At 69.3% G+C, this 55683-nt stretch carries 53 protein-coding genes and 2 tRNA genes (2 of these 55 running past the window's edge); 26 read left to right on the forward strand and 29 right to left on the reverse strand.

Features of this window, described 5'->3' with window-relative positions; translation table 11 throughout:
* On the forward strand, positions 1-86 hold the 3' end of the coding sequence (locus ACFSCV_RS13520; protein ID WP_378800104.1) for a hypothetical protein. Its footprint begins 112 nt before the window's first position; the window shows 86 of its 198 coding nt (coding positions 113-198); the start codon falls outside the window, past its left edge; it ends in the stop codon at positions 84-86.
* Between the two features lie 40 nt (positions 87-126).
* Here ACFSCV_RS13520 and ACFSCV_RS13525 read toward each other — a convergent pair whose 3' ends face one another.
* Together ACFSCV_RS13525 and ACFSCV_RS13530 are read right to left on the reverse strand one after the other, a co-directional pair.
* Positions 127-282, reverse strand: coding sequence for a hypothetical protein (locus ACFSCV_RS13525; protein ID WP_378800105.1), 156 nt, complete (start codon positions 280-282; stop codon positions 127-129).
* A gap of 66 nt (positions 283-348) precedes the next feature.
* On the reverse strand, positions 349-1188 hold the full coding sequence (locus ACFSCV_RS13530; RefSeq protein WP_378800106.1) for an aldo/keto reductase: 840 nt from the start codon (positions 1186-1188) through the stop codon (positions 349-351).
* 510 nt (positions 1189-1698) lie between these two features.
* Here ACFSCV_RS13530 and ACFSCV_RS13535 point away from each other — a divergent pair.
* On the forward strand, positions 1699-2781 hold the full coding sequence (locus tag ACFSCV_RS13535; protein ID WP_378800107.1) for a hypothetical protein: 1083 nt from the start codon (positions 1699-1701) through the stop codon (positions 2779-2781).
* Positions 2782-2787: 6 nt separating this feature from the next.
* Here ACFSCV_RS13535 and ACFSCV_RS13540 read toward each other — a convergent pair whose 3' ends face one another.
* Complete coding sequence (locus ACFSCV_RS13540; protein ID WP_378800108.1) at positions 2788-3750, reverse strand: LysR family transcriptional regulator; 963 nt, start codon at positions 3748-3750, stop codon at positions 2788-2790.
* A gap of 98 nt (positions 3751-3848) precedes the next feature.
* Here ACFSCV_RS13540 and ACFSCV_RS13545 point away from each other — a divergent pair, with 98 nt between their 5' ends.
* Genes ACFSCV_RS13545 through ACFSCV_RS13560 form a run of 4 tightly spaced genes read left to right on the forward strand, consistent with a single transcriptional unit; the run spans position 3849 to position 8958 of the window.
* Complete coding sequence (locus ACFSCV_RS13545; protein ID WP_378800109.1) at positions 3849-5108, forward strand: sarcosine oxidase subunit beta family protein; 1260 nt, start codon at positions 3849-3851, stop codon at positions 5106-5108.
* 10 nt (positions 5109-5118) lie between these two features.
* Entirely contained in the window at positions 5119-5406 is a 288-nt protein-coding gene (locus ACFSCV_RS13550; protein WP_378800110.1) for a sarcosine oxidase subunit delta, read from the forward strand.
* Complete coding sequence (locus ACFSCV_RS13555; protein ID WP_378800111.1) at positions 5406-8387, forward strand: sarcosine oxidase subunit alpha family protein; 2982 nt, start codon at positions 5406-5408, stop codon at positions 8385-8387. The genes ACFSCV_RS13550 and ACFSCV_RS13555 overlap by 1 nt, the downstream gene beginning before the upstream one ends.
* A complete protein-coding gene (locus ACFSCV_RS13560) occupies positions 8380-8958 on the forward strand; it encodes a sarcosine oxidase subunit gamma (protein WP_378800112.1) in 579 nt (192 codons plus the stop codon). Before ACFSCV_RS13555 ends, ACFSCV_RS13560 begins: the two co-directional genes overlap by 8 nt.
* 10 nt (positions 8959-8968) lie before the next feature.
* Here ACFSCV_RS13560 and ACFSCV_RS13565 read toward each other — a convergent pair whose 3' ends face one another.
* Entirely contained in the window at positions 8969-9283 is a 315-nt protein-coding gene (locus ACFSCV_RS13565) for a DMT family transporter (RefSeq protein WP_378800113.1), read from the reverse strand.
* Between the two features lie 121 nt (positions 9284-9404).
* On the opposite strand from ACFSCV_RS13565, the gene ACFSCV_RS13570 reads away from it, so the two are divergent.
* From ACFSCV_RS13570 to ACFSCV_RS13630, 13 genes are all read left to right on the forward strand, one after another.
* Positions 9405-10082 (forward strand): helix-turn-helix domain-containing protein, encoded by a 678-nt coding sequence (locus tag ACFSCV_RS13570; protein ID WP_378800114.1) that lies wholly within the window; start codon positions 9405-9407, stop codon positions 10080-10082.
* Between the two features lie 140 nt (positions 10083-10222).
* On the forward strand, positions 10223-11113 hold the full coding sequence (locus ACFSCV_RS13575) for a class II glutamine amidotransferase (protein WP_378800742.1): 891 nt from the start codon (positions 10223-10225) through the stop codon (positions 11111-11113).
* Between the two features lie 29 nt (positions 11114-11142).
* On the forward strand, positions 11143-11850 hold the full coding sequence (locus ACFSCV_RS13580; protein WP_378800115.1) for a GltB/FmdC/FwdC-like GXGXG domain-containing protein: 708 nt from the start codon (positions 11143-11145) through the stop codon (positions 11848-11850).
* Positions 11851-11863: 13 nt separating this feature from the next.
* Positions 11864-13210: an FMN-binding glutamate synthase family protein gene (locus ACFSCV_RS13585; RefSeq protein WP_378800116.1), complete on the forward strand. Its 1347-nt coding sequence runs from the start codon at positions 11864-11866 to the stop codon at positions 13208-13210.
* Positions 13211-13356: 146 nt separating this feature from the next.
* Entirely contained in the window at positions 13357-14649 is a 1293-nt protein-coding gene (glnT, locus tag ACFSCV_RS13590) for a type III glutamate--ammonia ligase (RefSeq protein ID WP_378800117.1), read from the forward strand.
* 395 nt (positions 14650-15044) lie between these two features.
* Positions 15045-16667: an APC family permease gene (locus ACFSCV_RS13595; RefSeq protein ID WP_378800118.1), complete on the forward strand. Its 1623-nt coding sequence runs from the start codon at positions 15045-15047 to the stop codon at positions 16665-16667.
* 71 nt (positions 16668-16738) lie between these two features.
* Positions 16739-17341 (forward strand): dimethylamine monooxygenase subunit DmmA family protein, encoded by a 603-nt coding sequence (locus ACFSCV_RS13600; protein ID WP_378800119.1) that lies wholly within the window; start codon positions 16739-16741, stop codon positions 17339-17341.
* The gene (locus tag ACFSCV_RS13605; protein WP_378800120.1) at positions 17338-18300 is read left to right on the forward strand and encodes a PDR/VanB family oxidoreductase; all 963 of its coding nucleotides are present in this window, start codon (positions 17338-17340) and stop codon (positions 18298-18300) included. Before ACFSCV_RS13600 ends, ACFSCV_RS13605 begins: the two co-directional genes overlap by 4 nt.
* Before the next feature lie 63 nt (positions 18301-18363).
* Positions 18364-19404 (forward strand): heme-dependent oxidative N-demethylase family protein, encoded by a 1041-nt coding sequence (locus ACFSCV_RS13610; RefSeq protein ID WP_378800121.1) that lies wholly within the window; start codon positions 18364-18366, stop codon positions 19402-19404.
* A gap of 126 nt (positions 19405-19530) precedes the next feature.
* On the forward strand, positions 19531-20664 hold the full coding sequence (locus tag ACFSCV_RS13615) for an aminomethyl transferase family protein (RefSeq protein ID WP_378800122.1): 1134 nt from the start codon (positions 19531-19533) through the stop codon (positions 20662-20664).
* 156 nt (positions 20665-20820) lie between these two features.
* On the forward strand, positions 20821-21660 hold the full coding sequence (locus ACFSCV_RS13620; protein WP_378800123.1) for a TorF family putative porin: 840 nt from the start codon (positions 20821-20823) through the stop codon (positions 21658-21660).
* 205 nt (positions 21661-21865) lie between these two features.
* Entirely contained in the window at positions 21866-23200 is a 1335-nt protein-coding gene (locus ACFSCV_RS13625) for a hemolysin family protein (protein WP_378800124.1), read from the forward strand.
* Positions 23201-23222: 22 nt separating this feature from the next.
* Positions 23223-24659 (forward strand): pyridoxal phosphate-dependent decarboxylase family protein, encoded by a 1437-nt coding sequence (locus ACFSCV_RS13630; RefSeq protein ID WP_378800125.1) that lies wholly within the window; start codon positions 23223-23225, stop codon positions 24657-24659.
* 52 nt (positions 24660-24711) lie between these two features.
* Here the strand turns inward: ACFSCV_RS13630 and ACFSCV_RS13635 are convergent, their stop codons facing one another.
* The 7 genes from ACFSCV_RS13635 to ACFSCV_RS13665 form a co-directional block, all read right to left on the reverse strand.
* Positions 24712-25113, reverse strand: coding sequence for a F0F1 ATP synthase subunit epsilon (locus ACFSCV_RS13635; RefSeq protein WP_378800126.1), 402 nt, complete (start codon positions 25111-25113; stop codon positions 24712-24714).
* A gap of 28 nt (positions 25114-25141) precedes the next feature.
* The gene (locus tag ACFSCV_RS13640) at positions 25142-25390 is read right to left on the reverse strand and encodes a hypothetical protein (RefSeq protein ID WP_271198925.1); all 249 of its coding nucleotides are present in this window, start codon (positions 25388-25390) and stop codon (positions 25142-25144) included.
* A gap of 100 nt (positions 25391-25490) precedes the next feature.
* Positions 25491-26906 carry a F0F1 ATP synthase subunit beta gene (gene atpD / locus ACFSCV_RS13645; protein ID WP_378800127.1) on the reverse strand — a complete coding sequence of 472 codons (1416 nt, stop codon included), beginning with the start codon at positions 26904-26906 and terminating at the stop codon, positions 25491-25493.
* 25 nt (positions 26907-26931) lie between these two features.
* Entirely contained in the window at positions 26932-27816 is an 885-nt protein-coding gene (locus tag ACFSCV_RS13650; RefSeq protein WP_378800128.1) for a F0F1 ATP synthase subunit gamma, read from the reverse strand.
* A 30-nt stretch (positions 27817-27846) separates the two neighbouring features.
* Positions 27847-29376: a F0F1 ATP synthase subunit alpha gene (atpA, locus tag ACFSCV_RS13655; RefSeq protein ID WP_378800129.1), complete on the reverse strand. Its 1530-nt coding sequence runs from the start codon at positions 29374-29376 to the stop codon at positions 27847-27849.
* Positions 29376-29936 carry a F0F1 ATP synthase subunit delta gene (locus tag ACFSCV_RS13660; protein WP_378800130.1) on the reverse strand — a complete coding sequence of 187 codons (561 nt, stop codon included), beginning with the start codon at positions 29934-29936 and terminating at the stop codon, positions 29376-29378. The genes atpA and ACFSCV_RS13660 overlap by 1 nt, the downstream gene beginning before the upstream one ends.
* Before the next feature lie 319 nt (positions 29937-30255).
* Positions 30256-32430, reverse strand: coding sequence for a primosomal protein N' (locus ACFSCV_RS13665; RefSeq protein WP_378800131.1), 2175 nt, complete (start codon positions 32428-32430; stop codon positions 30256-30258).
* Between the two features lie 211 nt (positions 32431-32641).
* On the opposite strand from ACFSCV_RS13665, the gene fsa reads away from it, so the two are divergent.
* Positions 32642-33298: a fructose-6-phosphate aldolase gene (gene fsa, locus ACFSCV_RS13670; protein ID WP_378800132.1), complete on the forward strand. Its 657-nt coding sequence runs from the start codon at positions 32642-32644 to the stop codon at positions 33296-33298.
* A 68-nt stretch (positions 33299-33366) separates the two neighbouring features.
* Here fsa and ACFSCV_RS13675 read toward each other — a convergent pair whose 3' ends face one another.
* Both ACFSCV_RS13675 and ACFSCV_RS13680 read right to left on the reverse strand, forming a co-directional pair.
* Positions 33367-35433 carry a hypothetical protein gene (locus ACFSCV_RS13675; RefSeq protein WP_378800133.1) on the reverse strand — a complete coding sequence of 689 codons (2067 nt, stop codon included), beginning with the start codon at positions 35431-35433 and terminating at the stop codon, positions 33367-33369.
* Positions 35430-36623: a glycosyltransferase gene (locus ACFSCV_RS13680; RefSeq protein WP_378800134.1), complete on the reverse strand. Its 1194-nt coding sequence runs from the start codon at positions 36621-36623 to the stop codon at positions 35430-35432. The genes ACFSCV_RS13675 and ACFSCV_RS13680 overlap by 4 nt, the downstream gene beginning before the upstream one ends.
* A 484-nt stretch (positions 36624-37107) precedes the next feature.
* Between ACFSCV_RS13680 and ACFSCV_RS13685 the strand changes: the two genes are divergently transcribed.
* Positions 37108-37485 carry a DUF6481 family protein gene (locus ACFSCV_RS13685; protein ID WP_378800135.1) on the forward strand — a complete coding sequence of 126 codons (378 nt, stop codon included), beginning with the start codon at positions 37108-37110 and terminating at the stop codon, positions 37483-37485.
* A 78-nt stretch (positions 37486-37563) separates the two neighbouring features.
* Here the strand turns inward: ACFSCV_RS13685 and ACFSCV_RS13690 are convergent, their stop codons facing one another.
* On the reverse strand, positions 37564-38067 hold the full coding sequence (locus tag ACFSCV_RS13690; protein ID WP_378800136.1) for a YciE/YciF ferroxidase family protein: 504 nt from the start codon (positions 38065-38067) through the stop codon (positions 37564-37566).
* Positions 38068-38289: 222 nt separating this feature from the next.
* Between ACFSCV_RS13690 and ACFSCV_RS13695 the strand changes: the two genes are divergently transcribed.
* Together ACFSCV_RS13695 and ACFSCV_RS13700 are read left to right on the forward strand one after the other, a co-directional pair.
* Positions 38290-39012, forward strand: coding sequence for an SIMPL domain-containing protein (locus ACFSCV_RS13695; protein WP_378800137.1), 723 nt, complete (start codon positions 38290-38292; stop codon positions 39010-39012).
* Positions 39013-39115: 103 nt separating this feature from the next.
* Positions 39116-40459, forward strand: coding sequence for a methyl-accepting chemotaxis protein (locus tag ACFSCV_RS13700; RefSeq protein WP_378800138.1), 1344 nt, complete (start codon positions 39116-39118; stop codon positions 40457-40459).
* A gap of 47 nt (positions 40460-40506) precedes the next feature.
* Here ACFSCV_RS13700 and ACFSCV_RS13705 read toward each other — a convergent pair whose 3' ends face one another.
* The 6 genes from ACFSCV_RS13705 to ACFSCV_RS13730 form a co-directional block, all read right to left on the reverse strand.
* Positions 40507-41115, reverse strand: coding sequence for a YceI family protein (locus ACFSCV_RS13705; protein ID WP_378800139.1), 609 nt, complete (start codon positions 41113-41115; stop codon positions 40507-40509).
* A 106-nt stretch (positions 41116-41221) separates the two neighbouring features.
* Positions 41222-41506: a type II toxin-antitoxin system RelE/ParE family toxin gene (locus ACFSCV_RS13710; RefSeq protein WP_378800140.1), complete on the reverse strand. Its 285-nt coding sequence runs from the start codon at positions 41504-41506 to the stop codon at positions 41222-41224.
* On the reverse strand, positions 41503-41781 hold the full coding sequence (locus ACFSCV_RS13715; protein ID WP_378800141.1) for a hypothetical protein: 279 nt from the start codon (positions 41779-41781) through the stop codon (positions 41503-41505). The genes ACFSCV_RS13710 and ACFSCV_RS13715 overlap by 4 nt, the downstream gene beginning before the upstream one ends.
* Before the next feature lie 21 nt (positions 41782-41802).
* Complete coding sequence (gene rpoD / locus ACFSCV_RS13720; protein ID WP_378800142.1) at positions 41803-43791, reverse strand: RNA polymerase sigma factor RpoD; 1989 nt, start codon at positions 43789-43791, stop codon at positions 41803-41805.
* A 201-nt stretch (positions 43792-43992) separates the two neighbouring features.
* Entirely contained in the window at positions 43993-45903 is a 1911-nt protein-coding gene (gene dnaG / locus ACFSCV_RS13725; RefSeq protein WP_378800143.1) for a DNA primase, read from the reverse strand.
* Positions 45904-46042: 139 nt separating this feature from the next.
* A complete protein-coding gene (locus tag ACFSCV_RS13730) occupies positions 46043-46621 on the reverse strand; it encodes a Uma2 family endonuclease (protein WP_378800144.1) in 579 nt (192 codons plus the stop codon).
* A gap of 215 nt (positions 46622-46836) precedes the next feature.
* On the opposite strand from ACFSCV_RS13730, the gene rpsD reads away from it, so the two are divergent.
* Entirely contained in the window at positions 46837-47454 is a 618-nt protein-coding gene (rpsD, locus tag ACFSCV_RS13735; RefSeq protein WP_271198944.1) for a 30S ribosomal protein S4, read from the forward strand.
* A 216-nt stretch (positions 47455-47670) separates the two neighbouring features.
* On the opposite strand, the gene ACFSCV_RS13740 is transcribed toward rpsD, so the two are convergent.
* The 7 genes from ACFSCV_RS13740 to ACFSCV_RS13770 form a co-directional block, all read right to left on the reverse strand.
* A tRNA-Arg gene (locus ACFSCV_RS13740) sits at positions 47671-47747 on the reverse strand.
* Between the two features lie 21 nt (positions 47748-47768).
* Entirely contained in the window at positions 47769-48074 is a 306-nt protein-coding gene (locus tag ACFSCV_RS13745; RefSeq protein WP_378800145.1) for an ETC complex I subunit, read from the reverse strand.
* A 27-nt stretch (positions 48075-48101) separates the two neighbouring features.
* A tRNA-Pro gene (locus ACFSCV_RS13750) sits at positions 48102-48178 on the reverse strand.
* Positions 48179-48306: 128 nt separating this feature from the next.
* Positions 48307-48714, reverse strand: coding sequence for a DUF2177 family protein (locus tag ACFSCV_RS13755; protein ID WP_378800146.1), 408 nt, complete (start codon positions 48712-48714; stop codon positions 48307-48309).
* Positions 48711-49184: a DUF192 domain-containing protein gene (locus ACFSCV_RS13760; protein ID WP_378800147.1), complete on the reverse strand. Its 474-nt coding sequence runs from the start codon at positions 49182-49184 to the stop codon at positions 48711-48713. The genes ACFSCV_RS13755 and ACFSCV_RS13760 overlap by 4 nt, the downstream gene beginning before the upstream one ends.
* Positions 49185-49229: 45 nt before the next feature.
* On the reverse strand, positions 49230-49823 hold the full coding sequence (locus tag ACFSCV_RS13765; RefSeq protein ID WP_378800148.1) for a cold-shock protein: 594 nt from the start codon (positions 49821-49823) through the stop codon (positions 49230-49232).
* Positions 49824-49920: 97 nt separating this feature from the next.
* A complete protein-coding gene (locus tag ACFSCV_RS13770) occupies positions 49921-50724 on the reverse strand; it encodes an SIR2 family NAD-dependent protein deacylase (RefSeq protein ID WP_378800149.1) in 804 nt (267 codons plus the stop codon).
* A 36-nt stretch (positions 50725-50760) separates the two neighbouring features.
* Between ACFSCV_RS13770 and ACFSCV_RS13775 the strand changes: the two genes are divergently transcribed.
* Positions 50761-51180: a VOC family protein gene (locus ACFSCV_RS13775; RefSeq protein ID WP_378800150.1), complete on the forward strand. Its 420-nt coding sequence runs from the start codon at positions 50761-50763 to the stop codon at positions 51178-51180.
* A gap of 282 nt (positions 51181-51462) precedes the next feature.
* Here the strand turns inward: ACFSCV_RS13775 and ACFSCV_RS13780 are convergent, their stop codons facing one another.
* On the reverse strand, positions 51463-52506 hold the full coding sequence (locus ACFSCV_RS13780; protein ID WP_378800151.1) for a phytanoyl-CoA dioxygenase family protein: 1044 nt from the start codon (positions 52504-52506) through the stop codon (positions 51463-51465).
* A 582-nt stretch (positions 52507-53088) separates the two neighbouring features.
* On the opposite strand from ACFSCV_RS13780, the gene ACFSCV_RS13785 reads away from it, so the two are divergent.
* The gene (locus ACFSCV_RS13785; RefSeq protein ID WP_378800152.1) at positions 53089-54057 is read left to right on the forward strand and encodes a crotonase/enoyl-CoA hydratase family protein; all 969 of its coding nucleotides are present in this window, start codon (positions 53089-53091) and stop codon (positions 54055-54057) included.
* A 28-nt stretch (positions 54058-54085) separates the two neighbouring features.
* Here the strand turns inward: ACFSCV_RS13785 and ACFSCV_RS13790 are convergent, their stop codons facing one another.
* Positions 54086-55683, reverse strand: the 3' portion of a protein-coding gene (locus ACFSCV_RS13790) for a hybrid sensor histidine kinase/response regulator (RefSeq protein ID WP_378800153.1). The gene runs 982 nt beyond the window's last position; 1598 of the gene's 2580 nt are visible here — the last part of the coding sequence; its start codon lies off the right edge, out of view — the gene reads right to left on this strand; the stop codon is at positions 54086-54088.

The following is a 55683-nucleotide window of genomic DNA, read 5'->3' on the forward strand; positions in this document are numbered from 1 at the left end:
TGTCCGGAACGCTCGATCAGGTCGGCGGTCTGGTCGGCGGCCTTCTCGACACGGTGATCGGCGCCCTGCCGCCTCTCCCCATCTGACGCGTCGGGGCGGCGGTTCGAACCGCCGCCCCCTTGCCGTTCATTCCGGCTCGGCCGGCTCGGCGTCGCGGGCGCCCTGGAGGAAGCCCTCCTCCCACAGCCGGTGCTCCTCGCTCCCGGCCTCGTAGCGATTGTCGTTCAACGAACCGCCATTGGCCGCTGCGATCAGGCCTTGTTCGAACGGGTCGATATCCATCGGGCGTCTCCCTCTTGCTCGAGGAGAGAAGCTAGGGCGCGGGCCGCCGAAGGCGCATACCCTCTTTCAGATCATCGGCAGATGGCGCGGCTTCGGTCCGCGCGGGAACGCGGCGTCGATGCGCGCGAGCTGCTCGTCGGTGAGTTCGAGATCGCCCGCGGCGGCGTTGTCGAGCGCATGGGCCTTCCGCCCGGCTTTCGGGATCGCTAGGACCGAGGGGCGACGCGTCAGCGCCGCGAGCGCCGTCTGGCGCGGCGAGGCGCCGGCCTCGGCGGCGACCTCCGCGAGCACGGCGCCGGACTTCGAACGCGGATCGGGAAAGGCGCCGCTGCCGAACGGGCTGTAGGCCACGACCGTCACGTCATGCGCCTCGCACCAGGGAATGACGGCGTGCTCGATCGCCCGCTCCTCGAGGTGGTAGAGCACCTGATTGCAGGCGATGGCGCCCGCGCCGGCGATGCCGAGCGCCTCCTCCAGATCGTCGACGTCGAAGTTGCTGACGCCCCAGGACAGGATCTTGCCCTGCCGCTTCAGGGTCTCGAACGCGTCGATGGTGTCCTCGAGCGGCGTCGCGCCGCGCCAGTGCAGGAGATAGCAGTCGAGGCGGTCGGTCTTCAGCCGCCGCAGGCTACGCTCGCACGCGTCGAGCACCCGCGCCCTGGCCGCGTTCTGCGGCAGGACCTTCGACACCAGAAAGACGTCGTCCCGCCGTCCGGCGATGGCTTCGGCCGCGAGCGGCTCCGCCTCTCCGTACATCTCCGCCGTGTCGACATGGGTCATGCCGGCGTCGAGGCCCGCGCGCAGCGCCTCGAGCGCCATGGCCCGCGCGTCGTCGTCCAGCCGCCATGTGCCCTGCCCGATGACCGGGACCGGACGTCGGTCGGGACCGAAGGTGGACTGGCGCATGGGAATCTCCTGCCTGGCCGCCGCCGTCGCGGCGCATGGACCAAGCTTAGCCGGCGCGGCGACGTTGCGCGCCCATGGACGACGCGACGGACGCGCCCGAAGTCAGATCATCCTTTTGACCGATATCGAAACCATGCAACCAATAATGGCCGTTAAGATCCATTAACAGGTCTTGAAGAAACCAGATTCGTCGGCCAGGAAAGCGATAGAAGCTACAAATCGGGAAATTCAGGCCGGCGTTCGGCGCCTCATCGGAGCTGTCAGGTGATCACGATGTCCTTCCGACCCCGATCGATCGCTATCGCCGTCTTGGCCGCAGCTTTGGGCGCGCCGACCTTCGCGAGCGCGCAGCTTGTCAACCCTGCGCAGCGCGCCCAGGCCGCGCCGAACGCGCCGCGGCAGGCGCAACCGGCGCAGCGCACGGCCCCGGCCGCGACCCAGCCGAACAGGCGGTCGGCTCAACGCCCCGCCGCTCCCCCGCCGCCAGCCGCGGCGACCGCGCCCCCCGGCGTGGCCGCCTCCCCGACCCAGTCTTCGAACTGGTGGCGCACCGCCGCCGATCGGTCGCTGTCGCGAAGCAGGGCCGCGCCGAACGCGCCGGCGCAGAACGCGCGGCGCGTCGTCGCTGCGGAAACCGCGCCCGCCGAGCGGCGCAGCCTGCGGCGCTCCTCCGCCCGCCGTTCCGCCGCGGCCCGACGGGACGTCGCGCGCGTGACGCCGCTGCCGCCGGAACGCGGCGGCCTCGCGATCGCCGTGAGCGCGGCCGGTGCGGCCGCAGGCCCGGGCGCCGAGGTCGTCAAAGCGCTCGGCGACGACGCGAGGCTGATCGACGCTCAGCTCGGCGGCGGGACGGCCGACCTCGCCGTTTCTCCGAGCCTCGACGGCGCGGCCGAACCGGACGTCCAGCGCGTGGCCCGCCTGTTCGACGCCGTCGTCGTGATCGTCGCGCGCCGCGATGTGGCCGGCGCGGGCGACCTCGCCGGCAAGCCGATCGAGATCGGCGCCGCGGAGGACGACGCCGCGGTGGCGCGCAAGGCGCTGGCGCTGCTGCGCCTGGAAGGGGAGGAGCGCCGTTCGGGCCGCGAGGAGGCGCTCGACGCCGTCTCCCGCGGCGAGGCCGCCGGCGCTGTGCTGATCGCGGTGAAGGGCGACGCCGACCTCGGCGCCTTGATCGCCGCCCATGGCGACCTGCATGTCGTCTCGGTCGCGCCGGACGTCGACCCCGCCCGCTCGCGCCGGCTCACGCCCGCGGACCTGCCCTCGGCGCCGCTGGTCGCGGACGCCCGCGCCCTCACGGCGGAGATCTCGCTGTTCGCCAAACGCGGCGCGGACCTCGACAAGGAGGCCGCCGAGGCCGTCCAGACTCTCTACGCGCGCATTCCCGACATGCTCGCGGGCGGCGCCGGGCCGTGGTGGCGCGATGTGCCGCTGGCGGCGGAGATCAGCGAGGCGGCGCTGTGGACGCCAGTCCGCCCCGACCTCGCCTCCGCCGAGCGTGGCCACCTGGCGCAGGGGCTCGAGCGCGCCGGCGCCGAACGCGCCCGCGAGGTCGCCGCGCGGCCGGGCGCGCGGCGCTGGATCGTGGCTCCTTAAGAGCGGTCAGCCGACGTCGACGAAACCGGCGAGCGGCCCGAGGCCGCCGCCCTCCACCAGCGCGTTCACCCTCGACCGGCCCAGCGCCGCGAGTTCGCCCGGCAGCCGGCCGAGCTCCTGGGCGTAGGCGACGAGCGTCAACCGCCGCGTCAGACGCGGGCCCGGCAGCGCTGCGTAGGTCAGCGCTCCTGCAGGCGGGGCGGCCTCCGCCACGCAAAGCGGCGTCACGATCGCGAAGCGCCCCCCTTCCGCGACCGCCGCGGCCACGCCCTGCGGCGTGTCGAACGAGAGCCGCCGCGGAAGGTCCAGCCCGATGCGCCGGAGATGGCGTTCGATCTCGACGCCGGTCGAAGAGCGCGCGCTGAACCGCACGAGGTCGTGCGTCCCCGCCAGCCGCCCGAGATCCGCGAGGTCGGAGACGGGGCCTGCGTCCGCCGGCAACATCAGCACATGCGTCTCGGCGACGATCGGCCAGCGTTCGAGCCCGGCGACATCGCCGAGATCGTCCACGCCGATCATGACGTCGAGGTTGCGCGACAGCAGCGCGCTGGCGTGCGCGGCCGTCAGGCCCGACAGGATCGCGACCTCGTCGGCCCGCGCCGCGATCGCGTCCGCAAGCGCGGGGCCGAGCGTGCGCGACAGCGAGTCGACGAGCCCGAGCCGCACCAACGGAAACCGCGCCCGCCCCGCCTCCCGCAGCATCGGGGCGATCTGGCGCGCTTCGGAGACCAGCGCCGAGGCGCGCTGGCGCAGCAGCACGCCCGCAGGCGTCGGCGCGATCGGCCGGATCGCCCGGTTGAACAGCCCGGCGCCGACGCGGGCCTCGAGCTCCGCCACCGCGAGTGACACCGCCGGCTGCGTCAGCCCGAGCCGCCGCGCCGCCGCCGCCATCGAGCCGGCGTCGCAGACCGCGAGGAAGATCGTGAGTTGGCGGAGATCGAAGGGAAGGTCGTCGGCGCGGGGCTGCATCGCGGGGCTCGCACTATAAGTCCGATTTATATCTCATAGCGCCGTTCCGTTCGCCATACTCCGGCTTGTCCTTGCTTCGCCATCACCCAGGCGCGCTCATGTCGACCGACCGGTATTCGATCTTTTCCGTGCTCCGCGAGGCGCTTCGCGGCCACACCGGCTGGAAGCCGGCCTGGCGCGAGCCCGAGCCGAAGGCGGAGTACGACATCGTCATCGTCGGCGGCGGCGGCCACGGCCTCGCGACCGCGCACTACCTCGGCAGGGTCCACGGCATCACCAACGTCGCGGTGGTGGAGAAGGGCTGGGTCGGCGGCGGCAATGTGGGCCGCAACACCACGATCGTGCGCTCGAACTACCTGCTGCCGGGCAACACGCCGTTCTACGAACACTCGATGAAGCTCTGGGAGGATCTGGAGCAGGACCTGAACTACAACGCGATGGTGAGCCAGCGCGGCGTCGTGAACCTGTTCCATTCCGACGGCCAGCGCGACGCCTACGCCCGCCGCGGCAACGCCATGCGCCTGCACGGCGTCGACGCCGAGCTGCTGGACGCGGCCGAGCTCAAGCGCATCCTGCCGATGCTTGACTTCGACAACGCGCGCTTCCCCATCAAGGGCGGCCTGCGCCAGCGCCGCGGCGGCACGGTGCGGCACGACGCGGTCGCCTGGGGCTACGCCCGCGCCGCCGACGGCCGCGGCGTCGACATCATCCAGAACTGCGAGGTCACCGGCTTCCGGATCGAGGCCGGCCGCATCCTCGGCGTCGAGACCACCCGCGGCTTCATCGGCGCGAAGAAGGTCGGCCTCGCCTGCGCCGGCAACTCCTCGCGCGTCGCCGCCATGGCGGGGCTCAGGCTGCCGATCGAGAGCCACGTGCTGCAGGCCTTCGTATCGGAGGGGATCAAGCCCTTCATCGACACGGTCTGCACCTTCGGCGCCGGCCACTTCTACATCTCGCAGTCGGACAAGGGCGGCCTCGTCTTCGGCGGCGACATCGACGGCTACAACTCCTACGCCCAGCGCGGAAACCTGCCGACGATCGAGGACGTGGCGGAAGGCGGTATGGCGCTGATGCCCGCGATCGGCCGCGTGAAGCTTCTCCGGCACTGGGGCGGGATCATGGACATGTCGATGGACGGCTCGCCGATCATCGACCGCACGCCGGTCGAGGGCCTCTACCTCAACGCCGGCTGGTGCTACGGCGGCTTCAAGGCGACGCCGGCCTCGGGCTGGTGCTTCGCGCACCTGCTCGCGACCGACGCGCCGCACGAGGTCGCGGCCGCCTACCGGCTCGACCGCTTCGCCACCGGCCATCTGATCGACGAAAAGGGCGTCGGCGCCCAGCCGAACCTGCACTGAGGCTCGACCCATGCGCATTCCCTGCCCCTATTGCGGCGTCCGCGGCGTGGACGAGTTCTCCTATCTCGGCGACGCCAGCCTGACCCGTCCCGACCCGGCCGCGCCCGGCGCGGAGGTCGCGTTCCACGACTACGTCTATCTCCGCGACAACCCGGCCGGTCCGCACCGCGAGCTGTGGCAGCACGCCAGCGGCTGCCAGTCCTGGCTGGTGGTGACCCGCGACACCCGCACCCACGCCATCGAGCTGGTCGAAGCCGCCCGCGACGTGGCGGCGGCGCGTGGCTCCGGAGCCGAATGATGTCCCAGCCGAACCGCCTCGCCTCCGGCGGCCTGATCGACCGGACGCGCCCGCTCGCCTTCACCTTCGACGGCCGGACCTATTCCGGCCACCCCGGCGACACCCTCGCCTCGGCGCTGCTCGCGAACGGCGTCACGCTCGTCGGGCGGTCGTTCAAGTACCACCGCCCCCGCGGCGTGCTGACGGCTGGCTCCGAGGAGCCGAACGCGCTCGTGGAGCTCCGGACCGGCGCGCGGCGCGAGCCGAACGTGAAGGCGACGGTGGCCGAGCTCTACGCCGGGCTCGAGGCCAGCAGCCAGAACCGCTTTCCGTCGCTCGCCTTCGATCTGCTGGCGGTGAACCAGCTGGCCTCGCCGGTGTTCGTGGCGGGGTTCTACTACAAGACCTTCATGTGGCCGGCGAAGCTGTGGGAGAGGCTCTACGAGCCTCTGATCCGCCGCGCCGCGGGTCTCGGCCGCGCGGCGGAAGCCGCCGATCCCGACGCCTATGAGAAGACCACCGCCCATTGCGACGTGCTGGTGATCGGAGGCGGCCCGGCCGGCCTCGCCGCGGCGCTCGCCGCGGGACGCTCAGGCGCGCGGGTGATCCTCGCCGACGAGGACTTCGCGCTCGGCGGACGGCTGATCGCCGAGCGGCGGGAACTCGGCGGCCAAAGCGCGGCGCGCTGGGCCGAGGAGGCCGAGGCGGAGCTCGCGAGCTTACCCGAGGTGACCGTGCTCAGGCGCACCTCCGTGCTCGGGGCCTATGACGGCGGCGTCTACGGCGCGGTCGAGCGGGTCTCCGACCACCTGCGCGAGCCGGCGCAGCATCAGCCGCGTCAGCGCTTCTGGCGCATCGTCGCGAAGCGCGCCGTGCTCGCCGCCGGCGCGCTGGAGCGGCCGATCGCCTTCGGCGGCAACGACACCCCGGGCGTGATGTTCGCCGGCGCGGTCCGCGCCTACCTCAACCGCTACGGCGTCGCGCCGGGCCGGCGCGCGGTGGTCTACGCCAACAACGACGACGCCGCCCGCACCGTGGCGGACCTGAACGCCGCCGGCTGCGAGGTCGTGGCGGTGGTCGACGCGCGCGGCGACAGCCCAGCGCTGCATGCGGCGGCGCGGGCCGCCGGCGCCCTGCTGGTCTTCGGCGGCGCGGTGGCGCGGGCCTATGGCGGCCAGAGCGTCAAGGGCTGCGAGATCGTCGACGCCCGCGGCGGAAGCTTCAACGTCGCCTGCGATCTCGTCGCGGTGTCGGGCGGCTGGAACCCCACGATCCACCTCACCACCCATCTCGGCGGACGGCCGCAGTGGCGGGACGACCTCGCCGCGTTCGCGCCGGGCGGGACGCCTCCCGGCATGACGGTCGTCGGCGCGGCCGCCGGCGCCTTCGGCCTCGGCGAGGCGCTCGCCGCCGGCGGACGGGCGGGCGCGGAGGCCGCGAACGACTGCGGCTTCTCGGGCGGGACCTTCGATCCGCCGCGCGCCGACGACGATTCCGGCGAGACCCGCGGGCTCGGGCCGTGGCGCGTTCCGGCGAAGCGCGGCAAGGCCTTCGTCGACTTCCAGAACGACGTCACGGTCAAGGACGTCGAGCTCGCGGCCCGCGAGGGCTTCCGTTCGGTCGAGCACCTGAAGCGCTACACCACGCTCGGCATGGCGACCGACCAGGGCAAGACCGCGAACGTCGTCGGCCTCGCGCTGATGGCGGAGATCACCGGCAGGTCGATCCCCGCGACGGGCCTCACGCTGACGCGGCCGCCCTTCACCCCGGTCGCGCTCGGAGCGCTCGGCGGCGCGCACCGGGGCAAGGAGTTCAAGCCGACTCGCCTGCCGCCCTCGCATTTCTGGGCCGAGGAGCAGGGCGCCGTGTTCGTCGAGACGGGGCTCTGGATGCGCGCGGCCTACTTCCCGCGGGCCGGCGAGACCGACTGGCTCGAGACGACCATCCGGGAGGTGAACACCGTCCGCAACAAGGTCGGCGTCTACGACGCCTCGACGCTAGGCAAGATCGACGTGCAAGGCGCGGACGCCGGCGCTTTCCTCGACCATGTGTACATCAACACCTTCTCCACGATGCCGATCGGCAAGGCGCGGTACGGGCTGATGCTGCGCGAGGACGGGATCGCGATGGACGACGGCACCGTCGCCCGCCTCGGCGAGACGCACTACTACGTCACCACCTCGACGGCGCACGCCGCGAGCGCGATGCGGCATCTCGAATATTGCCGGCAGTGGCTGTTCCCGCATCTCGACGTCCACCTGTCGTCGATCACCGACCAGTGGGCGAAATACGCGATCGCGGGGCCCCGCTCGCGCGACGTGGTGGCGGCGCTGGCGGACGACGGCTTCGACGTTTCCGACGCCGGCCTGCCCTATCTCGGCGTCAAGGAGCTGACGGTGTGCGGCGGGACCAGGGCCCGGCTGTTCCGGCTCTCCTTCTCCGGCGAGATGGCGTTCGAGCTCGCGGTCCCCGCGCGCTACGGCGACGCGCTGATCCGGGCGATCATGGCGGCGGGCGAGCCCTTCGGCATCTGCCCCTACGGCGCCGAGGCGCTGTCGGTCATGCGCATCGAGAAGGGCCACGCCGCGGCGGCCGAGCTGAACGGCCAGACCACGGCGGCCGATCTCGGCCTCGGCGGCATGATGTCGAAGAAGAAGGACTGCATCGGCAAGGTGCTGAGCCAGCGCGAGGGCCTCGCCGATCCGGCGCGGCCGCGGCTCGTCGGCTTCAAGCCGGTCGACCGCTCCCAGCGGCTCCGGGGCGGCGCGCACTTCGTCGCGCGCGGCGCGGCCGTCACCGCCGCCAACGACGAGGGCTACATGACCTCCGTCGCCTATTCTCCCTCGAACGGCTGCTGGGTCGGCCTCGGTTTCCTCGCGCGCGGCCAGGAGCGGATCGGCGAGATCGTCCGCGCCGTGGACCCGGTGCGCGACGGCGACGTCGAGGTCGAGGTGGTCGCTCCCGTCTTCGTCGATCCGGAAGGAGTCCGCGTCCGTGGCTGAGCCCCTCGTCGCCCGTTCGGCGCTCCGGCCGCACGTCGCCCCTAACGTCTCCGCCGCCGGAGCGCCCGGCGTCACGCTGCGGGAGGTCGAGAACCTGACCCTCGCCTCCGTCGCGGCCCTGAGGGGGCGCGAGGCGGAGCTCGTCCAGGCGGTGCGCGCCGCCTACGGCCTCGATCTCCCGACCGGACCGGCGCGGGTGGCTTCGGGCGAGGTCGCCTTCGTCGGCGCAGGACCCGGCAAATGGCTGGCCGTGTCATCCGCTCCGACCGACTTCTCCACGCTGCCGGCGGCGGTCGCCGACCAGTCGGACGGCCGAACGGTGCTGCGCGTCTCCGGCCCGAAGGCGCGGGAGACGCTCGCCACGCTGATCCAGCTCGACCTGCATCCGAGGACGTTCGGGCCCGGCGACGCCGCCATGACCCACGCCGCCTCGATCGCGGTCCACCTCTGGCAGGTCGACGACGCGCCGACCTACGAGATCGCGACGTTCCGCACCTTCGCAGCCACGCTTTGGCGCTGGATCGTCGAGGCGGGGCAGGCCCGCGGGCTCGACGCCCGAGCGGAGGACTGAGCGCGCAGGCTCAGCCCGCGATCTTCAGCCCGACGACGCCGGCCAGGATCAGCCCGATGCAGCCGATCCGCGCCGCCGTCGCGGGCTCGCCGAACACCGCCATGCCGAAGATGGTCGTGCCCACCACGCCGATTCCGGTCCACGCCGCATAGCCGATCCCGATCGGCAGCGTCCTCAGCGCCAGCCCGAGCAGCGTGAGGCTGCAGGCGATCGAGATCACGGTGACGACGGTCGGGACGAGCTTCGTGAAGCCTTCGGAATATTTCAGCCCCATCGCCCAGACGATCTCCATGAGGCCCGCCGCCAGCAGGTAGACCCATCCCATCACGCTACTCCTCATGCTTAGAACCGCTCCCCGGCGCGCGGAGGTTGCGGCGTCGGCGCGCTTGTCGAAGCCCTGCGCCTTTCGCTAGCCTTTGCGGAAAGTTTCCTGAGAGGAAAGCGCCATGGTTCGCAAGTCCACATCCGCGGCGGCGGCCGTTCCCGCGGACGAGGCCGCGCCGGGCGCGGAGGACGTCTACGTCACCGGCTCCGGCGCGCCTGCGGCCATGGAGCGGCGCACGCTGGAGCAGGCGATCGGCCTGCAGATCCGGCACCACCGCAAGCTGATGGGGCTGACGGTCGCGGAGCTCGCCGCGGCGGCGAGCGTCTCCACCGGCATGCTGTCGAAGATCGAGAACGGCCAGATCTCGCCGTCGCTCGGCACGCTCCAGACGCTGGCTTCGGCGCTCAACATGCCGATAAGCCTGCTGTTTTCGGAGTTCGAGGAGCGGCGCGACTGCTCCTATGTGCCGGCGGGCCAGGGCGTCGTGATTCAGCGGCGGGGGACCAAGGTCGGCCACCAGTACGAACTGCTGGGCCACATGCTGGGCGGGGCGATCGCCTGCGAGCCCTATCTGATCACCCTGACCGAGGACGCCGCGCCCTACACCGCCTTCCAGCACGAAGGCACAGAGCTGATCTACATGCTGAGCGGAGAAGTGATCTACGCCCACGCCGGCAACAGCTACCACCTCAAGCCCGGCGATTCGCTGCTGTTCGATTCCGGCGCCCCGCACGGGCCAGAGCGGCTGCTGGTGAAGCCGATGACCTATCTATCGGTCATCATGTACGAAAAGGACTGACGCGCGGCCTGCTTCGAAGCCGCCAGCGAGTTTCCTCACAAGAATTATTTTTTCATATCGATTGACGCGCCCGCGACGCCCGGATAGCGTCCGTTCTCGAAAGCCAAGTGAGCCTCGAGCAAACGGAGCGCGCCGAAATCATGTGCGGCATCGTCGGACTTTTTCTGAAGGACAAGGCGCTTGAGCCGAAGCTTGGCGAACTGCTGAGCGGCATGCTCGAGATCATGACCGACCGCGGCCCGGATTCGGCCGGTTTCGCGGTCTACGGCGCCGGCGCGCCGGACGAGGTGAAGCTGACCCTGCGCGCGGCCGAGGGCTACGACTTCGCCGGCCTCGCGGCGAAGCTCGGCGACGGCGTCGGCCTCAGCGCGCGCGCCACCCACGCCGTCCTGACGCTGCCGGCCGGCCGCGAGGCCGAAGTCCGCGCGGCGCTCGCCAAGGTCGCGCCCGAGGTCACGGTCGTCGGCGCCGGGTCGCGCATGGAGCTCTACAAGGAGGTCGGCCTGCCGAGCGACGTCGCCGTCCGGTTCAAGCTCGCCGAGATGTCGGGCACCCACGGCATCGGCCACACCCGCATGGCGACCGAGAGCGCCGTGACCACGAACGGCGCGCATCCGTTCTCGACCGGGGCCGACCAGTGCCTCGTGCACAACGGCTCGCTGTCGAACCACCGCACCGTGCGCCGCGACCTCGAGCGCGCGGGCGTCGCGATCCAGACCGACAACGACAGCGAAGTCGCCGCCGGCTACCTGTCGTGGCGCATGCGCGAAGGGCGCTCGCTCGGCGAGGCGCTCGAGGACAGCCTCGGCGATCTCGACGGCTTCTACACCTTCGTCGTCGGCACGGAGTCCGGCTTCGGCGTGCTGCGCGACCCGATCGCCTGCAAGCCCGCGGTGATGGCCGAGACCGACCAGTACGTCGCCTTCGGCTCGGAATACCGCGCGCTCGCCGGCCTGCCCGGCATCGAGAACGCCAAGGTCTGGGAGCCCGAGCCCGCCAAGGTCTATTTCTGGGACCGCGCCGCGGCCTGAGCCCAACTCAGAACAGGGGGAAGCCGCGCATGAACGCGAGCACCAAGAGTCACAGCTTCGATCTGGCGACGGCGAGCGTCCGCGAGCTCAACGCGGCGCTGCACGCGCTGAAGGACGGGACCAACGCCTCGCTGTGGCAGGTCGCCAATCCGCGCGGCCTGCACGCCATCGCCGCTGGCCTCGACGCGCCGGTGACGGTCGAGGTCGACGGTCCCGTCGGCTACTACTGCGGCGGCATGAACAAGCAGGCGACGATCATCGTCCGCGGCGCCGCAGGTGTCGGCGTCGCCGAGAACATGATGTCGGGCCGGGTCGAGGTCGCGGGCGACGTCAGCCAGGCGGCCGGCGCCACCGCCCATGGCGGCGCGCTGATCATCGGCGGCGACGCGGGCGCGCGCTGCGGCATCTCCATGAAGGGCGTCGACATCGTCGTGAAGGGCTCGGTCGGCCACATGTCCGCCTTCATGGCGCAGGCTGGCACCCTGACCGTGTTCGGCGACGCCGGCGAGGCGCTTGGCGACTCGATCTACGAGGCACGGCTCTACGTCCGCGGCAGCGTGAAGAGCCTCGGAGCCGACTGCGTCGAGAAGGAGATGCGCGACGAGCACCGCCAGGAGCTCTACGAGCGCTTCAAGCTCGCGGGCGTGGAGGGCGAGATCGATCCGTCCGACTTCAAGCGTTACGGCTCGGCCCGCACGCTCTACCACTTCCACGTCGACAACGCGTCCGCGTACTGAGGGACAGACGACGATGAACGAGCACGTCAAGGCGCCCGCAGCGCCCCGCACCCTCCCCCGCGAGAGCGCGACCTTCGACGCCTACACCCTGTCGGAGATCCGCCGCGCGGCGGCGACCGGCATCTACGACATCCGCGGCGCCGGCGCGAAGCGCAAGCTGCCCCATTTCGACGACCTGCTGTTCCTCGGCGCCTCGATGTCGCGCTATCCGCTCGAGGGCTACCGCGAGCGCTGCGGCACGGACGTCGTGCTCGGCACACGCTTCGCCAAGAAGCCGATCGAACTGAAGATCCCGATCACCATCGCCGGCATGAGCTTCGGCTCGCTGTCGGGACCGGCCAAGGAGGCGCTCGGCCGCGGCGCCTCGGCCATAGGCACGTCCACGACGACCGGCGACGGCGGCATGACGCAGGAAGAGCGCGGGCATTCGACCAAGCTCGTCTACCAGTATCTGCCGTCGCGCTACGGCATGAATCCGGACGACATCCGCAAGGCGGACGCGATCGAGGTGGTGGTCGGCCAGGGCGCCAAGCCCGGCGGCGGCGGCATGCTGCTCGGCCAGAAGATCAGCCCCCGCGTCGCAAAAATGCGGACGCTGCCCGAAGGCATCGACCAGCGCTCGGCCTGCCGCCATCCCGACTGGACCGGCCCGGACGATCTCGAGATCAAGATCGAGGAGCTGCGCGAGATCACCGACTGGGAGAAGCCGATCTATGTGAAGGTCGGCGCCGCGCGGCCCTATTACGACACGGCGCTTTCGGTGAAGGCCGGCGCGGACGTGGTCGTGGTGGACGGCATGCAGGGCGGCACCGCCGCCACGCAGGAGGTCTTCATCGAGAACGTCGGCATTCCGACGCTCGCGGCGGTGCGTCAGGCGGTCAAGGCGCTGCAGGACCTCGGCATGCATCGCAAGGTGCAGCTCGTCGTCTCCGGGGGCATCCGCAACGGCGCCGACGTGGCCAAGGCGCTGGCGCTCGGCGCCGACGCGGTCGCGATCGGCACGGCGGCGCTGGTCGCGCTCGGCGACAACGATCCGAAGTGGGAGGCCGAGTACCAGGCCCTCGGCACGACCGCCGGCGCCTATGACGACTGGCACGAGGGCCGCGATCCGGCCGGCATCACGACCCAGGACGCGGAGCTGATGAAGCGCCTCGACCCGGTGATCGCCGGACGCCGCCTGGCCAACTACCTGTCCGTGATGACGCTGGAAGCCCAGACCATCGCGCGCGCCTGCGGCAAGAGCCACGTCCACAATCTCGAGCCGGAAGACCTCGTCGCGCTGACGATCGAGGCGGCGGCGATGGCGAACGTGCCGCTCGCCGGCACCAGCTGGATCCCCGGCCAGTCCGGAGGGTTCTGACGCAAACGATAAGGAAGGCCCGCCGACGTCCCCCGGAGGGCCTTCCTCCGGCTCTTCGGAAGGCGCCTCCCACAGGCGGGGAACCCGCAAGCAAGGCCGTAATATTTCAGGTTAGACCCCAAAAAGGGGCGATCGAGGGGACTTCAGTGGCGATTGATCTTTCGGAGGCCGCGCGAGATCGCGGCATCAAATACTTCCTCATTTCCTATACGGACCTGTTCGGCGCGCAGCGCGCCAAACTGGTTCCCGCCGCCGCGATCGGCGACATGCAGAAGGCGGGCGCCGGCTTCGCCGGCTTCGCCACCTGGCTCGACATGAGCCCGTCGGATTCCGACCTGTTCGCAAAGCCCGACCCGGACAGCCTGATCCAGCTGCCGTGGAAACCGGAGGTGGGCTGGCTCGCGGCCGACCTCTGGATGGACGGCAAGGAGGTCGAGCAGGCTCCGCGCAACCTTCTGAAGCGCCTGATCGCCCGGTCCGGCTACCAGATGAAGTCGGGCATCGAGCCCGAGATGTTCCTGGTGAACGCCGACGGCACCCGGATCTCGGATCCGTCCGACACCGCCGAAAAGCCCTGCTACGACCAGCAGGCCCTGATGCGCCGCTACGACGTGATCACCGAAATCTGCGACGCGATGCTCCAGCTCGGCTGGGCCCCCTACCAGAACGACCACGAGGACGCGAACGGCCAGTTCGAGATGAACTGGAACTACGGCCCGGCGCTGCAGACCGCCGACCAGCACGCCTTCTACAAGTTCATGGCGAAATCGATCGCCGAGAAGCATTGCCTGCGCGCCACCTTCATGCCGAAGCCGTTCTTGAACCTCACGGGCTCGGGCTGCCACGCCCATGTGTCGCTGTGGGACGGGAAGAAGAACCTGTTCGAGGACCCGAACGGGGAGCTCGGCGTCAGCCAGCTCGGCTACCACTTCATCGGCGGCCTGATGCACAACACCGACGCGATCTGCGCGCTGACCAACCCGACCGTGAACTCCTACAAGCGCATCAACGCGCCCCGGACGACGTCGGGCGCGACCTGGGCGCCGAACTCGATCACTTACACGGGCAACAACCGCACCCACATGATCCGGATCCCGGACGCGGGCCGGTTCGAGTTCCGTCTCGGCGACGGCGCGGCCAACCCCTATCTGCTGCAGGCCGCGATCCTCGCCGCCGGCCTCGACGGGATCGAGAACAAGCGCGATCCGGGCAAGCGTCTCGACATCAACATGTACACGGACGGCCACTCGGTCACGGACTGCAAAAAGCTGCCGCTCAACCTGCTCGACGCGATCCGGACGTTCGAGTCCTCGCCCGCCACGAAAACGATGTTCGGCGAGGAATTCGTCACGGCCTACGCCAAGCTGAAGAACCAGGAGTGGAACAACTACACGCGCCACCTGACCCAGTGGGAGCGCGACAACACGCTCGACTGCTGAGCCGGCGGCGGCGGAGCGCGAAGGCGCTCCGGACGCGCTGCGTCGCATGTGGATTGGCCCCGCCGGCGCGCCGTGCGGGGCCAATTTGTTTCTTCTTGAGAAAAAGTTTTGACTTAAAGTCCAAGACCTGCATGATCGTCGCCGAGGTCGCGCGACGTCGCGCGAAGGTCGTCCGCAACGACGGATGGGGACCCTCGATGCTCGCAGTCATCCCTGCCGAACGCAGAACGGCGAAGACCGGAGCGCGTCGCTCCGGCCTTCGCCGCGCGACCTCATCGGCCCGCTCCAGCACAGAACCAAACGCCGCTCCGGGCTCGTCCCCGGCGACGGCCGGCACGGAGCGCGCCTGAACGCCCGGCCGACCGGCCGCGCGGTTTCTGGAACGGGGAACAACGATGACGATCGCTCTCACGGATACCGCGGCCTCGGCCGACGGCTCGCATCAGCTAAGACGCAGCATTTCCTGGACAGGCGCCTTCTGGGTCGCGAGCGGTGTGCCGCCGCTGGTCCTGTTTTCGATCGGCGGCATCGCCGGCACCACCGGAACGCCCGCCTTCGCCATCTGGGCGGCGTCCATGATGATGGGCTTCCTGCAGTCCTTCGTTTACGCCGAGATCGCGGGGCTGTTCCCGAACAAGTCCGGCGGCGCCTCGATCTACGGCGCGGCCGCCTGGGTGCGCTACGCCAAGCCGATCGCGCCGCTCTCGGTGTGGTGCAACTGGTTCGCCTGGTCGCCGGTGCTGTCCCTCGGCTGCTCGATCGCCGCGGGCTACATCCTGACCGCGATCGCGCCGGACGCGACCTCCGCGATCCGCACCTTCACGCTCTTCTCCGGTTCTCTCGGGCCGGTGTCGTTCTCGCTCAACTCCGCCTTCTTCATCGGCGCGGCGCTGATGCTCGGCACCTTCGCCGTGCAGCACCGCGGCATCCTGGGCACCGCCCGGGTGCAGAAGGTCGTCGGCGTGCTGGTGATCGTGCCGCTTGTCATCGTCGGCGTCGCGCCGCTGCTGCAGCATGGCGTGAACTGGTCAAACTTCCAGCCCTTCGTGCCACTGGCGGAAGCCTACAAGCCGGAGCCCGGCGCGTGGAACATCCCGGGCTGGACGCTGGTGCTCGGCGGCATGTTCATCGCCGCCTGGTCGACCTACGGCTTCGAGACCGCAATCTGCTACACGAGCGAATTCAAGGATCCCGCCCGCGACACGTTCAAGGCGATCTTCTTCTCGGGGCTGCTCTGCATCGCGATCTTCGTGATCGTGCCCTTCACCTTCCAGAGCGAGTTGGGCCTCGCCGGCATGCTCGAGACCCCGATCGTCGACGGCTCCGGCGTCGCGGCGGCGCTCGCGCACATGGTCGGCGGCGGCCCGATCATCGAGAACGCGCTGGTCATGCTCATGATCCTCGCGCTGATGCTGTGCCTGATGACCGCGATGGCGGGCTCGTCGCGCACGCTCTACCAGGGCTCGGTCGACGGCTGGCTGCCGAAGTACCTGTCCTACGTCAACCACCACGGCGCGCCGACCAACGCCATGTGGACCGACCTCGGCGTCAATCTGGTCCTGCTCGCGATCGCCTGCGCCGACGCGACGTCGTTCTTCTTCATCCTCGCGGTGTCGAACTGCGGCTACATCATCTTCAACTTCCTGAACCTGAACGCGGGCTGGATCCACCGCATCGACAGCGGCCACATCGCGCGGCCGTACCGGGCGCCAACCTTTATCATCGCGCTCGGCGGAGTGTTCGCCTTCGTCAACGCCGTCTTCATGGGGGCGGGCGCGAAGGTCTGGAATCCGAACGCGCTCTGGGCCGGGCTGATCACCGCGGCGCTCATCGTCCCGGTGTTCTTCTTCCGGCACTACGTGCAGGACAAGGGCAGGTTCCCGGCGAAAATGCTGGAGGATCTCCAGATCGGCGACACCGGCGGCGTCATGCCGAAGAAGGCCGGCATGCTGCCCTATCTGACGCTCGCGGCCGGCGTCGCCGTGGTGCTGATCGCCAACGCCGTGTTCCAGTTCTAACGCTCCTCCCGCCGGCGCGGCGCCGAGCCGCGCCGGCGGGGCTTCCTTCGAACGCCGGAGAGTTCCGCCTGATGTCAGCCGCCACCATCAAGAGCAGACCCATCTATCCGGGCCTGTCCCTCGACGGGAAAGCCCGCCGCCACCTCATCGCCGCCGAGGGCGAAGGCGCGCTCGCCGTGCTCGACGTCTTCGCGGACCAGCCCGACGAGGTCGCCCGCGCCACCCTGCTCTACACGCCCGGCGGCTCGGCGGGCGAGGAGCACGGCGCGAAGCTCTCGGCGCTCGGCTTCGACGGCTTTCACCTCATGCCAACGCAGCCGACGCTGCTGATCCGCCTCGAGGTCATCCTGCAGACCGCGACCATGGGAACCCGCATCTACGTCGCGGGCGTCGAGGGCTTCATAGGCAAGGTGATCGCCTCGGCGCAAACCTATGGCGTCGATCCACAATCCGTCCGCGCCGAGCACCGCGGCTCGCTCGCGCGACGCGTCCAGTGCGTCCATTGCAAGGGGATGACCGAGAACGTGACCGCAACCCCCTTCGTCTGCTCCCATTGCGGGCTGAACCTGTTCGTGCGCGACCATTTCTCCCGCCGGCTCGGCGCCTTCCAGGGCGTCTGCGTCGACGCCGAGGCTCCCGGCGAGCTGCCGGCGCGCGAGGAGCTCTACCTGTGAGCGGCGGCGTCGAGATTCCCGTCCGCGTCGTCGACATCGAGCAGGCGACCCAGACCGTCCGGCGCTTCCGGCTGGCCCCGATCGACGGCGCGCCGCTGCCGCCGTTTTCGGCCGGCGCGCATGTGGTGACGCTGATGCCGGCGGCGGACCGCGTCATCCGCAACGCCTATTCGCTGATCGACCGCGCCGCGGACGGCTCCAGCTACCGCATCGGCGTGCTGCGCGTCGCGCAGTCGCGCGGCGGCTCCGCCTTCATGCATGACGAGGTCACGGTCGGAACCGAACTCCGGATCACCATGCCGGTGAACCTGTTCCCGCTGGCGCATGCCGGGCGCAAGCACCTGCTGATCGCGGGCGGCATCGGGATCACGCCGATCTTCGCCATGGCGGAGGAGCTGAGGCGCACCGACGCGCACTACGAGATCCACTACGCCATGCGCAACGCCGCGAGCGGCGCCTTCGTCGACGAGCTGCGCGCCCGCCACGGCGACAAGCTCAAGCTCTACCGCGACGACTGCCAGGAGGTTCTGGCGGTGGACGCGATCCTCCCGAACCAGCCTCTCGGCACGCATCTCTACGTCTGCGGCCCGGAGGGCATGATCGAGGCGGTCCTCGAGGGCGCCCGGGAGGCCGGCTGGCCGGAGGAGAACCTGCACTCCGAGCGCTTTCAGGCGCCGCCGACCGGCGAGCCGTTCTCGGTCAGGCTCGCGAAGGCCGGCATCACCTGCGAGGTGCGAGGCGACCAGAGCCTGCTTGAGGCGCTTGAGGAAGCGGGCGTCGACGCGCCGTTCCTGTGCCGGGGCGGCGCCTGCGGCCAGTGCGAGGCGACCGTCGTCGAGGCGGACGGCGAGCTCGTCCACAACGACCATTACCTGACCGAGGCCGACAAGGCCTCGGGATCGAAGATCATGCTCTGCGTCTCGCGCCTCAAGGGCCGCGAACTGGTGCTGGACCTGTGAGCGCGGCGATGACGACCGGCTCTTCTCGCTCCCTCGAAAACCAAGATTGAACGGAGACGCCCGATGACGATCCAGTTCAAGCAGGAAACCTTCCGCGACGACTTCACCTTCTCGAACAGCCCGGAGGCGATCCGCCGCTTTCCGTTCCCGTTCGACAAGGACGAGTACATGTATGCGGTCAACATTGAGCAGCATATGCCGGGACCGGCGAAGTCGCCGTTCGAGTTCCCGATCGACATCGACGAGCATTACGTCGCCGAGATGCAGGATCGGGCGCTGGTGCTGAAGGAAGACCCGCTGCGCTGCCAGTCCCTGCCGCACATGATCACCGCGGAATGGGACCTGCTGGAGCTCCTGATGGAGTCCATGGCGAAGAACTACCCGGAGCACTTCACGCTGACGAAGGACGGGGACCGCTGGCGTTGGGTCAACCGGCCGCTCGGCATCGACCAGAGCTTCACCTTCGGCGACGTCTCGACCCTGCCCTACCCGCCGATGGAGTACGTCACCCGCCAGTGCCAGGGCGATTTCTGCTTGCTCGACCAGCGGCACGACAATCTCTGGATGGACTCCGGCATCGTCACGACCCAGGCGGACTGGTCGCTCGATTTCGACATCGGCATGAACTTCATGGAATGGCACGCGCCGGTGCCGCTCGCCCATGATCTCGGCGTGTTCGAGCGGGCGCTGAAATTCCTGCTCAACCTGCAGCAGGGCCGCCCCGTGCGCCGGCTGAACTGGACCATGACCATCAATCCGCGGCTCGACACCAGCCCGGAGAACTACCACAAGTGGGGCAAGGACCGGACCACCGTGACGCCTGAGAACGTGGGCGACAAGGTGCATCTGCGCGTGGAGCTGCAGGCCCTGTGGCGCCTGCCGCGCTCCAACGCCATCGTGTTTTCGATCCGCGCCTACATGATCAAGATGGAGGAGCTGGTCACCGTCCCGAAATGGGGACGGCGCCTCCACCGCGTGCTGCGCGGCCTCAAGCCCGAACTCGTCGAGTACAAGGGCCTGTCGCGCTACCACGGGATGACCGTGGACTGGCTGTCCAAGCACGACGACGGCGCCCCGACCTCGCCGGGCTTCTTCCCGGACTGAAAGCCGGCGCCGCGCCTCCTTGATCCCCTTCGCCTCTCGCGCCGGACGTTTCCGTCCGGCGCGCCCAAAGGGCCGTTCGAGCCCGATCGCCGCACGTCCAACGTCTCCCCTGGAAGGAACGCCACGATGGCCACCACCGCCGAAGACTTCCCGCGCAAGAACGCCCTGTTCGCCAAGCACAGGGCGCTGGGCTCCGCGCTCGACAGCGACTGGAACGGCATGCCGATCCCGCAGAACTACTCCACCGACCCCTATGAGGAGACGACGATCGTCCGTTCGAAGGCCGGCCTGTTCGACGTCTCGGGCCTGCGCATCATCGACGTGTCCGGCCCCGAGGTCGTCAAGGTCCTCAACCGCATGCTGACCACGGACGTGGACAAGCTGAAGCCCGGCCAGTCCGCCATCTCCAACATCGTCGACGAGAACGGCGCCCTGATCGACGACGTGCTGGTCTATCGCGACGGCCCGACCACGTTCCGCCTCAGCCATGGCGGCGGCAGCCTCGAGGACGTGATCGACGGCTTCTTCCAGGGCGCGGACGCGACCTGGGCCAAGGACGACGACGTGCACATCCTGTCGCTGCAGGGGCCGCTCGCGCTCGATATTCTTGCGCCGCATACGCCGTTCGATCTCAAGACGCTGAAATACTTCGAGCACGCCCGCACCGAACTGTTCGGCAAGCCGGTCTCCCTCGCCCGCGGCGGCTACTCGGCGGAACGCGGCTACGAGGCGTTCTGCACGGCCGAGGACGCGCCGTTCCTGTGGGACGCCATCCTCGAGGCCGGCAAGCCGTTCGGCGCGGTTCCCGCCTCGTGGTCCTGCCTCGACATCGTCCGCGTGGAAGGCGCGCTGCTGTTCTTCCCCTTCGACATGCCGCAGGGCGACACGACGCCATGGGAGGTCGGCGCCGACTGGACGGTGGACATGAGCAAGCCCGATTTTCACGGAAAAGCCGCACTTGCCTCAAAAAAAGGCAAAGAGCGTGTGGCGCAGGTCGGAATCGAAATCGACACCCATGAGGCGATCGAGCCCGGCGCCAAAATCTACAAAGACGGCAAAGATGTGGGCGTCGTGAACAGCACGACCTACAGCCGCCATCTCATGAAATCGATCGCCCTCGCACATGTTGAGCCGGCGTTGAAGACGATAGGAACGCCGCTTGAGGTGAGGTCCGCGGCCGGAACATTTTCGGCTCATGTGGTTCGGACGCCGTTTTACGATCCGCACCGGCTGCGAACGCATCCGCTGGACGAGCGCTGAACGCTAAACAACAAGCGCGACGCAAAACTGTTGCGAAAAAGCATCTAACTTTGACAACGGGTGCGTCGCACAAAAATCAGGCTAGACTTAACAGGGTCGTTCCGTGATTTTGACTAGCAACCGCCTGACGTTTCACGGGATTCGGGGAATTAAGAGATGATTAAAGCAACGGGGTTTGCATTCGGGACGCTGGTTTCCGCCGCGGCCATCGTGTCGGCAGCTGGCGTCGCGTCCGCGGCGGACCTGGCTGCGCCTGAGGCCGCCATCATTGAGGCGGCTCCCTCGCCGATCGACGTCGCTTTCGGCGTCAAGTTCACGACCGACTACGTGTTCCGTGGCGTGACGCAGAGCAAGGGCGATCCGGCCGTTCAGGGCTACGCCGAGTTCCAGGCCTATGACTGGTTCTACGCCGGCATCTGGTCGTCGAGCGTCAACGGCTTCGTGACCGATCCGTCGGCCGAGGTCGACCTCTACGCCGGCCTGCGCCACACCTGGGACGCCTTCACCCTCGACGTCGGCGGCCTGTACTACTACTACCCGGGCGAAGAAGGCCCGAAGCGCTTCCAGCTTGACTACTGGGAGATCTACGCCAAGCCGAGCTACGCGTTCGGCGACCTCGGGTCGATCACCGGTAACATCTACTGGACCAGCGACTTCGTGAACACGGGCGCTGACGCGACCTACCTGTCCGCGATCGCCAAGGTCAACATCCCGGTCGACGTGCTGCCGGAGACCTCGTTCTACGTGTCGGGCGAGCTCGGCAAGCAGTGGATCGGCAAGACCGCCGCCAAGTACGGCCGCGTCCAGCTCGAGGACTACCTGACCTGGAACGTCGGCGTCGGCGCCACCTACAAGGCCGCCACCGTCGAGTTCCGCTACTCCGACAGCGACCTGTCCCGGACCGAGTGCGCCATCAACAACGGCGCCCGCTGGGTCTGCGGCGACCGCTACATGCTCAGCCTCTCGTTCGACACCGCCTTCAGCAAGCTGAAGTAAGTCCGAACGTCCGGCCAAGCGCCGAACTGCTTGAACCCCGCGCCGCAAGGCGCGGGGTTTTTGCTGCGTGAATGACGCCGGCGTTCGGGGGCGCCAGGCCGCGAGGGCGTCGATGACGCAGCCGTCATGACGGGGGCGCGGTTTAGCCCTATACTGACCGTGAAAAGCGCGCGTGGCGCGCCTTCCACCTCCCTCCGGAAACTTCATGCCCATCTTCGAAATCGCCGTTCTCGTGGGACTCGTCCTCCTGAACGGCTTCTTCGCCATGTCCGAGCTCGCGATCGTGTCGTCGCGACGCCCCCGCCTCAAGATGCTCGCCGACGGCGGCAGCAAGGGCGCGGCGCGGGCCATCGTGCTTTCCGACGACCCCGGCAGCTTCCTGTCGTCGGTCCAGATCGGCATCACCCTTATCGCGATCCTGACCGGCGTGGTCGGCGAGGCGGCGCTCGCCGAGCCGCTCGCGCAGCTGCTCGCGGCCACGACGCCGCTCGACGACTATGTGCGCCCGGTCGCGAGCGGCGTCGTGGTGTTCGGCATCGGCTACCTCTCGCTGATCCTGGGCGAGCTCGTGCCGAAGCGGATCGCGCTCGCCGACCCCGAGGCGATCGCCTCGTTCGTATCCGGGCCGCTCTCTCTGCTGGCCATCGTCGGCAAGCCCTTCGTCGTCGTTCTCGGCGCGTCCTCGACGCTGATCCTCAAGCTGCTGCGCATCAAGGAGCAGGACGGCAGCAACGTCACAGAGGAGGAGGTCCGCAGCGTGATCGCCGAAGGCGTCGCAGCGGGGTCGATCGAGCCGGTCGAGCGCAAGATGATCGAAGGCGTGCTCGGCCTCGCCGACCGCCCGGTGCGCTCGATCATGACGCCCCGGCGCGACGTGTTCTGGGTCGACATCACCGACGATCTCGAGACCATCAAGACCGAGCTTGCGGAAAGCCCGTTCTCCCGCGTCGTCGTCGGCAAGGACGGCTCGATCGACGATCCCGTCGGCATCTTGCACAAGAAGGACGTGCTCTCGACGCTGATCTCCGGCGCGACGTTCGAGGTCGCCTCCGCGATCCGGGACCCGCTCTATGTGCCGGAGGGCGCCTCGGCGCTCAGCCTGCTCGAGCTGTTCAAGAGCCAGCCCTCCTCGACCGCCTTCGTGGTCGACGAGTTCGGCGGCTTCGAAGGCATCGTCACCTCGCACGACGTGCTGGGCGCGATCGCCGGCGTGCTGCCGGAGGAGCACGAGACCGCCGAGGACCAGGACATCCGCCGCCGTGAGGACGGCAGCTACATGGTCGACGGCCGGGCGCCGCTCGACGCCGTCACTGACACCTTCGCCTTCACCATTCCCGCCGAGGATCAGGGCGAGTTCCACACTGCGGCCGGTCTGGTGATCGCCGAACTCGGCCGCATCCCGGTCGAGGGCGACACCGTCGAGATGGGCGGCTGGATCATCGAAGTCATCGATATGGACGGCCCGCGCGTGGACAAGCTGATGTTCCGGCCGCGCGGCGGCGCCGAGGCGGGCTCGTCGCCCGCCGGCGTCGGCGTCTGAGTCCGAAGACCCCCGAAGCGCCGTGTTCGACCGGCCCCAGCGTCCGGAGCTGTCGCCCACGGCGCTCGACGAGGCTCTCGCCCTCGTCGCGAGCGAAATGCGGCGGCGCGTCGCCGGGCGGTCGGACGAACCCGTCCGACGGGACAGGTCGCAGGATCTGATCGCGCGGCTCGCCGGCGGCGGCCTGCCCGCGACGGGACAGTCGCTCGGCGAGGCCGCCGCCGACCTCGTCGCCCTGCTCGACCAGCGCGCGCGCACCGATCACCCCCGCTTCTTCGCCTTCATCCCGAGCCCGGTGTCGCCGGCTTCCTGGATCGGCGAGGCCCTGACCGCGATCGCGAACCCCCATGCCGGCGCCTGGCCGCAGGCCGAAGGCCCCGCGGCCGTCGAGGCGGCGCTGGTGCGCTGGTTCGCGGACGCCGCCGGCCTGCCGGACGACGCGGGCGGGCTGTTCGTCTCCGGCGGCTCCATGGCCAACCTCACCGCGTTGGTCGCGGCGCGCGACGCCACGCTTGGCGACGACGACCGCCATTTGGGCGTGGCCTACATCTCCTCGGAGACCCATTCGTCCGTCGCCAAGGCGCTGCGGATCAGCGGCGTCGCGGGCTCGCGCATCCGGCGAGCGCCGGTCGACGCGGACCTGCGCATGGACGCCGGCGCGCTCGTCGGCATGATCGCGGCCGACCGGCGGGCGGGCCTGAAGCCGTTCGCCGTGGTCGCGACGGCCGGCTCGACCAACTGCGGCGCGATCGACCCGCTGCACGACATCGCCGACGTCTGCGCCGCGGAGCGCCTGTGGCTGCATGTGGACGGCGCCTATGGCGCGTCGATCGCGCTCTGTCCCGAACGGCGCGCCCTGCTTGCGGGGCTGGAGCGCGCGGACAGCCTGTCCTGGGACGCCCACAAATGGCTGTTCCAGACCTATGGCTGCGGCCTGGTGCTCGTGCGCGACCGCGCGCGCCTGTTCGACAGCTTCCACGCCGGCCCGGACTACCTGCGCGACGCCACGCCGGACGACGGCGCGACCAATTTTTGGGATCTCGGCCCCGAACTCACGCGGCCGGCGCGGGCGCTGAAGCTCTGGATGACGCTGCGGGTCATGGGGCTCGACGCGGTCGCCGGAGCGATCGGCCACGGCTTCCGTCTCGCGGAGGCGGCCGAGCGCGCTCTGCGCGCGACGCCAGACTGGATGGTCGCGACGCCGGCGCAATGCGCCATCGTGACCTTCCGCTTCGCTCCGGCGGGCCTGGACGACGCGGGGGCGGACGCCGTCACCGAGGCGGCCGCGCGGCGGCTTCTGGCCGAGGGCTACGCCGCCGTGGGAGCCACGCGGATCGGCGGCCGCGTCGCGCTCCGCATCTGCGCGATCCACCCTGAAACCACGGTCGCCGACATCGAGGAGACGGTGCGGCGACTGGACGCCTGCGCGCGTCAGGAGCTCGCCGCGCTACGCCCATGAAAAAAGCCGGGCGGACCCGGCTTTCGTCAGTTCCAGCGATGAGGGCCGGCCGTCAGCCTTCGACCGCCTTGACCTGCAGCAGGTGCGACAGGCGGAGCTGCGCCTTCAACGCCGCCTCGTCGGAGGTCGCCTCGGCGACATCTTCCCGGGCGTCCTTGATCAGGTCGTCGATGTGGGAGACGTCGAGCTGCTCCAGCGGAATCGCGTCGTCGGCGAGGATCGTCAGCCCCTTCGGGTTGACGTCCGCGAAGCCGCCGCGGACGAACAGCTTCTGCGGCTCGCCGCCTTCGGTCTTGTAGACCTTCACGACGCCCGGCTTCAGCACCGACATGAACGGCGCGTGATGCGCCAGCACGCCGAACTCGCCCTCGACGCCCGGCACCACCACATGCTGCACCTCCTCGGAGATGAGGAGCTTTTCCGGCGACACCAGTTCGAAGGGGAAGCTGTCCATCGTTCCGTTCTCTCAAACCTTTCGGCGGTCACCCGCGGCGGCGGTCGGCGACGAAGCCTATGCCGAAACCGAGCAGCGCGCCGATCACGGCGCTCACGCCCACATGCTGCGCCTGACCGGACGTCAGCGTCCGGTCGTCGGGCGCGGCCGCCTGATCGCCCTGCACCTCGACCTTGAGGCCGAGGAAGCTCACTTCCGCCGCCTGCGGCCGGGTCAGCCAGCCGGCGAGACCGCCGACCACGAGACCGATCAGAAGAAACACGACCTTGCCGTTCATGGAACCCTACCTCGCTTGAGCCGGCCCTCGGGGCCGCATCCCGCGATATAGGGCCCGCCCCTTCGCCGGGCAGCCCGGCGAAGGGAGAAGCCTGTGGGGATCAGCCCTCGGCGAGCTTCTTGGCCTTCTCGACCGCTTCCTCGATCGTGCCGACCATGTAGAAGGCCGCCTCCGGCAGGTCGTCGTACTTGCCTTCGACCAGTCCCTTGAAGCCCTTGATGGTGTCCGCGAGCTCGACGAACTTGCCGGGGAAGCCGGTGAACACCTCGGCGACGTGGAACGGCTGGCTGAGGAAGCGCTCGATCTTGCGGGCGCGCGCGACCGTCAGCTTGTCCTCTTCCGAGAGCTCGTCCATGCCCAGGATCGCGATGATGTCCTGCAGCGACTTGTAGCGCTGCAGCGTCTCCTGGACGCGGCGGGCGGTCGAGTAGTGCTCGTCGCCGATGATCTGCGCCGACAGGATGCGCGAGGTCGAGTCGAGCGGGTCCACCGCCGGGTAGATGCCCTTTTCGGCGATCGAGCGGTTCAGAACCGTCGTGGCGTCGAGATGGGCGAAGGACGCGGCCGGGGCCGGGTCGGTCAGGTCGTCCGCCGGCACGTAGATCGCCTGCACCGAGGTGATCGAGCCCTTGGTGGTGGTGGTGATGCGCTCCTGCAGCGCGCCCATGTCGGTGGCGAGCGTCGGCTGATAGCCCACCGCCGAGGGGATGCGGCCGAGCAGCGCCGACACTTCCGAGCCCGCCTGCGTGAAGCGGAAGATGTTGTCGACGAAGAACAGCACGTCCTGGCCCTGGTCGCGGAAGTGCTCCGCGATGGTCAGGCCCGAGAGCGCGACGCGGGCGCGGGCGCCGGGCGGCTCGTTCATCTGGCCGAACACGAGGGCGCACTTAGAGCCTTCGCCGCCGCCCTGCTTGTTCACGCCGGACTCGATGAACTCGTGGTAGAGGTCGTTGCCCTCGCGGGTGCGCTCGCCGACGCCGGCGAACACCGAGTAGCCGCCGTGGGCCTTCGCGACGTTGTTGATCAGCTCCTGGATCAGCACGGTCTTGCCGACGCCCGCGCCGCCGAACAGGCCGACCTTGCCGCCCTTGGAATAAGGCGCGAGCAGGTCGACGACCTTGATGCCGGTGACGAGGATCTCGGTTTCGGTCGACTGCTCGGCGTAGGACGGAGCCGGCGCGTGGATCGGGCGGGTGCCCTCGTTGGCGACAGGGCCGGCCTCGTCGATCGGCTCGCCGATGACGTTCAGGATGCGGCCGAGCGTGCCGGCGCCGACCGGCACCGCGATCGGCTCGCCGGTGTCGGTCACCTGCTGCCCGCGGACGAGACCTTCGGTCGAGTCCATCGCGATGGTGCGGACCGTCGACTCGCCGAGATGCTGGGCGACTTCGAGCACGAGACGCGCGTCGTTGTTCTTGGTCTCGAGCGCGTTCAGGATTTCGGGCAGATGGCCGTCGAAGCGGACGTCGACGACGGCGCCGATGACCTGGGTGATGCGGCCGACTTGAGCGGTCATGGTGTCAATCCTCGTCGGAAATTCTTCAGAGCGCTTCAGCGCCGGAGATGATCTCGATCAGCTCCTTCGTGATCTGCGCCTGGCGGGTCCGGTTGTAGTTCAGCGTCAGCTTCTTGATCATCTCGCCGGCGTTACGGGTCGCCGAGTCCATGGCGGACATCCGGGCGCCCTGCTCCGAGGCGGCGTTCTCCAGAAGCCCCTTGAAGATCTGGATCGCGACGTTCTTCGGGAGCAGCTCCTCGAGGATTTCCTCTTCGGACGGCTCGTACTCGTAGATCGCGCCGCCGGCCACCGCGGCGGCCTCGTCGCTCGCCGGGATTTCGGCGGGAACGATCTGCTGGGCGGTCGGAATCTGGCTGATCACCGAGCGGAACTGCGAGTAGAACAGCGTCGCGACGTCGAACTCGCCGGCCTGGTAAAGGTCCAGCACCTTCTTCGCGATCTCATCCGCGGACGCGAAAGACGGAGCCTTGTTCGCCGGAAACTCGATGCGCTCGCGGATCAGACCACCGTAGTTGCGGCGCAGCAGCTCCGCGCCCTTCTTGCCGATGGTGAGGAACTGGACCTCTTTGCCCTCGGCCAGCAGCTTCTCCGCCTTGAGACGGGCCAGACGGACGATCGAGCCGTTGAAGCCGCCGCAGAGGCCGCGCTCGGCGGTCGCCACCACGAACAGGTGGCGCTTGTCGGAGCCCGTGCCCGACAGCAGCAGCGGCGCCTCGGGAGAGTTCTTGAGGCTTTCGCCGAGATTGGCGAGCACACGCTCCATGCGCTCGGCATAGGGACGCGCCGCCTCGGCCGCGCTCTGGGCGCGGCGGAGCTTGGCCGCCGCGACCATCTGCATGGCCTTGGTGATCTTCTGCGTCGCCTTCACCGAGGCGATGCGATTGCGTAGCTCCTTGAGGCTCGCCATGACGTGGCCCGGACTCCTCTGGCGATCCGCTTACGAGTAGGAGGCCGCGAACGCGTCGAGCGCGCTCTTCAGCTTCTCGGTCGTCTCCTTGGAAAGCTCCCTGGAGGTGCGGATCGTCTCGAGGATGTCCTTGTGCTTGCCCTCGAACAGCTCGAGCAGGCCGGTCTCGAAGCCGCGCACCTTGTCGATCGGGAGCTTGTCCAGATAGCCGTTGGTGCCGGCGTAGATCACCACCACCTGCTGCTCCACGCGCAGCGGCGAGAATTGCGGCTGCTTCAGGAGCTCGGTCAGGCGCGCGCCGCGGTTCAGCAGGCGCTGGGTCGAGGCGTCGAGGTCGGAGCCGAACTGCGCGAAGGCCGCCATCTCGCGGTACTGCGCGAGCTCGCCTTTGATCTTGCCGGCGACCTGCTTCATCGCCTTGATCTGGGCCGACGAGCCGACGCGCGACACCGAGATGCCGACGTTCACCGCCGGGCGCACGCCCTGGTAGAACAGGTCGGATTCGAGGAAGATCTGGCCGTCGGTGATCGAGATGACGTTGGTCGGGATGTAGGCCGACACGTCGTTCGCCTGCGTCTCGATGACCGGAAGCGCGGTCAGCGAGCCGGCGCCGTTGTCGTCGTTGAGCTTCGCGGCGCGCTCGAGCAGACGGGAGTGCAGGTAGAACACGTCGCCCGGGTAGGCCTCGCGGCCGGGCGGACGACGCAGCAGCAGCGACATCTGGCGGTAGGCCACGGCCTGCTTGGACAGATCGTCATAGACGATCAGCGCGTGCATGCCGTTGTCACGGAAGTACTCGCCCATGGCGCAGCCGGCGAACGGGGCCAGGAACTGCATCGGGGCCGGATCGGAGGCGGTCGCCGCGATAATGATCGAGTACTCGAGAGCGCCCTGCTCCTCGAGCACCTTCACGAACTGCGCGACGGTGGAGCGCTTCTGGCCGACGGCCACATATACGCAGTAGAGCTTCTGCTTCTCATCGCCCGAGGCGTTGATCGGCTTCTGGTTCAGGATCGTGTCGAGCGCGATCGCGGTCTTGCCGGTCTGGCGGTCGCCGATGATCAGCTCGCGCTGGCCGCGGCCGACCGGGATGAGCGCGTCGATCGACTTGATGCCGGTCTGCATCGGCTCGTGCACGGACTTGCGCGGGATGATGCCCGGCGCCTTCACGTCGACGCGGGCGCGCTGCTCGGAAACGATCGGGCCCTTGCCGTCGATCGGGTTGCCGAGCGCGTCGACCACGCGGCCGAGCAGGCCCTTGCCGACCGGTACGTCCACGATCGCGCCGGTGCGCTTGACGGTGTCGCCCTCGGCGATGCCGCGGTCGGAGCCGAACACGACCACGCCGACGCTGTCGTTCTCGAGGTTGAGCGCCATGCCGCGGACGCCGCCCGGGAACTCGACCATCTCGCCGTACTGGACGTTGTCGAGGCCGTAGACGCGGGCGATGCCGTCGCCGATGGAGAGAACCTGGCCCACCTCGGAAACTTCAGCTTCCTGGCCGAAGTTCTGGATCTGATCCTTCAGGATCGCGGTGATTTCGGCGGCGCGAATGTCCATCAGCCGACCTCTTTCATGGCGAGTTTAATGGCGTTGAGCTTGGTCTTGAGCGACGCGTCGACCATGCGGCTGCCGAGCCGCACGATCAGACCGCCGAGAATCTTGGGGTCGACCTTGACGTCGAAATCGACCGTCTTGCCGGTCACGGCCGCGAGCGCCTGCGACAGCGACGCCCGGCGCGAGTCGCTCAGCGGCTCGGCCACGGTGACTTCGGCTGTGACGGCGCCGCGCGCGGCGGCGGCGAGGGCGTGGAAGCCCTTGATCATCGCCTCGATGGCGAACAGGCGACGGTTGCGCGCCACGAGCCGGACGAAGTTGGCGACCAAGCCGCCGACGCCGGCCCGCGCCAGCACCGCGGCGATCGCCTTCTCCTGCTCGTCGGCGGAGAACACCGGGCTGCGGACGAGGCGGCGCAGATCCTCGCTCTCGTCGAGCAGCGCGCTCACCGTCTTGAGATCGGACGCCACGGCGTCGATCTGGCCCGCCTCCTGGGCGAGGTCAAACAAGGCGGACGCGTAGCGCCCCGCCATTCCGGACACGATGGTGTCTTTACCTGCCACCGAGCGTTCTCTCGCTGGTTGGAGCCTAGGGCTGAAACCGGAGCGAACGCTCCGTACCTCCCGGAAAAGCCGATGTTTTTTCTCGGCTCGACACGACACGTCTGCGGGGTGTTGACCCCACGAAACGGCGGTTGACTAACACGGCTGCACCGACCGCGCAACATCGTGGCGCCCATGTGGCGACGGAGAGAAACCCCTTTTGTTTCAAAGCCTTGCCTGGCCACTTCGCGAGCGCTGTCACGCCTTAAGCATAAGTCTCGGAGTCGACACGATGTCACACCGCCGATCACGCGTCCGAGAGGCCGACGCGGCCGCCGCCTCAGACGAAGCTCTGGGGGTCGATGTCGACGGCCACCCGGACCTGCCCTTTCGGCCTCGGGGCCGCGCCGAGCCAGCTCCGGACATAGGCGGGCACGTCCGCGGCCCGGTCGGCCTGGACGAGCAGGCGCATGCGGTGACGCCCCCGCACCATGGCGAGCGGCGCCTCGGCGGGGCCCAGCACTCTTAGCCCGTCTGCCTTCGGAGCGGCGCGCGCCAACGCTCGGGCGTGGGCGTCCGCCTCCTCCCGGGTCGGCGCGGAGACGATCAGGGCGGCGAGCCGGCCGAACGGCGGCATGCCGGCCGCCTTCCGCGCTTTGGTCTCGAGCGCGTAGAAGCCTTCCCGGTCGCCGGCGACCAGCGCGCGGATGACGGGATGCTCCGGCTCGTGCGTCTGGAGCAGCGCCCTCCCCGGCCGCTCGCCGCGACCGGCGCGGCCCGCGACCTGCTCCAGCGTCTGGAAGGTGCGCTCCGCCGAGCGCGGGTCGGCCGCGCCGAGCGCGAAGTCGGCGTCGACGATTCCGACCAGCGTGAGCTTTGGGAAATTGTGCCCCTTCGTGACCATCTGGGTGCCGACGACGATGTCGACCTCGCCCCGCTCGATCGCGTCGAGCTCGGCGCGCAGGGCCTCCGGGCCGCCGACGACGTCGCTCGACAGCACGCTGACGCGGGCGTCGGGGAAGCGGGCGACCGCCTCGTCGCGGATGCGCTCCACCCCCGGCCCGCAGGCGACGAGCGAATCCGTCGCGCCGCAGGAGGGGCAGGACTCCGGCGTCGGCCCGGTGTGGCCGCAATGGTGGCAGACGAGCCGCGCCCGGAAGCGGTGCTCCACCATCCAGGCCGAACAGTTCGGGCATTTCAGCCGGTGGCCGCATTTGCGGCACACCGTCAGCGGGGCGTAGCCCCGGCGGTTGAGGAACAGCAGCGTCTGGTCGCCGGCCCGAAGCGTCTCCGCCATGGCGTGGACCAGCCTGGGGCTCAGCCAGTCGCCGCGGTCGGGACCGGCGGAGCGCATGTCGATCGCGGACACCTCGGGCAGGGTCCGGCCGCCGAATCGATCCGGCAGCGCGAGGCGGGCGTAGCGACCGCGTTCGGCGTTGGCGCGGCTTTCGAGCGAGGGGGTGGCGGAGGCCAGAATCACCGGCGCCTGCTCGAACCGCCCGCGCAGCACCGCCATGTCGCGGGCGTTGTAGAGGACGCCGTCCTCCTGCTTGTAGGCGGCGTCGTGCTCCTCGTCGACGACGATCAGGCCGAGATCCGCGAACGGCAGGAAGAGCCCGGAGCGCGCCGCCACCACGGCGGGAATCTCCCCGCTCGCGACCCCGCGGCGGATCGCGCCGCGCGCCTTCTCGCCGACGCTCGCGTGCCACACCGCCGGGCGCACGCCGAAACGGGCGCTGAAGCGGTCTATGAAGGCGCCCGTCAGCGCGATCTCCGGCGCCATCACGAGCGCCTGACGGCCGGCCTTCAGCGCGGCGGCCACAGCTTCGAGATAGACCTCGGTCTTGCCGGAGCCCGTGACGCCGTCGAGCAGGGCGACGTGGAACCGGCGCGCGAGCGTCAGCGCCGCGAGCGCCTCGGCCGCCGACGCCTGTCCCGTCGAGAGCTTCGGCCCTGGGCGATACGGGTCCGGCCGCGGCGGAGGCGGCGGAGGCGGCAGCTCGGCCGCGACCAGCGCGCCGTCGGCGAGCAGGCCGTCGATCACGCTGGCCGAGACGCCCGCCTCCTCCGCCAGGGCGGACTTCGCGCGGGGAACGCCGTCGGCCGCGACGTCGAGCACCCGCAGGCGCGCAGGCGTCGGGCGGGCCGGAGCGCGGCCGGCCGCGCGCACGCCCATCTTCGGCGCGGCGGCGGGCGTGTCGACGCCTAAACCCCGGAGCGCCATCCGCAGCACCTGGCCGCGGGGGCTGACCGTGTAGTCCGCGATCCAGTCCACGAAGCGGCGCATCGGCTCGCGCATCGGCGCCGCCGCGACGACGCCCTGCAGGCGCTTCAGCCGCGCGGGATCGAAAGCCGCGGGCGCGCCGTCCCACACCACGCCGATCTCGATCCGGCTGCCGAGCGGGGCCAGCACGACGTCGCCGGGCGCGACGACGAGCCCCTCCGGCACGGCGTAGGTCAGCGCGCGGTCGAGAGCGACCGGCAGCAGCACCTCGACGGCGGAAGGCGGCGACATCGCGGGAGCGGTCTCACGGAGCGTTACGGGTCAGCCCCCGCCTCTTCGGCGCATCGACCCGCGAACGTCAAGCCGCGCGCTCCGCCGCATGCGCCGGACGCGCAGGTCTCTCCCTCCGATACGGCTTGCGTCTCCTCGCCTGCTGCTCCACTTGAGGGACGACAGCTTCGCGCCGCGCCCCGCGCGCCTTATTCGCCAGAGGGTTTTCACAATGAAGTTCTTCGTCGACACCGCGGACATCAACGAAATCCGCGACCTCGCCGCCACCGGCCTGCTCGACGGCGTCACCACCAATCCGTCGCTGGTGCTGAAGGCGAACCGCCCGTTCAAGGAGATCATCGCCGACATCTGCGAGGTGGTCGACGGCCCGGTTTCCGCCGAAGTGGCCTCGACCGATTACGAGGGCATGATGCGCGAGGGCCGCATTCTCGCGGAGATCGCCGAGAACGTCACGGTGAAGGTGCCGCTCACGTGGGACGGCCTGCGCGCTTGCAAGACGCTGAGCGACGAGGGCACGATGGTCAATGTCACGCTGTGCTTCAGCGCGGCGCAGGCGCTGCTGGCGGCGAAGGCCGGCGCGACCTTCATCTCGCCCTTCGTCGGCCGGCTCGACGACATCGGCCTCGACGGCATGGAGCTGATCCAGGAAATCCGCACGATCTACGACAACTTCCCGGAGCTCGGCACCGAGATCCTGGCGGCCTCGCTCCGCAACGGCAATCACGTGAAGCTCGCCGCCATGGCCGGCGCTGACGTCGCCACCATTCCGCCGGCGGTGATCAAGGGCCTCGTGAAGCACCCGCTGACCGACAAGGGGCTGGAGCAGTTCGTGGCGGACTGGAAGCAGACCGGCCAGACCATAGAGTGACGCGGTTCACGCGAACCGAAGCCCGATCCGGAAAGGCGCGGCGGCTTCGGCCCCGCGCCCTTTTTCTTTCAGTAGGCCACGGCGTAGCAGGCCGCCGCGTTCTCCGCCTGCGGGCCGTGCGCGACCTCCACGATCCGGCGTTCGCCAGAATAGGGATCGACCGCCGAGACGGCCACCTCGACGTCGGCCACGCCAAGCGGAATGTCGATCGCGTCGACCCAGGTGCTCAGCACCAGCCGCTCCGGCTCGCGGCGCACGAGCACGGGCGTCGCGCGCGAAAGAATCTCCTCCGGCCCGCCCGCGGCGTGATTGAGCAGCGCCCATGAGGCCGATCCCGCGAACGGCGCGGCCGTCTCCGGCTTCGGGGCCGCGCTGAGCGCCACGTCGAAAGGCTCGCCGCCGGCCGTGACGCGCAGGACGCCGACCAGGGCGTCGCCGGTCGCGACCTGCAGGACGGCGTCGCCGTCGAGCCGGACCGTCTCCCCGACCTGCTCGACCTGCGGCGGCAGCGAGACGCCGATGTCCGTGTTTCCCAGCATGAAGGACGACTTCGCGGTCCCGCTCGGCCGGTGGATGATCTGGATCAGATAGCGTCCGGCGCGTTCGGCCGAGAACACGACGGTCACGACCGCGCGGCGCTGCTCGTCGACCCTGACCGACGCGAGCGCCCGGACGCCGTCCTTCAGGGCTTCGGCCGAGTTCGACAGGTCGAGGTTGAGATCGCATTCCGCATAGATGTTGCGGTCGAGCTCCGAGACGATGCGCAGACGGATGTCCGACCGGCCCTCGCCGGCGATGCGGAACGCCCGCAGGGCCTGCTCGCCCGAAGCGAGGCTGACGTCGGCGATCTGGAAGCGGTGCAGGCCGTGTCCGCCGGACTCGAGCAGCAGGACGCCTCCGTCGGGCTCGGGCTGCGCCTCGAGATTTTCAAGGTTCTGAGCGGCGGCTCCCGACAGCGCGCTGGTCTCGCCCGGAGGCGCGCTTCCGGTGGGCTCGCCCGACGGCCGGACGATCGCGGCCGCCTTCCAGCGCCCGGAGGCGGCCCTGTCGTCGCCGAACAGGCCGACCACATGCTTGTTGTCCCGCACGTTGGCGCGGACGACCTCCTCGATGTGCTCGCGGCGCGGCCCGAGGAAATAGGCCGGCGGCGGCGCGACGAGCACGCAGGAGGTCAGCGTCCCGACCATGCGCGACACCGTGTCGAGCACCGTGGAGCCGAACGAGACGAGGATGCGGGGCGCGATCCTGTCGCGGGCGATCGCGGATTCGATGCCGTCGGTCTCGCGGATCTGCGCGCCGACGATGAAGCCCATCTTGCGGACCTTGACCGGGTCCTCGCGGCGATGGGGCAGGTAGACGCAGCGCAGCTCGGGCGCGAGCTTCCGGGCGGCGATGCAGAGCTCAAGATACCGCTCCTCGCTCGCGATGTCGTTCTCGACATGGCTGCAGCCGGCGATCCAGAGCTCGTCCAGCAGCGTCGGCTCGCCGCCCTCCAGGAAGCGGTCGTAGTGATCGTTCGGGACGATCGTGTCGCCGTCGGCGAGGCGTCCGCGATAGATGGTGAAATAGGTGAGCTGGGAGGGATCGGGATAGGACAGCGGATCGGTCGCCCGCAGCGCCGTCCCCTTGAACGGAGACGCGCGGAACACCTCCTTCGCGTTCTTCTTGTTTTCGCGAAACCCCATGACGGCCTGCGAGACCGAGCCGTCGTCCAGCAGCACGCATTCGGCCTTGTTCAGGTCCACATGCGCCAGGAACTGCCGGTAGGAGACGGGACGGTAGTCGCCGAGCACGACACGGTCGAACGCGACGTCCAGCCCGGCGAAATACTGGTTCACCCGATCCCGGAACGACCGGCGGCTGTCGAAGTCGGCGAACTCGCGGATCGCGAGCGCGTGCTCCTTGCCGTCCTTCGTGAAGGGCGGGATGCCGGCGCGCACCAGCGGCTCGAACTCGCGCACGCGCTCGAAGCCGATGCGTCGGAGGATGGCGCGGGTGCGGTCGTTGTCGCTTTCAAGCCGACTCTTCACGAAGGCGACCCAGCACTGGTCGGGGTCGATCCGCGCATAGGCGAGGTACTGCTCGGCGTGGGTGGCCTGCAGCGGCGACGTCAGGATGATCAGGGTCGCGGTCATCGCGCGGTCTCGCGCGCCGCGAGATAGAACCGTTCGTACTGCCGGGCGATGGCGAGCACGCTATAGTCCTCCGCGCTCGCCATCGCCTCCCGGCGCAGCGCCCCGTATCCGGCCGCGTCGACCTCGCTGCCGCGGCGCAGCGCGTCGGTGAGCGAGGGCACGGTCGGGTCGAACAGCCAGCCCGTCCGACCCTCGCGAATGATCTCGGAGCCGCCGCCGCGGCTCGACCCGATCACGGGGACGCCATGGTGCAGGCTCTCGATGAAGATGCGGCCGAAGGGCTCGAACCAGATCGACGGCACGACGCAGTAGCGCGTCTGCTCGAAGAACTCGGCCGGCGTCACGTAGCCGACGAAACGGGTGTGTTCGTCCTCGTAGCGGTTCCGCAGCTTCCACTCGAAGCCCGGCTCGCCCGAGCCCGCGATGAGCGCGGGGTGCGGACGTCCGGTCTCGGCCCTGAGCGTGGCCAGCGCTTCGAGGAACAGCTCCACGCCCTTGGTGTGATGCAGGCGGCCGATGTAGCCGAACTCGTAGGGCTTCGCGAAACCGGCCTGCGACGCCTCGACGCCCTCCGCCATCTCGTAGCTGTTGGCGATGACGTTGCGCTGGGGCGTGTCGCGGAACCAGCCGGAGCGCAGGTGGATCTTGAGGATGTGCGAGCTGATGCCGACGACGCCGTCGACCACGTTCGAGCGCTCGCGGCCGGCGACGCGGGTCGCTGCGCAGTCGCGGCACTGCCTCAGGCACGGGTCGTGCTCGATGATCATCCGCCGGTGGCAGAGCGCGGTGTAGCTGCGCAGCGTGTGGACGCAGGTGGCGCCGCTCTTCTTGATCACGCTCCACAGCGAGGTGACGCGGCCCATCACCGCCGTGTTCACCACATCGGGGCGAAACTGTTTGAGCGTCTCGGCGAGCTGCTTGTCGAGCGGATAGGCCTTCTGCGTCGCGGCGGCGAGGCGCTGATAGTGCGGCTCGGCGTAGACGTTGGGCTCGCTGCCGCGCTTGGTCTGGACGCGGATGACGTGAACGCCGTCCTTGTCCTCCACGATCGTCTCGTCGTGGACGTTCTGGCTGAAGACCCAGACCTCGTGCCCGAGTTGCTGCAACCCGCGCGCGAGGTAGTAGGTGGACTGTTCCGATCCGCCGATGCCGAGGTCGGGAAACAAAGAGTTGGCGAGGAGGATTCTCATTCGCCCCCGCGAATTCGGTTTCCGGCCGAAGACGAGTTACTCACGTCCGATCCGCCCCCCAAAATTCCGTCGACTGCGCTGGCGCAAGCTGCGGGCAGCAGATTCAACCATGCCGCAAGTAAGCCACAAATATCGATACGTCCGATGCGTGATGAAACCAATTTGGGTGTCGTCCGATCACCACCGGCACCGGAACTCATTGTTGATACACGGCGTCGCGAAGGTAGAGCAAGCGACGTGAGGCCGCGCGCATCTGGCGCCGGGCCGCGCCGAAGACCCTTCCGCGGCGGGGCCGTCTGGCCGGGGCGGCTCCGGAGGCTCCGCCGCGGCTGGGTCGGACGCCTCGAAAGCGAGGCCGCCGCGCCACAGCGGGGCCGCTGCGCGCCTGTCGCGGTTCACACCATCGCGCTTTGCAATTGTGCTTTCGCTCCGCAGCCCCTATCTCCCTGCTCACCACAGACAATCCAGAAGGTCCTTTCGCCACATGCCGAACGACGACAGCCTCGAGACCCGCCGCAACAGCTCCCTCGAGGCGAAGAAGCAGCTTCTAGCCAAGTTCCGTTCGGCGGCGGACGATCCAGCGGCGGCAAAGCGCGCCGCCGAGCGCAAGGCCATCCTCGAAGCCCGCGCCGAGCGCGAGCGCATCAAGGAGGCCGCGCGGCAGAAGGTGCTCGAGGAAGAGCGCCGCGTCGCGGCCGAGGAAGCTGCGAAGCGGGCCGAGGAGGAGCGCATCCGCGCCGCCAAGGCCGAAGAGGAAGCCGCTCGCTTCAGGAATTCGTCCACCGCCATGGCGGCCCGGGCGCTCGCGGATATGGCGCGCGGCGCCGGCTATCCTGCGCGCAAGAGCGCCCGCCGCGCGTAATACCGCGCGTCACTGCTGAAACACGCGAAAGCCCGCCTCACGGCGGGCTTTCTTCATTTCGGGGCGGGATCGCCGGCCTCAGGCGGCCTTGCGGTTGATCTCGCCGAGCGCGACGGCGTTGAGCTTGTCGTCGGCGGCCTTCTCCTCGCGGAGAGTCTGCTCGAGCACGGCCGCGCAGTCGGCCCGGCCGAGCTCCTTCGCCCAGGCGATCAGGGTTCCGTAGCGGGCGATCTCGTAATGCTCGACCGCCTGGGCGGCGGCGATGATCGCCGCATCCAACACCTGCTTGTCGTCCACGTCGCCGACGATGTCGTCGGCCTCTTCGATGATGCCGTTGATGGCCGGGCACTTGATCGCCTTCGCCTCGGCGCCGTGCATCTCAAACACCTGCTTCAGGCGCTCCACATGCGTCTCGGTCTCGCGTCGGTGGCTTTCGAGCCCCTGCTTCAAGGTTGGGCTGGTCGCCTTCTCGATCATTTTCGGCAACGACGCCAGAATCTGCTGTTCGGCGTAATACACGTCGCGGAGCTGATGGACGAAAAGGTCGTCCATGGTTTTGATGTCCTTCGAGAACAGGCCCATCTTGCGCCTCCTGCTTTGTTGTCCGTACGTTCGAACCGCCGCAGCGGCCGAACCTCACTGTGACAACACGCCAGCAGCGGAGATGTTCCGAACTTTTGCGGGATGCGGCCTCCATCGGCAGCGTCGCCGCGGCCCCGCCGCAATCGACGGCATGGATGAGGCGCGCGCCGAACCGCGGGCGCGCGCGATTCCGGAACAGTGATCCGCGGACAGGAGCTTCACATGCGCGCCGCCAGCCTTTTCGCCGCCGCCATCGCAGCCGCCGTCGCAGCAGGAGCCGCGCGCGCCGAACCGGCGCACGGCCCGCACGCGCGGCCCGCGACGATCAGCGTGACGGGCGAAGGCTCGGTCTCCGTCGCCCCCGACCTCGCCGTCGTGACGAGCGGCGTCGTCACCCGCGCCCCGACCGCGGCGGCGGCGCTGAAGGCCAACGCCGCCGCGATGACGAAGGTGATCGCGGCCCTGAAGGCCGCCAAGATCGAGGATCGCGACGTCGGGACGTCGGGCGTCTCCGTGCAGCCCCAGTACGACTACGGCGAGAACCGCGCGCCGAAGCTGTCGGGCTACGAGGTGCGCAACACCGTGACGATCCGCGCCCGCGATCTCGACGCGCTCGGCGGACTGCTCGATTCGCTGGTCGAATCCGGTTCGAACCAGATCGAAGGGCTCGCCTTTGACGTCAGCGACAAGGACAAGCGTCTCGACGAAGCCCGCCGCGCCGCCGTCAAGGACGCCCGACGCAAGGCGGAGCTTTACGCCGAAGGGCTTCAGGTGACGCTGGGCGAGCCGCTCACGGTCGAAGAGCGCGGGTCGCCCGAAGCCGCGCCTCCTGCGCCCGTGTTCATGCGCGCCAAGGCGATGGATTCCGCGCAAAGCACCCCGATCGCCCGCGGCGAACAGGAGCTGCGCGCGGTGGTCAGCGTGCGGTGGTCGATCGCGCGCTGACCACGGGCGGGGTGACGACGCGTTAACGAGGTCAGGAGCATTCTCGCGCATGGCGCGGCCGCAAGGCGAAGCGCCCAACGATAAGCTGCGAGGATCCTGTTCGATGTCGTTCGGTTTTGGTCGGTTCGTCACGTCCGCGAAGCCCGCGCCCGACCTCACGCCGGCGGCGTCCGCCGGCGTGATCGATCACTCGGCGCTCGTCTCCGCGCTCGACTCGATGAAACGCGGCGCGCCCGTGTCGGAATGGCCGGACGGCGAACTGGGCGCCGCGCTGCAGGCCTTCGCCGCCGAGCTGACGCGGCGGGGCCGCGGTGATCTCGACGCCATCGTCGGCTTCGCCGCCAACGCCGCCGACAGCGGCGGCTACGTCGGCTGGGTCACCCACGACATCCGCCAGGTCGCCGAAAGCACCTCCACCATCGCCGGCGCGGTGGAGGAGCTCGCAAGCTCCATCGCCGAGCTCTCGTCCACCAGCCGCACCGGCGCCGACGACGCGCTCGCCGTGCGCGACGAGACCCGGCTCTGCGTCGACGAGATGCGCGAAGCCGCCGGCTCGATGGAGACGATCCACGATCGGGTCGCGGGCATCGCCATGCGCATGAGCGTGCTCGAGGACGCCGTGCGCCAGATCGCGGAGATGGCCGGCACGATCGAAGCCATCTCGAGCCAGACCAACCTGCTGGCGCTGAACGCCACCATCGAGGCGGCGCGCGCGGGCGAAGCCGGCCGCGGCTTCGCCGTGGTCGCGAACGAGGTGAAGTCGCTGTCCGGCCAGACCGCGAAGGCGACGGAGCAGATCCGGGCCCGCATCGCGACGCTGATGGAGGAGACCGAAGCGATCAAGCTCGCGACCACCGAGAGCGCCGACGCCGTCTCCGCCGGCGACGCCCGCATCCGCGCCACCGGCGGCAAGGTGGAGCTGGTCGGCGACCGGGTCTCGATCATCACAAATCACATGAACGCTCTCGCCGAAGTGCTTGGCCAGCAACGCGCCGCGACCAACGAGATTTCCGAGAACGTCACCCGCATCGCCGAAACCGCCCGCAAGACGCGCGGCGAGATCGATGAGGCGCTGAACCGTCTGATCGCCTCGGAAGCGGCCGCGCTCGCGAGCGTCGACGCCGCGGCGGCGAAGGGCATTCCGGCCTACGAGATCATCCGCATCCCCGCCGACGCCGCCACGATGCGCCGCCAGCTCGCCGCGACCCTGGTCGGCCTCGCGCCCGCGACCGTCGACGCCGCGGGCTTCGGCGCGCGCCTCGACCTCGCGAAGGACGACGGCTCGCTCTCCGAGCTTCGCCGTCTCCGCGACGCCGTGCGGCGCGACGCCGAGCGCATGATGTCGGCGATCCGCGCGCAGGACTGGAACGCGGCGACCGACGCCTTCCAGAAGTGCGAAGCCGCGCTCGGCGCCATCACCAAGGCCGCGCAAGCGCGCGCCGCCTGACGGCCTCCGGCCGTGCGCGGACTCGGCGTCCGCGCACGGCTTTCAGCTCACTTCTCGAACGCGGCGACGATCGTCACGGTGACGTCGTCCGACACGGCCGGGACATAGGCGCCGAGGCCGAAATCGCTGCGCTTGATCTTGGCCGTCGCGGAAAAGCCGACCGTCTCGGCCTTGTTCATCGGATTGACGCCCGCCCCATGGAACGACGCGTCGAGCCGCACCGGCTTCGTCACGCCGCGCACGGTCAGGTCGCCCTCGATCACGGCCTTTTCGCCCGAAACCGTCACGCTGCGGGACTTGAACGTCGCCGAAGGGAACTTCGCGGCGTCGAAGAAATCGCCGCCCGCGAGATGCGCCGCGAACTTGTCGGACGTGACCGACAGGCCGGAGATCGGGAAGGTCACCTCGACGGTCGCCTTGGCGGGCTCCTTGGGGTCGATCGTGAGCGAGCCCGTCGGCTGGCCGAACAGGCCGAACAGCGTCGAGAAACCGAAATGATCCACCGACCAGGCGACCTGGGTGTGGTTCGGATCGACCTTGTAGGTCCCGGCCGTCACGCGCGCGACGTCGGCTTTGCCGGGAACCTCCTGTGCGAAAGCGGGCGCGGCGGCGAACGCCAGCGTGGCGGCGAGCAGGGCGGATGAGAGGAGCTTCATGGGCGGCTTCCTTGTGAGGTCGACCCCGTTCTTGATCCATCCACCCGCCAAGATGAAGGCGCAGGGGTTCACGCCTTCGTTTGCACGGGCGCCAGACAGGGAAACGTCACCTCGCCTGCCGGCTGTGGCGGACACGAAGGATGGTGACGGTCCCCTGCCCCCGTTCCACCCGGTAGTCGAGCAGATAGGCCGCCCGTCCGAAGGGAATGGCGAGGCGACGGTCGCCGCGGCGATTCACAGCCACGCCTCGGTCGGACAGCTCTCGAAGTCCAACGAACGCTTCCGCGATCAGGTCTGCGGCCCGTAGCGCCAGGGCATGGTCTTCCTGCCGCAGGAAACCGACGACGCGCTCGATGTCGGCGCGGGCCACGCGCGAGACAACGACCCTCAATATTTGCGAAGCTTCGGGAACGGAGCGTCCCGTCCCACCACGCTGGCTCTCAGCCAGTCGGCGACGTCATCGGCGTCGTAGCCCAGCCGATCGCGCTCCCACTCGCGCGCTCGCTCTTCGAGCTCGGCGAGATCTTCGGGCGAAACGTCGACGTCGGGGGCCAGATAGTCGGCGGCGAGCATGTCGCTGACTGACATCGCTCCTTCGGCCGCGCGCCTTTCCAGCGCGACGGCCACGTCCTCGTCCACCTCGATCGTGCGCCTGCGGCCTTCCATGGGCCTCAGCCTAGCGCAAGCTCAGTTGTCGAGGAAGCTCCGGAGCTTCCGCGAGCGGCTCGGGTGCTTGAGCTTCCTGAGCGCCTTCGCCTCGATCTGGCGGATGCGCTCGCGCGTCACCGAGAACTGCTGGCCGACCTCTTCGAGGGTGTGGTCGGTGTTCATGCCGATGCCGAAGCGCATGCGCAGCACGCGCTCCTCGCGCGGCGTGAGCGAGGCGAGCACGCGCGTCGTCGTCTCGCGCAGATTGCTCTGGATCGCGGCGTCGATCGGCAGGATCGCGTTCTTGTCCTCGATGAAATCGCCGAGGTGGGAATCCTCCTCGTCGCCGATCGGGGTTTCCAGCGAGATCGGCTCCTTGGCGATCTTCAGGACCTTGCGCACCTTCTCCAGCGGCATGGCCAGCTTCTCGGCCAGCTCCTCCGGGGTCGGCTCGCGGCCGATCTCGTGCAGCATCTGGCGCGAGGTGCGGACGATCTTGTTGATCGTCTCGATCATGTGCACCGGGATGCGGATGGTGCGGGCCTGGTCGGCGATCGAACGGGTGATCGCCTGCCGGATCCACCAGGTGGCGTAGGTCGAGAACTTGTAGCCGCGGCGGTACTCGAACTTGTCCACGGCCTTCATCAGGCCGATGTTGCCCTCCTGGATCAGGTCCAGGAACTGCAGGCCGCGGTTCGTGTACTTTTTGGCGATGGAGATCACGAGGCGCAGGTTCGCCTCCACCATCTCCTTCTTGGCCTGACGGGCCTCGCGCTCGCCCTTCTGCACCATCTGGACGATGCGGCGGAACTCCTGGATCTCCAGGCCGGTCTCGGTCGCGAGGTTATGGATGTCGCCGCGGATGTCCTTGACGAGGTCCTTCTCGGCCGCGACGAAGCCCTTCCATCCCTTCGTGCCGAGCATGGCGACGCGGCGGATCCAGTTGGGGTCGAGTTCGTAGCCCTGGTACTGCTTCAGGAAGTCCATGCGGTCGACGCCGAAGCTCTCGGCGAGCCGCATCAGCCGGCCCTCGAGCGCGACGAGCCGCTTGTTGATGTCGTAGAGCTGCTCCACCAGCGCGTCGATGCGGTGCTGGTTCAGCGACAGCGACTTCACGTTGAGGACGATGTCGTCCTTCAGCTTCTTGTACTTGCGGTCCTGGGCCGGCGAGAGCGTCTTGTTCTGGAGCCGGTTCTCGACGTTCTGGTCCTGAAGGCGGCGCAGCTTCTTGTAGTCGTCGGCGACGGCGTCGAACGTCTCCAGCACGCGCGGCTTGAGCTCGGCCTCCATGGCGGAGAGCGAGACGTTGTTCTCCATGTCGTCGTCGTCGAGCTCGCCCTCGGGGGCGGGCGTCTCGGACTCGCCGTCCTCGTTCTCCTCGCCGTCCTGCTCCCCCGCCGCGGCGCCGTTCTTGGCGTCCGGCCCGGCGTAGGTCGCCTCGAGATCGATGACCTCGCGGAGTAGGATCTTCCCCTCGTTCAGCTCGTCGCGCCAGATGATGATGGCCTGGAAGGTCAGCGGGCTCTCGCAGAGCCCCGCGATCATCGCCTCGCGGCCGGCCTCGATGCGCTTGGCGATGGCGATCTCGCCCTCGCGCGACAGCAGCTCGACCGAACCCATCTCCCGCAGATACATGCGCACGGGATCGTCGGTGCGATCGGTCGGCTCGGCCTTCTGGACCACGGCGACGGGCGCGGGCCGGGAGGTCTCGACCAGATCGCCGCCCTCGACCTCGTCGTCCTCGGCGGCGGCGCCGTCCTCGCGCTCGGTCTTGTCCTCGGCGTCCTCCGACTCGACCACGTTGATGCCCATGTCATTGAGCATCGCCATGATGTCTTCGATCTGGTCGGTCGTGTTCTGATCCGAGGGCAGGACCTCGTTCAGCTCGTCATAGGTCACATAGCCGCGCTTCTTCGCCGCCTTGATCATGCGGCGCACGGCCTGATCGCTGAGATCGAGCAGGGGACCGGCTTCGGTCTCCGGCGCGCTCGTCTCCGCTTCGTCTTTCGCCTGCAATTTCGTCGCCATATCTTTCCAGTCTCCGCGCCGGCGCGTCCGCCGGCAACGCAACCGATCTCGGGCCGCGGCTCACGCCGTCAACCCGCCGACCGCAGCGAATCACCTGACATGTAGGTAAAGCCGCGACGCTTTACGTCCATGTTAACCCTGCGCTAGCCCTTGCGGATCAAGGGTCGCGCCGCGCCGTAATCCCGGCCTTCGAAACTCGCGTCACATCGCCCTGACCGACCGGCCGGACGCGCCGCCAAAATTCTCAATCGAAGCCTCGGAGCCCTCGGCCGCGGACAGTTGCCTCTGAATTTCGACGATCCGACGGAAGTTGTCGTCCGTGAAATCACGGCCAAAGTCCTGCTCCGCCGAGCGGAGCTCCTTATGTAACGCGCGCACCTTGTTGTGCAAGGCAGCCGCATGGCGCCAAGCGACCGCCGCGTCAACAGGATCGGCGCCTTCGCCCACCCACCAGTTGCTCGAAAGCAACGCCGCGTCCGCCCGGTCGAGCAGCGCTCCGCAGTCCGCCGCCCGCAGCGCCTCACGCATCTCGTCGCGGTTGGACGCGCCATGGGCGTAGGCGTCGAGCGTCGCGCGCCGCAGCCGGTCCAGGTCGCGGGTCGACAGTTCGAGCTCGGCGAAGGCCTCCGCGAGGCTGTCGAGCAGGCTCGGATGGTTGATCGGCGCGAGCAGCAGCGCGACCTCGCGGGCCGGCAGGCGGCCTGAAGCCGCGCCGAGCAGCGGGCTCTGCCGGAGCGACGCCGAGGCAGCGATCTGGACCGGCTCAGGCGAAGCCCCGGCGCGCGACCGGCCCCCGGCGCCCGGACGACGCGCCGCCGCCGGCCCGCGACGCGACGGCTGCGCCGGCCGCCCGAACGCCTGCAGCCGGGACTGGATCGCCGTCTGGTAGTGGCGCTTCACCGTCTCGTCGCGGATCGCGGCGAGCGCCGCCCTCAGCCGATGCTCGAAGGCGGCCGCGCGCTCCGGCGTGTCGGTCGGGCCAGCCTCGAGCTCCTTGGCCCAGAGCACGTCGATCATCGGGCTCGCGCGGGCCAGCACCGCCTCCACCGCCGCGCGACCCTCGGCGCGCACGAGATCGTCGGGGTCCCTCCCCTCGGGCAGGAAGGCGAAGCGCAGCGACCGGCCGGGCTGAAGCAGCGGCAGCGCGGTCTCGATCGCCCGGAAACCCGCGCGCCGCCCGGCCTTGTCGCCGTCGAAGCACAGGATCGGCTCCGGCGCCATCCGCCAGGCGAGCTCGAGCTGCTCCGGCGTGAACGCCGTGCCGTTGGTCGCGACCACATGGGCGATGCCCGCGCCCGACAGCGCGATGACGTCCACATAGCCCTCGACCGCGATCACCGTTCCGGCGGGATGCGCGGCCACCCGGGCGCGGTGATGGTTGAAGAGCGTCGCGCCCTTGTGGAACAGCGGCGTCTCCGGCGAGTTCAGGTACTTCGCCGGCGCGTCGGCGCTCATGGCGCGGCCGCCGAAGGCGATCACCTTGCCGCGCGCGTCCTGGATCGGGAACATGACGCGGTCGCGGAACCGGTCGAACGGCTCCGCGATGTCCGGCCCGGAGACGAGAAGCCCCGCCTCGACCATGTCGGCGACGGGCACGTTCTTCGCGCGCAGATGGTTGCGCAGCGCGAAACGGTCGTTCGGCGCGTAGCCCATGCGGAACGCCGCCTGAAGCTGCGGCGACAGCGCCCGGCTGGCGAGGTAGCCCCGCGCCGCCGCGCCGACCCGGTCCTGAAGCTGCGCCTCGAAGAAGAGCGCGGCCATCTCCATGATCTCGACGAGGCCGGCCCGCGTCTCGGCCCGCCGCGCCTCCTCCGGGCTTTCCTTCGGCAGAGGCACGCCCGCGAGCTCCGCGACCCGCTCCACCGCCTCGGGGAACGAGACCCCGTCGGTCTCCATCAGGAACTTGAACACGTCGCCGTGCCGGCCCGAGGAGAAGCAGTGGTAGAAGCCCTTCTGGTCGTTGACGAAGAAGGACGGCGTCTTCTCGGCGTTGAACGGCGAGAGCCCGGCGTACTCGCGGCCCTGCCGCTTCAGCTTCACGCGCTGGCCAACGATCTCCGACACCGGCACCCGGTCGCGAAGCTCGTCGAGAAAGGCGGGCGTGAAGCGCATGGGGCGAGCGACTCAGAAAGGCGACGGGTCCAGCCGGAACGATCGACCTTTATATAATAGCCCGGAACGCGAGCCGCCGCGGCGCCCGCTATTCACAAGGGACAGGCCGTGTTTTCCGTCGAGGCGGCAGGGCTGGCCCTCACACCTCGGGCAGATCGTCCAGCCTCAGCGCGAAAGCCGCCGGCGCACGTTCCGGGAGCAGCCGCTCCGTCGCCGCGGAGCCGGAGCGCCGGCCGTAGCCGTCCGGCCCCGGCTCGGCGAAACGGTGGATCTCCCGCCGGGCGGCGTCGATCACCCACAGCTCGACCACGCCGAATGCGGCGTAGATCAGCGGCTTGCGGTTGAGATCGTAGTCGAGCGAGGCATCCGCGACCTCAACGGCGAGCAGCACGTCGGGCCCCTTCAGGTCCGCCTTGCGCACCGATCGCGGGAACACGACGAAATCGGGCTCGAGATAGGTGCGGTCCGAGAGATAGAGGCCGGTCTCGGGCGCGACGGTGTGGGTGTCCGGGCAGGCGCGGCCCCAGACCATGTTGAGCGCGACCTTGATCCCCTCGTGCCGGTTTCCCTTGGGCGACATCGGCACGATCTCCCCGTCGAGAATCTCCAGCCGCTCGTCGGGATCGATCAGCCCGACCTCCACCATGCGCACCACGTCGGCCACCGTGAAGCGGCGACGCAGCAGGCCTTCGGCGAGGCTTCGGACGGGCGCGTTCATGGATTTCATGCTACCGCAAGGCGGCGTCCCCGGCGAGTTCGTTGACACGCAGGCGGTCTTTCTCTACAGAGCCGCCACGTCGCGCGGGGCCGATGAGGCTCCGCGTCGGCGTTTTGCGCACCCGTGGTCCGGCGTACTCGCGACGACCGGGCCTGTCGTCCCCGCACCGGGGAAGCAGGAGGGCGCGTTCCTCAATTCAGTCCAAGGAGGACGCGATGTCGAAGCGACACGCTTCTAAGTACAAGATCGACCGCCGTCTCGGCGAGAACATCTGGGGCCGCCCGAAGAGCCCGGTCAACCGCCGCGACTACGGCCCGGGCCAGCACGGCCAGCGCCGCAAGGGCAAGCTGTCCGACTTCGGCGTGCAGCTCCGCGCCAAGCAGAAGCTCAAGGGCTATTACGGCTCGATCTCCGAGAAGCAGTTCCGCCGCGTCTACGCGGAGGCCACCCGCCTCAAGGGCGACACCTCGGCCAACCTGATCGGCCTGCTGGAGCGCCGCCTCGACGCGGTCGTCTACCGCGCCAAGTTCGTGCCGACCGTGTTCGCCGCGCGCCAGTTCGTGAACCACGGCCACGTCAAGGTGAACGGCCGCCGCGTCAACATCCCGAGCTACCTCGTGAAGGTCGGCGACGTGATCGAGGTCAAGGAGAGCTCCAAGCAGCTCGCCATCGTGATCGAGGCTGCGGCCTCCGGCGAGCGCGACGTGCCGGACTACCTCGAGGTCGACCACAACAAGATGACCGCCAGCTATGTGCGCGTACCGTCTCTGACCGAGGTGCCCTACCCGGTCCACATGGAGCCAAACCTGGTCGTCGAGTACTACTCGCGCTGATCAGGACCTCCGGGCCCACGGAATTACGAAAGGCCGCCCTTCGGGGCGGCCTTTTTCGTTGGGAAGCGAAGCGTCGTCGGGCCGCCGCCACATGCGTGCCGGCTCACGGAGCGCCCATCCTGCCCGGACGATTCCGACCAGTGGTCGAGCTCAACGTAAAAATCGCGGACTCCGCGCGAAAACGCGCGTGTCACGGTCGCGGTCTCAGGAATGCGCTGGCGACCCCGGCAGGATTTGAACCTGCGACCATCGGCTTAGAAGGCCGGTGCTCTATCCAGCTGAGCTACGGGGCCTGACGCGGCGTTCGGGCGTCGTCAGTGCGTCCAGGGCTCGGGCAGGCCGGCCCGGAAGTTGTCGGAATAGGCGGCCGTGCGAGGCGTCGCGGGCTTCGGCTCCTGCACGCGATAGGCCAGCCCCTCGCGTTCCGCGTAGGCCACCGCCTCCTCGCGCGTCGCGAAGTACAGGCGGACCTGCTGGCGGGTGTCGCCGGAGGACGTCCAACCCATCAGCGGCTCGACGCGACGCGCCTCCGCCGGCTCATGCTCCAGCACCCAGCGCCGGGCTCTGGCGGCGCCGGACTGCATGGCGTTGCGCGCAGGCTTGAAGATGCGTGCGGTCATCCGCTGGTCCCCAAGATGTGAAGGCGCTGGTCGGGGCGACACGATTCGAACATGCGACCCCCTGCTCCCAAAGCAGGCGCTCTACCAGGCTGAGCTACGCCCCGAACACTGCCATTCGGAGGGGTTTTAGCCTTTTACTGCGCTCTCCGGCAACCGGTACAGAGCAGGGAAAAGCACGCCGTCCCGCCTTCCCTTCTCAGCCGGATCCCGACCGGCTTCCGGCCAGCTCTGGTCAGGGCGCGCCAGCGACCGCGCGGGTGACGAGAACGCCGGCGGTCGCGGAGACGCCCGTCAGGAACATACCCCAGGCGATGTCGACGAAGGTCATCGCCACCGGCCAGCCCTTCAGGGTCGCGAAGTTCGTCAGGTCGTAGGTCGCGTAGCAGAAGCCGCCGAACAGCGCGCCCCACAGGAACGCGCCCGCCCAGGACCCGCCGAGCGACGGCATGACCGCGAAGATGACGACGCCGACCACGTACATCGCGTAGAAGGCGCCCGCGGCGACAAGGTTCGGGCGCTCCAGCATCAGCGCGCCAAGCTGGGCGCGGTAGAAATCGCGCGCGATCACCCCGAGCCACAGCATATCGAGCGCGAAGAACACAATCGCAGTCGCGACATAGGCGACGATCCAGGACTTCATCGGGACGCCTTCTGTTGGATGACCGGATGGATCGCCCGGTCGCCCGGCTTCAACCCGATACGGTCGGCCTCGCCGGCGGCGATCTCGACCACGAAACGCACCGGCCCCCCGGATTCGATCACCTCGAGCGAGAGCGGCTCCGTGCCCTTGGCGATCCGCTGCACGGCCCCGTCGGCGCGCACGAACACCATGTCGAGCGAGACGTAGGTGTTCTTCATCCACATCGCGACCGGCTCGACCTTGCCGAAGTCGAACAGCATGCCGTGCTCGGGGGCGAGAGAGCGCCGGTACATCAGCCCGGTCTGGCGCTGCTCGGGGGTGGCGGCGATCTCGACGGTGAAGGCGTGCGATCCGCTCGCGGTCTCGAAGGTCAGTCGCTCGGCCGCGGCGCGGACGGCCCCGCCCGCCGCGACGACGACGAGCAAGGCGACGAGGGCGACGGCGCGGAAAACGCGGATCGGGAGCGGCATGGTCCGGTTGTCGGGCGTCGCCCCCCGGACGTCAATGGGCCCGGATCAATGGGAGGCGGGACCGCCGCCGACCTCGTCGGCGCGCACTTCGGCCGCCATCAGCCCCTTGGGGCCGGGTCCGTAGCGCACATAGACCGTCTGGCCCGGCTTCAGCTCCATGATGCCGTAGCGGCGCAGCGTCTCCATATGGACGAAGATGTCCGGGGAGCCGTCGCCGCGGGTGAGGAAGCCGAAACCGCGCAGCCGGTTGAACCACTTGACCTCGACCGCCTCGAGCCCGCTCGTCGGCGTCACGTTCACGTGCGTCCGCGCCGGCGGCATCTCGCCGGGGTGCCGGGCGGTGCTGTCGTCGATCGACAGCACGCGGAAAGCCTGCGCGCCCTTCGGCCGGCGCTGCGCCTCGCACACGATGCGCGCGCCCTCGTTCGCGGTGTTGAAACCGTCGCGGCGCATGCAGGTGACGTGGAGCAGGATGTCCGCGCCGCCGCCGTCCGGCACGATGAAGCCGTAGCCCTTGGCGACGTCGAACCACTTGATGACGCCGGAAACCTCGAAAAGGTCGAGCGGCGCTTCGTCCGCCAGAACGCCCGGCCCCTCGTGATCGTTCGGGGCGACGCCCCGCGGCCTGTCAGCACTCATACGAACCGCCCGCCCAAACACCCGGAACGCCGTCGAAGCCTCGACTCGACTGGGCACACGATAGCATCAGCTTTCGCCGGGGAAAGCAGAAAATGGCTCAATCAAGGCGATCCTCGCGCAAAGCTGAGGCGGACGCGGTCGAAATGACGGGATCGAAGGGCTGCAGCAGATCAACCAGATCGCAGCGCAAGACCAGATCGGCCCACGGATCGAGGTCGGTCGGCTCGCGATTGACGATCGCCAGCGTCGCGCCTGCGCGCTTGGCGATCAGCGGAAGGCCGGCGGCCGGATAGACCACGAGCGACGAGCCGAATGCGAGGAACAGATCCGCCTCCGCCGCCGCCTGTTCGGCGGCGCGCATCGCCGCCTGCGGCATCGCCTGGCCGAACGATATGGTCGCGCTTTTCAGCAGCCCGCCGCAGGTCCGGCACGGCGGCGGGTCGCCGGTCGCCTCGAAGGTCCGGCGGATGTCGTCGAGTTCGTGCCGGAGGCCGCACGACAGGCACTTGGCGTAGGTCCCGTTGCCGTGCAGCTCGACCAGCCGATGCTCGGGCACGCCGGACCGGCGGTGCAGATCGTCGATGTTCTGCGTGACGACGAGCGCGATCACGCCGTCGGCCACGAGGCGCGCGATCGCCCGGTGGGCGGCGTTCGGCTCCGCGCCGCGGGTGGCGTCGTCCATCACGAACTTGCGGCGCCAGGCCTCGCGCCGCATCTCGGCCGAGCCGACGAAGGCGTCGAAGGCGATCGGCCGGTTGCGCGACCAGAGCCCGCCGGGCGAACGGAAGTCGGGGATGCCGGAGGCGGTCGACAGGCCAGCCCCGGTGAAGGCGACCGCCTGGCGCGAGGTCGCGATCAGCGCGCGCAGCTCCTCGGCCTTGCGGATGTCGTTCCGGTCCATAGCTACCCCGCGGAACCGACCGGCTGGAGAACGCCCATGCGATATCTGCACACCATGGTCCGCGTGACGGACATCGACGCCTCGCTCGACTTCTATTGCGGCAAGCTCGGCCTCGAGGAGGTGCGGCGCACGGAGAACGAACAGGGGCGCTACACCCTCGTCTTCCTCGCCCCGCCCGGCCAGCCCGACGCTCAGGTCGAGCTCACCTACAACTGGGACCCGGAGGCCTATGGGGAAGGCCGCAACTTCGGCCATCTCGCCTACGAGGTCGACGACATCTACGCGCTGTGCGAGAGGCTCCAGAAGGCGGGCGTCACCATCAACCGGCCGCCCCGCGATGGGCGCATGGCCTTCGTGCGCTCGCCGGACAACATCTCGATCGAACTGCTGCAGAAGGGCGCGGCCTTGCCGAAGGCGGAGCCTTGGGCGTCGATGCCGAACACCGGAGCCTGGTGACCGGCGCCGCCGCTGGCGTGGCGCGTCGAGGAGAAAGCGGTGAGGCCCGCGGCGGATCGCGGATCAGGATCCGGTCGCGGGCCTCGCCTTATCGCCCCTGGACTGCGCCGCGGTAGCCCCCGCTCCCCGGCGCATCGACAGTGGCGATTTTCTAGGCCTCGCCGAGCGTCGCGAAGCCGTAAGCCATTTTCGACGCAACGAAGCGCCGGTGCGTGGAAATTACGGCGGAGAAGGGGCGGAAAGCAAGCGTGAGCGTGGCGAGGCCTGCTCACGCCCGCGTTATCAGGGCGCTTTGCGCACCGGGCTCGCCGCGGTGATCCGACCCGCCTTGCGCCATGGGCTGCGGCCGAGGCCGAGCTTTTCGAGCCCGTCCAGCAGCCGCCAGAAGATCGGCGCCTGCCGGCCGCGCAGCAGCGACAGCGACCACGGATCGAGGCCGACCCAGGGCAGGAACGGGTTGCGGCGGGAATAGGCCCAGATCTCGACGCGGACCGACGGCCGCGCGCTCGCGCCGCGCGCGTGGAAGCCGCTGGTGTCGGCGGCGACCAGGGTGTTCGCGGGAACGGCGAACTTCTTGGGCTCCGGCAGGCGCATTCGCTTCAGGTCGCCCGGCCGCACGCGGAACGAGCCCCGCGCGGACAGGCGGTCGAGCGACGACGCCAGCACGCTCATGCGCTTTTCCCAGGCGAGACGGCGCGGCGTCTGCCGCTGCGAGCCCGGCACGTAGACGAACGGCCCCGCGTCCTCCTCGACGTCGTGCAAGAACAACCACGCCTTCAGGCTCGGGTGAAAACAGTCGGCGTGCAGCGCGGTCTGCGGATCGGCTTTGGACGAATCCACCTGCGCGAACACCGTCTGCACATAGATGATCGGCTCCGCGTCGAAGCTCGCGATGTAGCGCATCAGGTTCTGGAACGCGGGCAGCCGCGCCATGGCGGCGCAGGCCGGCAGCGCTTTCAGCGCATCGGGATCGAGCGCGATCCGGCGGGTGACGGCGTCGCCCTGCTTCATCTCGCGCGCGGGCGCCGTGAAGCTCTCGAGCTCCGCGACGACGGCGCGAAACAGCTCCGGCGGCAGGAAGTCGCGCTTGAGCACGAAGCCATCGCGGAAGAACGCGGCACGGTCCTCCTCCGGCACCAGATGCTCGAGCCTGCGCCGACGGGAGTCGGCCATGCGCTGCGCCAGCGCGACGCGCCAGGCGTGCAGCCCGCGCCGGTTCAACCGCTCACTGCCGAGGACGCCGTTGTCCGCGAACGACTTGGCGCCGGAGAAGATCTGCGCCGCCCACAACGGCGCCAGCAGCCATCTCAGTCCCTTCGCCGCCATACGCCGTCTCCTCGTTCACGTCAGCGCGAACAAACCCGGTTCGACGCCGCGGCGCAAGGCGAGCCGCGGCGCCGGTTTCCGGACCGCCCTCATGCGGCGAGGCGCCGCGCCCGATCGAGCTAAACGGCATGCCGCGCAAAGTATGCAGGACGGGCCCGTCAGGCGTGTGCTTGCACGGATATGTATTTCTACGGCCTCACGCCGCTTTCCTGCGGCCCGCGCGCGCCGTCCTGAGACGAAAGCTGGCGAAATCGGCGACGGCTGCCGCTGATCGCGCCGCGGCGCGCGGCGCGCGGCTGGATGATCTAGCGCCTCGCGGGAACTTGAACGTCTTTTATAGTTCAATCCCAGAATGACACACTCGAATATCCTTGCTCCCATCCAGACGGGAAGCACGCCCGGCGACGTCGACAAAAGATCGTCGCCATCGACCGATCTTGAAGAACCTATCAATTGGTAAATAATGAGTTAATCTCTTTCTTGTCCGGTGGCGCACCCATCAGTTGTAGGCCTGAGATGGCAATTCCGATCAGTTTGTCCGGTTATCGGCCTTTTTTTGGATTGGAGCGCGCACGCGCCCGATTGCTCGCGGCCAGGGAGGCGCGCGCTGTCGCGGATCATCGGGGCGCGCCGGCGCGCCTCGGACCCACGGAGCCTTCGGCGTCCTCGCCCTCTCCGGCGACCTATGAGGAGATCGATTTCAGCTTCGACGACGCGGACGGCGCGTACTGGTGCTGGATGAACCCGAAGGGCGCTCCGAGCTTCACGCCCGGCATGCTCGGGGAACTCGCCTCCTACACCGCGACGATCCGCGCCCATTGCGCGCGCGCCGAGACCGACGCCGACGTTCCCGCCCCGAAGCAGGCGGTGTTGGCGTCGCGAATCCCCGGCGTCTACAATCTGGGCGGAGACCTCGAGCGGTTCTCGCGCTGGATCGTGGCGCGGGACAGGGAAGCGCTCACCGAGTACGCCTATTCCTGCATTCATGTCCTCCACGACAACGCGATCGGGTTCGGCAACCCCATCCTTACGATCGCGCTGGTGCAGGGGGACGCGCTCGGCGGCGGCTTCGAGACCGCGCTGTCCTGCCATATGATCGTGGCCGAGCGGGGCGTGAAGTTCGGGTTCCCGGAAATCCTGTTCAACCTGTTTCCCGGCATGGGCGCGTCGAGCCTGCTCACCCGACGCGTGGGCCTCGCCCGGGCCGAGAACATGATCGCGAGCGGGCGAATCTTCACCGCCGAGGAGCTCTACGAGATGGGGCTCATCCAGGTGCTGGCGGAGCCCGGTGACGGCGTTGACGCCACGCGCCGGCTCATTCGCCAGAACCAGAAGCGCCACAACGGGCTGACCGCGATGCTCCGCGCCAGCGCGCGCGTCTCCCCGATGCCGTACGAGGAGCTGCGCGACGTCACCGACATCTGGGTCGAGGCCGCGCTCAAGCTGCACCCGGCCGATCTCAGAAAGATGCAGCGGCTGGTCACGGCGCAGGACCGGCGGATGGCCGCGGCAGGCGCCCAAAGCCCCGCCCCCGAGGCGGAGATCGCCTGAACGGCCGCGTTTGGCGTCCGGCGGAGCGTCAGCGGGGCGTGTCGCCCGTGCGGCTGGCGCGTTCGTGTTGCAGCGTCTTGCGGACCCGCTCGAACTCGGCCTCCAGGCGCTGCACGTGCTCCGCTCCGGTCGCGGCCAGCGTCTGGGCGTCCAGGTTGCGGTAGGAGAGACAGAGTTCATACATGCCGCGCGCGCCGATGTTCGCGGCCCCGCTCCGCAGCGCGTGCGCGTGCTCCCGGAAATCGCCCGCCCGCCGCTGCGCGACGGCGTCGCGCAGCCCGCTCAGGACGGCGGCGGCGTCTCCGATGAACTCGTCGATGAGGTCGGCGACGAACTCGCGGCCGCCCAGTTCCTCAAGCTCGTCGAGGGCGCTGCGGTCGACCACCGCGCCGCGCGTCGCCCGGTACCTCGGGTGGTTCGCGATGTTCGCGACGATCTCGTCGTCGACCTCGGCCGCCGCAGCCGGCGTCTCCGATTGACCTTCGGCCGCCTCGGTGGCCGCCCCGCGGCCGCCGCCGGCCAGTTCGTCGATGGTGGCGAGCAGATACGCCGGCTCGATCGGCTTTGTGAGGCACGCGTCCATCCCGGCGTCGAGGCAGCGCACGCGCGCGTCGGAGGTGGCGTCCGCGGTCAGGGCGACGATCGGAATCCGTGGCTTCCCGAGGGAGGCGAAGCGATAGAGCTTGGTGCACTCCAGCCCGTCGAGCACGGGCATGTTGACGTCCATCAGCACGAGGTCGAACGAGCGCTCGGTCAGGGCGTCCAGCGCGAGTTCGCCGTTGTCGGCGATCCGGACCTCATGCCCCGCCCGCTCCAGCACCTTGCGGATGACCTTCTGGTTCGTCCGGTTATCTTCGGCGACGAGGATGGACAGGCGCCGGAGGCCAGCGATCGCGGCCGGCGCGGGACGCGCCGCAGGGACGACAGGCGCGCTGGCCGTCGCGACCCTAAGCATCGCGCGAAGCTGGTCGGGGTCGAGCGACGCCCCGGACGCGGACGCGCAGGCCATGCGAATCTCGAGACTGGGCAAGCCCGCGCCAAGATCCGGATCGATCAGCGCGATCGCACCGTTGTCGCTCTGAGCGGCGCGCAGGGCTTCGATCAGCGCCTGACCGTCGACTTCGGATCCTTCGGCGTCCACGACGATCGCGGCAGGGCCGCGCTCTTCGACCGACCGCGCCCGGAGCAGGCGGAGCGCCTCGCGCAACCCGACGGCGGGCTCCGACGGCCATCCGGCGGCGGCGACGGCGGCGGCGAGAGCCTGCGCGCGGGCGTCGCTGACCGCCATGGCGATGACGGGCGAGCGCGGACGCTCGTCCAGTCCGGCGAGGGGCGCGCCGCGCTCGAGGTCAAGCTCGAACCAGAACGTGCTCCCGAACCCGACTTCGCTCTCCACATCGATCTCGCCGCCGTTCAGTTCGACGAGCTGCTTGCAGATCGCGAGCCCCAGCCCCGTGCCGCCATGGGTGTTGATCACCGTCTCGTCGGCTTGGGCGAAGGTCTCGAAGATGCGCTTCCGCGCGGCCTCCGCGATGCCGATGCCGGTATCGCTCACCTCGAAGCGCAGACGCAGACGCTGCTCGGTCGCGACGACGGCGTCGACCGCGACCACGACGCCGCCGGTTT

This window comes from Methylopila henanensis (assembly GCF_042681025.1).
GTDB classification, from domain to species: Bacteria; Pseudomonadota; Alphaproteobacteria; order Rhizobiales; family Methylopilaceae; genus Methylopila; species Methylopila henanensis.

Bases quoted from the DNA above. Each gene is read 5' to 3' on its own strand.
- ACFSCV_RS13745 (WP_378800145.1), bottom strand. From the start codon at position 48,074: ATGACCGCACGCATCTTCAAGCCTGCGCGCAACGCCATGCAGTCCGGC.
- rpsD (WP_271198944.1), top strand. From the start codon at position 46,837: ATGTCGAAGCGACACGCTTCTAAGTACAAGATCGACCGCCGTCTCGGC.
- ACFSCV_RS13540 (WP_378800108.1), bottom strand. From the start codon at position 3,750: ATGCAGCCCCGCGCCGACGACCTTCCCTTCGATCTCCGCCAACTCACG.
- ACFSCV_RS13755 (WP_378800146.1), bottom strand. From the start codon at position 48,714: ATGAAGTCCTGGATCGTCGCCTATGTCGCGACTGCGATTGTGTTCTTC.
- ACFSCV_RS13575 (WP_378800742.1), top strand. From the start codon at position 10,223: ATGTGCGGCATCGTCGGACTTTTTCTGAAGGACAAGGCGCTTGAGCCG.
- atpD (WP_378800127.1), bottom strand. From the start codon at position 26,906: ATGACCGCTCAAGTCGGCCGCATCACCCAGGTCATCGGCGCCGTCGTC.
- ACFSCV_RS13685 (WP_378800135.1), top strand. From the start codon at position 37,108: ATGCCGAACGACGACAGCCTCGAGACCCGCCGCAACAGCTCCCTCGAG.
- ACFSCV_RS13690 (WP_378800136.1), bottom strand. From the start codon at position 38,067: ATGGGCCTGTTCTCGAAGGACATCAAAACCATGGACGACCTTTTCGTC.
- ACFSCV_RS13600 (WP_378800119.1), top strand. From the start codon at position 16,739: ATGTCAGCCGCCACCATCAAGAGCAGACCCATCTATCCGGGCCTGTCC.
- ACFSCV_RS13770 (WP_378800149.1), bottom strand. From the start codon at position 50,724: ATGGACCGGAACGACATCCGCAAGGCCGAGGAGCTGCGCGCGCTGATC.
- ACFSCV_RS13780 (WP_378800151.1), bottom strand. From the start codon at position 52,506: ATGGCGGCGAAGGGACTGAGATGGCTGCTGGCGCCGTTGTGGGCGGCG.
- ACFSCV_RS13765 (WP_378800148.1), bottom strand. From the start codon at position 49,823: ATGAGTGCTGACAGGCCGCGGGGCGTCGCCCCGAACGATCACGAGGGG.
- ACFSCV_RS13610 (WP_378800121.1), top strand. From the start codon at position 18,364: ATGACGATCCAGTTCAAGCAGGAAACCTTCCGCGACGACTTCACCTTC.
- ACFSCV_RS13775 (WP_378800150.1), top strand. From the start codon at position 50,761: ATGCGATATCTGCACACCATGGTCCGCGTGACGGACATCGACGCCTCG.
- ACFSCV_RS13625 (WP_378800124.1), top strand. From the start codon at position 21,866: ATGCCCATCTTCGAAATCGCCGTTCTCGTGGGACTCGTCCTCCTGAAC.
- ACFSCV_RS13555 (WP_378800111.1), top strand. From the start codon at position 5,406: ATGTCCCAGCCGAACCGCCTCGCCTCCGGCGGCCTGATCGACCGGACG.
- ACFSCV_RS13620 (WP_378800123.1), top strand. From the start codon at position 20,821: ATGATTAAAGCAACGGGGTTTGCATTCGGGACGCTGGTTTCCGCCGCG.
- ACFSCV_RS13595 (WP_378800118.1), top strand. From the start codon at position 15,045: ATGACGATCGCTCTCACGGATACCGCGGCCTCGGCCGACGGCTCGCAT.
- ACFSCV_RS13730 (WP_378800144.1), bottom strand. From the start codon at position 46,621: ATGAACGCGCCCGTCCGAAGCCTCGCCGAAGGCCTGCTGCGTCGCCGC.
- ACFSCV_RS13650 (WP_378800128.1), bottom strand. From the start codon at position 27,816: ATGGCGAGCCTCAAGGAGCTACGCAATCGCATCGCCTCGGTGAAGGCG.
- ACFSCV_RS13570 (WP_378800114.1), top strand. From the start codon at position 9,405: ATGGTTCGCAAGTCCACATCCGCGGCGGCGGCCGTTCCCGCGGACGAG.
- ACFSCV_RS13565 (WP_378800113.1), bottom strand. From the start codon at position 9,283: ATGGGATGGGTCTACCTGCTGGCGGCGGGCCTCATGGAGATCGTCTGG.
- ACFSCV_RS13680 (WP_378800134.1), bottom strand. From the start codon at position 36,623: ATGAGAATCCTCCTCGCCAACTCTTTGTTTCCCGACCTCGGCATCGGC.
- ACFSCV_RS13525 (WP_378800105.1), bottom strand. From the start codon at position 282: ATGGATATCGACCCGTTCGAACAAGGCCTGATCGCAGCGGCCAATGGC.
- ACFSCV_RS13580 (WP_378800115.1), top strand. From the start codon at position 11,143: ATGAACGCGAGCACCAAGAGTCACAGCTTCGATCTGGCGACGGCGAGC.
- ACFSCV_RS13550 (WP_378800110.1), top strand. From the start codon at position 5,119: ATGCGCATTCCCTGCCCCTATTGCGGCGTCCGCGGCGTGGACGAGTTC.
- ACFSCV_RS13640 (WP_271198925.1), bottom strand. From the start codon at position 25,390: ATGAACGGCAAGGTCGTGTTTCTTCTGATCGGTCTCGTGGTCGGCGGT.
- ACFSCV_RS13760 (WP_378800147.1), bottom strand. From the start codon at position 49,184: ATGCCGCTCCCGATCCGCGTTTTCCGCGCCGTCGCCCTCGTCGCCTTG.
- ACFSCV_RS13675 (WP_378800133.1), bottom strand. From the start codon at position 35,433: ATGACCGCGACCCTGATCATCCTGACGTCGCCGCTGCAGGCCACCCAC.
- ACFSCV_RS13615 (WP_378800122.1), top strand. From the start codon at position 19,531: ATGGCCACCACCGCCGAAGACTTCCCGCGCAAGAACGCCCTGTTCGCC.
- dnaG (WP_378800143.1), bottom strand. From the start codon at position 45,903: ATGCGCTTCACGCCCGCCTTTCTCGACGAGCTTCGCGACCGGGTGCCG.
- atpA (WP_378800129.1), bottom strand. From the start codon at position 29,376: ATGGACATTCGCGCCGCCGAAATCACCGCGATCCTGAAGGATCAGATC.
- ACFSCV_RS13585 (WP_378800116.1), top strand. From the start codon at position 11,864: ATGAACGAGCACGTCAAGGCGCCCGCAGCGCCCCGCACCCTCCCCCGC.
- ACFSCV_RS13695 (WP_378800137.1), top strand. From the start codon at position 38,290: ATGCGCGCCGCCAGCCTTTTCGCCGCCGCCATCGCAGCCGCCGTCGCA.
- ACFSCV_RS13635 (WP_378800126.1), bottom strand. From the start codon at position 25,113: ATGGACAGCTTCCCCTTCGAACTGGTGTCGCCGGAAAAGCTCCTCATC.
- ACFSCV_RS13665 (WP_378800131.1), bottom strand. From the start codon at position 32,430: ATGTCGCCGCCTTCCGCCGTCGAGGTGCTGCTGCCGGTCGCTCTCGAC.
- ACFSCV_RS13705 (WP_378800139.1), bottom strand. From the start codon at position 41,115: ATGAAGCTCCTCTCATCCGCCCTGCTCGCCGCCACGCTGGCGTTCGCC.
- rpoD (WP_378800142.1), bottom strand. From the start codon at position 43,791: ATGGCGACGAAATTGCAGGCGAAAGACGAAGCGGAGACGAGCGCGCCG.
- ACFSCV_RS13700 (WP_378800138.1), top strand. From the start codon at position 39,116: ATGTCGTTCGGTTTTGGTCGGTTCGTCACGTCCGCGAAGCCCGCGCCC.
- ACFSCV_RS13530 (WP_378800106.1), bottom strand. From the start codon at position 1,188: ATGCGCCAGTCCACCTTCGGTCCCGACCGACGTCCGGTCCCGGTCATC.
- fsa (WP_378800132.1), top strand. From the start codon at position 32,642: ATGAAGTTCTTCGTCGACACCGCGGACATCAACGAAATCCGCGACCTC.
- ACFSCV_RS13545 (WP_378800109.1), top strand. From the start codon at position 3,849: ATGTCGACCGACCGGTATTCGATCTTTTCCGTGCTCCGCGAGGCGCTT.
- ACFSCV_RS13715 (WP_378800141.1), bottom strand. From the start codon at position 41,781: ATGGAAGGCCGCAGGCGCACGATCGAGGTGGACGAGGACGTGGCCGTC.